The following is a 56,206-nucleotide window of genomic DNA, read 5'->3' on the forward strand; positions in this document are numbered from 1 at the left end:
ATTCACGTGGTGGGAATCAAATCGAGACCAGTTTGATCTTAACTGAAAGAATCGGCGATAGCGTAGCGTTGAGGGCCGCATAAATAGCGGTCTTCAACGTCGTTTCCCGGCAGCTGGCCAGCACTGAGCTTGGAGGCGCCGATTTCGACTTTATGCTCTAGGTAATTCAGATCAGCCGACCCATGCCAAAGGTTAACTGCACGCTGCGCAGAGGTCATTTGCCAGATGCCGACCGTTACCGCAAACCTTTGCAAGGCTGCTTGTAACGCAAGCTATCCCAGTCTAAGGTCATTCATCGCGCTGAATACCTTTGCCGGTCGCAACACATAAACTTAACACATCAGTCTTTCGGCGTCCCCCGACGAGGGCTCCATTTAGCAGTCGACTTGGTGCATTCGACATTCTGGCTCTGGGGCATTCAATACTTGGATAGAAAATGAAAGTTCTTATTATCATATTTGCAATGGTTGTGACCGCTTGCTCCACACACCCAAGTCGTGATGACTCAGTCTATGGTGCGAGCGTGGGTATAGTCAATCACACCTCCAAATATATCCACTCCGCATTGGCAAATGGAGCTGGCGGAGCAAATATGGGCGCGTGGGGAGCTGGTGGTGCGAATGTCTGCTGTGTCATAGTGCCTTCAAAGTGGTATCCGGGCCTGAAGGTTCATGTTCGATGGAATATGCCCGAGGGTAGTAAAGACGTCTATAAAGAAAAGATAGTCGAAGTGGAGCGGTACGAAGACGACGACGGCGGAAGCCTCTACATTCACATCTTTCCAAACGACGAGGTGCGGGTGGTTGTTTCTACATATGCAGGTTGGAGTACAAAGCATCCCATTCCCGCCTCGAAAAAACCTGCTCCCGAGTCCAGCCAATAGTCGATAGAAAAAGGCATTTTTTCAATCTCTACGCTGCAGCTGGATCTCATACGCCCTTCGTGCTGGCGTGTTCGATTGCATTCAGAGGTCTAAGCTTGATGAGAAATCGCATCGCTCCTTGAAGTGTGACGCTCCGGTCGCCGGTCCAACCACTACGGCGGTCACGAATGCGGCAAGTATGGCGAACATGGCGGCCCCCTATGATCGATGGCGGCGAGTGGAGCTCGGCGGCACGGCGCCCGGCCACGCGCTTGTCGGCAGCCTAGCGAAAGAACTGGACGGAAATCCATTAAGCATTTAAGATATTCGTTAAATGCTTAATTAAAGAAATAGTAGTACTCCGGCATTGGCTGGAGCGCTCTTCGGGTATAGACTAGAGGCCTCGCCGCGCATTTGCGGCGTCCCTCAACAGAAAACCAGCATGTCGGACAAAGTATTTGAAGCACTGGCCTCGTCGCCTCGTCGACTTATCCTCGCCTACCTCTCTGAACAGGAGATGACGGCAGGGGAGGTGGCTTCTCGCTTCGAAATGAGTGCGCCTGCGGTTTCCCGTCATTTGTCCGTCCTCGAAGGTGCAGGGTTGGTCAGCAGCGAGCGTCGCGGCCAGTATGTCTATTACAGGCTGGTGCCCGACAACCTCGTGAATACGCTGACGCAGTTTGCCTTTGCGCTGTGCCCGACCGCCGGGCCACTCAAGCGCGAAAGCAAGGCCAAGAAAAAGGCCAGCGAAGCGTAATTCGCCAGTACATATAGACCGTAAGTATGGCCTTGCTTGGGCCAGGGGTTTCTGCACGCTTTTTATCTGAAGGGGCTGTGTATGGACGTTGGAACGTACCGGAACGGGATCAAGGCCTACACGCCATTCTTCCTTCACCTATACGATTTCCTGGTGATCGGGATATTTACCCGCTTCTTCTGGAAGTGCGAGGGGCGGCATTACATCGACATTTATCGCCGGCATGCGCGGCGCCGCCATGCGGATATCGGCGTGGGCACCGGATACTTCCTTGACCACGCCGGGCTTGACGAGAGCATGCAGCAGATCGCCCTGATCGACCTGAATCGCAACTGCCTGCGCTACACCGCGCAGCGCCTGCAGCGTTATGCGCCGGACTGCCATGTGCGCAACGCCTTCCGCCCGATTTCCATCGGTCGCACAGTCGATTCCATCTGCATTGGCGGTTTGATCCACTGCGTGCCGGGCACGATGCGGGACAAGGGCAGGATTTTCGACGCCATCGCGCCGTTGTGCGCGCCGGGAACGACGCTGTTCGGCTACACGCTGATTGGCAGCGGTGCGCCGATGTCCTGGCACGCCAGGATTCTGATGGGATTCATGAATTGGCTGCAGGTGGTGGACAACGGCGGCGACTCAGTCGATTCCCTGCGCGAAGAATTATCGCAACGATTCAGCCAGGTCGAGGTCTGGCTGGTCGGATGTAACGCTTTCTTTACTGCCAAAAACCATAAGGATGCTACAAGATGAACATCGCTCAAACGGATCGCATCATCAACGCCGACATTGCGGAAGTATGGGACAAAGTCTGCTTTTACGAGGAAGTCAAAACAAGGCCTAACTGGTTTCTGCGCTGGACTTTGCCTTTGCCGGTGAGGACCGTTGGCGACCACAAGACCGTGGGTACCTTGTGCCGTTGCGAGTATGGGAATAATCAGTACATCATGAAGCGCATCACGAAGTCGGTGCACAATGCCGCGCTCGAATTCTCTGTGACGGAAGCCAGCGAACAGTTCCAGCGCCACCTTGCGCTCAAAGGCGGCAGCATCTACCTGGAAAGCCTGCGGGATGGGCGTACGCTGGTGAGCATGGCCACCAGCTACGAGCCCAAGGGTTCAGGTAATGTCGTACGCCACCTGATCGTCGATCACATCATCCGGTCGATGCACCGCTTCGTCATGGGGGACATGGCGAACAGCATCCGCCATGCCCGTAAGACTCAACCTGCCAGCTGCTGACGCACGCGGGCAATCGCGGCGCGCACCTGGTTCGGCGCAGTGCCGCCCACGTGGTCGCGCGCTGCCACCGAGCCTTCCAGCGTCAACACTGCAAACACGTCCTCGCCCACCAGCGGCGAGAAGGCGCGTAACTGTTCCAGCGACATCTCAGCCAGGTCGATTTTCAGATCGTCGCAGGCGCGCACCGCATGCGCCACGGCTTCGTGCGCGTCGCGGAACGGCAGGCCTTTCTTGACCAGGTAGTCGGCCAGGTCGGTCGCGGTGGCGTAGCCTTGCAGTGCGGCCGAGCGCATCGCTTCCGGCTTGACGGTGATGCCGCCCGCCATGTCGGCGAAGATGCGCAGGGTGTCGACCACGGTGTCCACGGTGTCGAACAGCGGTTCCTTGTCTTCCTGGTTGTCCTTGTTGTAGGCCAGCGGCTGGCCTTTCATCAGGGTCAGAAGGCCCATCAGATGGCCGTAGACGCGGCCGGTTTTGCCGCGCGCCAGCTCCGGCACGTCCGGGTTTTTCTTCTGCGGCATGATCGAGGAGCCGGTACAGAAGCGGTCGGCGATGTCGATAAAGCCGACGCGTGGGCTCATCCAGATGATCAGTTCTTCGGACATGCGCGAGACGTGCATCATGACCAGCGAGGCGGCGGCCGTGAATTCGATGGCGAAGTCGCGGTCGGACACCGCATCCAGCGAGTTGTGGCAGACATCGTCGAAGCCCAGGGTCTTGGCCACACGCTGGCGGTCGATCGGGAAGGTGGTGCCGGCCAGGGCGGCGGCGCCCAGCGGCAGGCGGTTCATGCGCTTGCGGCAATCCTGCATGCGTTCGACGTCGCGGCCGAACATTTCAACATAGGCCAGCATATGGTGGCCGAAGGTGATCGGCTGCGCCACCTGCATATGGGTGAAGCCGGGCAGGATCACGTTGGCGTTTTTCTCGGCCAGGTCGACCAGGGCGCCGCGCAGCTGCTGCAGCAGGCCGGTGATGTCGTCGATGGCGGAACGCACGTACAGGCGGATGTCGGTGGCCACCTGGTCGTTGCGGGAGCGGCCGGTGTGCAAGCGCTTACCGGCGTCGCCAACCAGCTCGGTCAGGCGTTTTTCAATATTCAGGTGCACATCTTCCAGGTCCAGCTGCCACTCGAACTGGCCGCCGTCGATTTCGGCGCTGACCTGGGCCAGGCCTTTCTGGATCGCGGCCAGGTCGGCGGCGGGGATGATGCCTTGCGCGGCCAGCATGTCGGCGTGCGCCAGGGAACCCTGGATGTCGGCCTTGGCCATGCGCTTGTCAAAAAACACGGAGGCAGTGTAACGTTTCACAAGGTCGGATACTGGTTCGGAGAAGCGCGCGGACCAGGCTTCCGCCTTCTTGGAGAATTGATCTGTCATAGTAGGTTTTCCGGTGAGATTCAAACGATTATAAATTAGTAGGAGAATCAATGAAGAAGTTAGCAACTTTGCTATTACTGGTGCTGGCCAGCGGCAGCACCTTGGCGCAGGATGCGCGACCGGCCGACGTGGCCTCCGTGGACAGCATCGTCGCTGCCCTGTACGACACCATTTCCGGCCCCGCCGGCAAGGCGCGCGACTGGGACCGCCTGCGTTCCCTGTTCCGCAACGACGGCCGCATGGTGGTGCACAGCACCGGCAAGGACGGGGCGCTCAATACCCGCGTGCTGTCGCTGGAGGACTACATCACCCGCGTGACGCCGGTGTTCGCGAAAGATGGTTTCTACGAATCCGAACTGGCGCGCAAGGGCGAGGAATACGGCCAGATCGCCCAGGTGTTCAGCACCTATGAGGCGCGCCATGCGCCGGCGGACAAGCCTTTTGTGCGCGGCATCAATTCCATCCAGCTGGTGAACGACGGCAAGCGCTGGTGGATTTCCCAGCTGCTGTGGCAACCGGAAGGCGAGAAGACACCGCTGCCGGAGCGCTACCTGAAGCCGAATTGATGGCGGCCTTCGACATCAGCACCGACCCGGCCCGCCTCGACGTGGGCCTGGTGCACCGCTTTTCTGTCGGAAGAATCGTCCTGGGCGCGTGGCATCCCGCGCGCTGGTCGACAGGGCGATCGCCAATTCGATCTGCTTTGGCGGCTACCTTGAGGGAAATCAGGTGGCTTTTGCCCGCGTCATCACGGACCGCGCAACCTTCGCTAATATGGTAGATGTGTTCGTGTTGCCTGGCCATCGCGGCCAGGGCTTTAGCAAACTGCTAATGGAGTCAGTGCTCGCTCACCCCGATTTACAGGGCTTGCGCCGGTTTACGTTGGCTACGGGCGACGCGCACGGACTGTATGCACAATTCGGTTTTACTCCACCATCGCGCCCGGCTACACTGATGGAAAGGTATTGCCCAGATGTCTACCAGCGATGCCAGTGAGCAAGTAGTCGAAGAGGAGGCCATCGTGAAGCTGTACTCTCCCGCCGGTCTGGCCCGATTGGGCCTGGCCTTGCTAGCCGCCTGCGGCCTTCCCGTTCAATCGCGGGAAGCGCCGCCCAAAAACCACGCCCCCGCCCGCACCAGTACCACGCCGCCGCCGGATGTCCCGTCCCGGGCGCCCCTGGTGCCGTCCCCGGCTTCACCGGCCGCGCCGGATACGGCCGCGCCAGTGCGCATCGTGGCCGGCGCCAGTGCGACGCTGAGCGGCGGGTCGGCGGCGATTGCGCCGTCGCCGGTGGCGGCGCACCAAGGCTCCCTGGTGATCATCGGCGGCGGCCTGCGCGGCGATAATGCGGACGTGTGGCAGCGCGTGGTGAAGCTGGCGGGCGGCAAGGGCTCGCGCATCGCCGTGTTCCCGTCGGCGTCCGGCAATCCGGAGCGTTCGGCCCAGACCATCATCGGCTACCTGCGCAAGTGGGGCGCCGATGCCTTCCTGGTGCCGGTGGCGGTGCGGCTGACCGGCAGCGACTACAAGAAGAACGCGGACGATGCCGCGCTGGCGAAAAAAATCCGCGAATCGGACGGCATCTATTTTGCGGGCGGCGACCAGGGCCGCATCACCAAAGCATTGTTACGCGACGATGGCACGCAGACCGCCGTGCTGGAAGCGGTGTGGGATGTGTATCGCCGCGGTGGCGTGATCGCCGGTTCGTCGGCGGGCGCCGCCATCATGAGCAGCACCATGTTCTCCAACCCCAAGGCGGTGCTGGCCATGCTGCAGACCGGGATCGCGGACGGCCGCGAGCTGGGTCCGGGCCTGGGATTTATCGGCGATGACGTTTTCGTGGACCAGCACCTGCTGGTGCGCGGGCGCTTTGCGCGCATGATTCCCGCCATGCTGGCCAAGGGCTACCAGATTGGGCTCGGCATCGATGAAGACAGTGCGATGGTGGTCAATGCGCAGCGCGAGGTGGAAGTCATCGGCTACAAGGGCGCGCTGCTGATCGACTTGTCGCGCGCGGAATGGGACAAGGAGTCGCCGCACTTCGGCGTGCGCAATGCCGTGATCAGCTACCTTGACCGGGGCGACAAGTTCAATATCGCCACGCATATGTTCCTGCCGTCGAACGACAAGGCCGGCGGGCGCATCGATCCGACCCGTACCCTGGGCCGGGGGCCCGTGTTCAGCAATGATGTGCTGGGCAATAGCGCCGTGATCGATTTGATGGAACGCCTGATCGACAGCAACCAGGAAGAGGCGATCGGCATCGCCAGCGGCAATCCGCGCGCCAGCGGTAGCGAGGTGGGCTTTGAATTCCGCTTCACCAAGACGCCGGATAGCGTGGGCTATGTGTCCAGTCTGGCGGAGGCGTATTCCGTGCTGAATATCCGGCTCGATATCCGGCCTATCGAAATCACCCGGCCCCTCTATAAATATAAATGACGGTTTGAATCCGGCGGCATGTTCGCCGCGTATATGCCATGGCAACCAACCACACGGGAGGAAACCATGGCACTCATCAAGCACGCTGCTGTCCAGTTAGCCCTGCTGTCGGCCCTGGCGCCTGCGGCGCAGGCGTCCAGCCACCGCGAAGCACCCTTCATCACGCGCCAACCCAAGGTCGACGGAACCGATTTCTACATGTTTCGCAGCTATGAGCCGGGACGCGAGCAGTTCGTGACCCTGATCGCCAACTATGTGCCGCTGCAGGACGCCTACGGCGGGCCGAACTTCTTCACGATGGACCAGGACGCGCTGTACGAGATCCATATCGATAACAATGGCGATGCGCGCGAAGACATCACGTTCCAGTTCCGCTTCACCAACACCTTCAAGAATTCCAGCTTCACTGTGGGCGGCAAGCAGGTGCCGATTCCGCTCATTATCAATGGCGGTGCGATCAACGACGTCAATCCGCCGGGGCTGAATGTGCGCGAGACCTATACCGTCGACGTCGTGCGCGGCGAGCGGCGCGGGGTGCGGCAGTCTGTGCGCATGGCGGCAAACGGGGCGAGCGTGTTCGACAAACCGATCGACAACGTCGGCAACAAGTCGATTCCCGATTACGCGGGGTACGCGGGCAAGCATGTCTACACGGTGAATATTCCGGGCTGCGCGGTACCGGCGCGGATGTTTGTGGGGCAGCGCAAGGATCCCTTCGTGGTCAACCTGGCGGAAACTTTTGACCTGATCAACATCAAGGCGCCAGCCGTTGAATTCCTCGCCACAGCGGAAAAGAATGCGCGCGACGACCTGGACGACAAGAATGTGACTTCGATCGAGATGGAGGTGGCGGCGTCCTGCCTGACGGCAGGGGGCGAGCCGGTGATCGGCGGCTGGACCACGGCCAGCTTGCGCCAGGGGCGCCTGCTCAATCCGAACGGCGGCTCGAAGGAGGGCGGTGCGTGGACGCAGGTCTCCAGGCTTGGCATGCCGCTGGTGAACGAGGTCGTGATTGGCTTGAAGGACAAGGATCGTTTCAACCACAGCAAGCCGGTGAACGACGGCCAGTTCGCCGATTACGTCACCAACCCGACCTTGCCGGCGCTGGTGGAGGTGCTGTTCGGCAGCGCTGGCGCCAAGGCGCCGACCAACTTCCCGCGCAATGACCTGGTGACGGCCTTCCTGACCGGCGTGCCGGGTCTGAACCAGCCTGCGCATGTGAAGGCTTCCGAAATGCTGCGCTTGAATACCGCGATTGCACCGGTGGCGAAGGGGGCGCAGAAGCGGCTGGGCGTGATCGACGGCGACAACGCCGGCTTCCCCAATGGGCGGCGGCCGGGCGATGATGTGGTGGATATTGCCTTGCGCGTGGTGATGGGCAAGTTGTGCACATTGAATATCGGCTGCGCGCCTTCCGATGCGCCGGCCGGCGCGATCCGCTTTACCGACGGCGCTTACCTGGACGACAGCTTCTTCAGCGCAGGCTTCCCTTACCTGAAGGCGCCGATTTCCGGCTCGCCGCAGCAATAGGAGGGCGCAGCCATGAAACGTTTATGTCTTGCGCTGGCGGCCGCGCTCTTGGCCGCATGCGGTGGTGGCGGCGGGGCTGGCTCGCCAATGAACACTTCCGGACCATCGCCAGCGCCGTCCACGGCCGCGGATGCCTTCACGGCGGGACTGGCGGCGCTGGTGGAGAGTACGCCGGAAACGACGGAGCCTGACAATGTGGAGGGCGTCTCGCCATCCAGGCCGGATGACGGCGAACCGGCGAAGGTGAAGTGAGTCGGCCATGAAGGGACCTGCCTTTGCTGTTTTGGCGCTGGTGGCTGCATGTGCCGCCGGCGCGGCTCCATACGAGCCTCGCTCCGGCGCGGAAGTGCTGGAAACGCTGCCGCGCCGGGCCGATGCCGCCGACGCGGCATTGCGCCGCCAAAGGGCGCGATTGGCCGAAGCGCCGCGCGATCCAGTGTTGGCGGCTGGCCTGGCGCAGCGCTACGTGGAGCTGGGACGCGCTGCGGGTGATCCGCGCTATTTCGGCTATGCGCAGGCTGTCCTGGCGCCCTGGTGGGCCGCTGCTGCGCCGCCGGTGCCGGTCCTGCTGCTGCGTGCCACGCTGCTGCAATCCGGCCACCATTTTGCGGAAGCGATGCGCGACCTGAACCTGGTGACCGCCGCCGATCCCGGCAATGCTCAGGCTTGGCTGACACTGGCGACGGTGCAGGTGGTGCGCGGCGAGTACGAGGCGGCGGTACGCAGCTGCGGGCGTTTGTCGTCGTTGGCCAGTCCGCTGGCCAGCGTGACATGTCTCGTCAACGCACGTGCCGCCAGCGGCCAGCTTGCTGCGAGCGAACGCTTGCTGGTGCTCGCGCTCGCGCGGGCTGGCGCGGGCGGCGAGCAGGCCGCCGCCCTGCAAACCTGGGCATTGACGCTGCTGGGGGAGCTTGCGGCCAGGCGGGGTGATCCTGCCGCCGCGGAAGCGCGCTTCCGCCAGGCGCTGGCGCTGTCGCCGGGCGACAGCTATCTGCTTGGCGCTTATGCCGACCTGCTGCTTGACCAGCATCGCTACCGGGAAGTCCAGGCGCTGCTGGGCGAGCATCTGCGCATCGACAGCCTGCTGCTGCGGCACACGCTGGCCGGGCAAGATGCGCCGTCCAGCGCCGTCGCGGTGTTGCAGGCCCGCTTCGACGCCGCCGCCCGCAGGGGGGACGCCATTCACCAGCGCGAGCAGGCGCGCTTCGAGCTGCATTTGCGCCATGACGCCCGCGCCGCGCTGGAGCTGGCGCTGGCCAACTGGCGGGTGCAGAAAGAGCCGGCCGACCTGCGCATCCTGCTGGAGGCGGCGCTGGCGGCCCACGCTCCGGCCGCCGCAGCGCCCGCGTTGGCTTGGCGCCGCCAGCATGGCATGGAGGACGGCGCCATCGCCGCCCTGGCGCATCAACTGGAAGGAGGTGCGCTATGAGCCCGGTCGCCCGCAGGCTGGCCTTGCTGTTCCTGCTGCCGCTATTGCTCGCAGCCGGTGCCGCCGAAGCGCATAAACCGAGCGACAGCTATCTGGCGCTGCGCCTTTCGGACAAGGCCGCGCCCCTTGCCATTGATGGACGCTGGGATATTGCCCTGCGCGACCTTGATTTCGCCCTTGGCCTCGATACGGATGGCGACGGCCGGCTGACCTGGGACGAAGTCCGCTCGCGCCATGCCGACATCGCCGCCTATGCCATGCCGCGCCTCGGCCTTGCCGCCGGCTGTCAGCTGCGCGTAACGGGCAATCTGATCGACCACCACACGGATGGCGCATACGCGGTCCTGCTGCTGCGCGGCGCATGCCAGCCCGGCGCCGTCTTCGGCATCGACTACCAACTGTTTTCCGACCTCGATGCACAGCATCGCGGCATGGCCAGCTTCACCGTTGACGGGAAGACGCAGTCCGCCGTGCTGGGCGGCGACCGCACGCGCTTTACGGCCGGCGGCGGCGCGGGGGATAACTGGCGCCAGGCCATCGACTACCTGCGCCATGGCGTCTGGCATATCTGGACCGGCTACGACCATATCCTGTTCCTGCTTTCCCTGCTGTTGCCTGCCGTGCTGGCCAAAGGCTGGCGCCCCGCAAGCGCCGATGTGCTGCGCATCGTTACCGCCTTCACGCTGGCGCATTCGATCACGCTCTCGCTGGCGGCGCTGCAGGTGGTGACGCTGCCAAGCCGGCTGGTTGAATCGGCCATCGCCGCTTCGGTCGCGGTGGCGGCGCTGAACAACATCTGGCCCCTGGTGCAGGGCAAACGATGGCTGGCCGCCTTCACATTCGGCCTGTTGCACGGTTTCGGGTTTGCCGGGGTACTGGGCGACCTTGGCCTGCCCCGGGGCGCGGCTGCGCTGGCGCTGGCGGCATTCAATGTCGGCGTGGAACTGGGCCAGCTGGCGATCGTCGCGGCCTTTGTGCCGCTGGCATATGCCATGCGCAGCACCTGGGTTTATCGACAGGTATTGGTCAAGGGGGGATCGGGCTGCATCGCCGTGCTGGCGATGGTATGGCTGGCCGAGCGCGCCGCCGTTTGACTACATGGCCCGCAGCCAGGGGCCTTTGTACAGCACCGGCCCGGTCGGCCCGTTCGGATCGGGCGATCCCCCTAGAGGCTCCAGCGAAATCGCCAGGACGACAACGTCGCTGCCGGTGGCACCCGACGCTAGCGCGAACGTGGCCCGCCCGTCCGGACCCAGCACCCCCAGCGAGCGCGGCAAGCCCGCTTTCGGGATCGCCCACAGCTGCAGGGACCTGTTGGCCGGCACCGGGGTACCGCCGACGATATGGACCTGCAGCAGGCGCTTGGCGGTATCGGCCCGTACCAGCAGGGCGGGCTGCGCCTGCTGGTCGGTCAGCGTCGCCACCAGGTCGTAGGAAGGCGTGCGCGTGCGCAGCTGCTGCACGCCGATGGCGACCATCAGGGCCGCCGCCAGTGCAGCGGATCCCATTCCGAGGCCAAATCCGCGCCAAAAGTGCCAGCGGCTGCGTTCCGGCTTGAGATGCAGGCGTTTTTCAATATTGGCCCACACCTGGGGCGAGGGGCCTTGCGAGCGGACGAATTCGTGCATCGGCAGCAGGCGCCGCTCCCAATCCTTCACCATCAGGCGCAAGGCTGCGTCGCTGTACATCAGGACTTCAAAGCGCTTGCGTGCGCCGCCGCGCAGGGTGCCGAGCACGTATTCGGCCGCCAACTGGTCGCGCAGCTCGTCGTTGCCAAGGCTGGTCATGGCATGCCCCCGGTGGACAGGCAAAGCTTCAGTTTCTCCATGCCGCGCCGGATCCAGGTTTTGACCGTGCCGACCGGCAGCGACATGCGCTGCGCCACCTCGCTATGCGACATGTCATGGAAGAAGGCCAGGGCGATGGCCAGGCGGTGCAGGCCTTCCAGCCTGGACATGCAGGCCGCCAGGGCCCGCGCATCGCTGCTCATTTCACTCGCATCGGCCGGAGTGCCGGCATCGTCCCGAAGTAAGGCATCCATTGTGACATCCAGTTCCACCGTATCGTCCGAGCGGCGCAGGATATCCAGCGCCTTGTTGCGGACAATGGCCGCCATCCACGTCAGCGGTGCCGCGAGGCCGGCCTGGTAGTGCGGCGCCGCGTGCCAGATCGACACGAAGCCTTCCTGCAGCGCCTCTTCGGCCAGCTCCCGATTACGTAATATACGCATGGCAAAGCCAAACAGTTTCGGCGCGGCTGCGTCATACAGCGCGCGAAAGGCCGCGGTATCCTGATGGGCGGCCGCCGCTAACCAGGTTCTTAGCTGTTCGGGTTCAATGGGCATGGAGCAATCTTATGCCTGCCAAACCGGCTGGTCTATAGTAATCCGCAAAGCAAAGTTACAATATCCGCCACTAAACCACACTGGAGACCTCATGCCGTACCTGAATCGATTGCTGGCGGGGGCTGCCCTCAGTGCCGTCGCCGGCCTGGCGCTGGCCGGGCAGCCTGCGACCGTGCGCCTGGACTATATGCACAGCGGTAACGCATTAAACGAAAGTTACGCGATCGAGCAGGTGGCGATCGAGCCGCTGCCGTGGCCGGGCGATATGTCCAGGACCATCGACACCACCAACCGCGGTACGAACAAGGTGGAAGTGGCCGATGCCAAGACCGGAAAAGTGCTCTACACCCGCACTTTTTCCACCATTTTCGGCGAGTGGCGTTCAACCGAGGAGGCGGGCAAGCTGACGCGCGGCTTCCACGAGTCGGTGCGCTTCCCGAAACCAGGGCAGCCGGTCAAGGTGCGCATCCTCAAGCGCGACGAGCGCAATGAGTTCTCCTTGGTGTGGAGCGTGGAGATCGATACCGACGCGATGGACGTGGTGCGCAAGCAGGAGCCCGCACCCGCCAAGCCGATCGCTATCCGCGTCAACGGCCCAAGCGAGAAGAAGGTCGATTTGCTGATCCTGGGCGACGGCTACACCAAGGCGGACATGGCCAAGTTCGAGGCCGCCGCGCGCCGCCTGTCGGACTACCTGTTCACCGTATCCCCGTTCAAGGAGCGCGCCACGGACTTCAATGTCTGGGCGATGGCGGTGCCGACCCAGGAGAGCGGCGTGTCGCGGCCTTCGACGAATACCCACCATGCTTCGAAGCTGGGCACGCGCTACGACATTTTCGGCAGCGAGCGCTACGTGCTGACGGTGGACAACCGCGCCCTGCGCGAGATCGCCCAGCATGCGCCCTATGAGTTCATCGAAATCCTGGTCAATAACGAAACCTATGGCGGCGGCGGTATTTACGGCCAGTTCAGCACCGCGGCGGCGGACAACGATTGGGCCAACTACCTGTTCGTGCACGAATTCGGGCACCACTTCGCCGGGTTGGCGGACGAGTACTACACTTCGCCGGTGGCTTATGCGACGGGCGGAGCGCGCATGGAGCCCTGGGAGCCGAATGTGACGGCCTTGCTGGATCCCGCGAACGTGAAGTGGAAGAAGTTCGTGACGCCGGGGACGGCGCTGCCTACTTCATGGCCGAAGGCGGAGTATGAGGCGCATTCCAGGGAATACCAGAAAGTGCGTGCGCAGCTACGCAAGGATAACCGTCCGGAATCGGAGATGAGCAAGTTGTTCAGGGAGGATCTGGCCTGGACCAATGCGCTGTTTTCCAAGGCGCCCAACCGCAAGGCGGCGGGGGCGTTCGAGGGGGCGAATTACGAGGCGACCGGCTATTATCGTTCGCAGCAGCAGTGCTTGATGTTTGACCGCAGCGAGGCTTTCTGCGCGGTGTGCAGCGATGCGGTGCAGGAGACGATTGATTTGTACGCGCCGCGCTGAAACCGGTAAACCGGTGTCTGACCCGCAGGGTCAGACACCCGCCCGCAGCGGACGCGTAACAGTGTCTGACCCTGCGGGTCAGACACTGAACTACCGGTTTCAAGTGTTCGGCAGCAAACCTGTAGGCTTGATCCGCACCGGCACCGCCTTACCCTTCCTTGCGCGCTTGCCGAAGTGCGGCCCCAGCGCGGTCGGCCCCATCCGGTCTTCCTTCGCCTTCTGCGCATTGCCGACACCCTGCACAGTCACACCCTTGTCGGTGATCGCGCAAGCGGCAACCAACTTCTCCTTATCGGCCAGATCCATCAGGATGACGCCGCGGCCGCCGTTGGACAGCACCTTCATCTCGTCCATGCCGAACACCAGCAGGTTCGCCTTCTCCGAGATCACCGCCACTGCGCTGGCGCCATCCACCACCACCGTAGGAGGCAGGGGCTTGTCGCCCTCATCGAGCGTGATGAAGGACTTGCCGCCCTTCAGGCGCGACACCATATCGCCGGCCTTTGCGATAAAGCCGTAGCCCGCGTCGGACGCCAGCAGCAGCTGCCTGTCGCCGCTGCCCGCATAGTAGTGCAGCAGGCGCGCGCCGCCCGACAGGTCGACCAGGGTGGTGATCGGCACGCCGTCGCCGCGCGCGTTAGGCAGGGCGGCGACCGGCACGGAATACACCTTGCCGTTGTCGCCGAAGCCCAGCAGGGTATCCACGGTACGGCATTCGAACGCGCCATACAGCGAGTCGCCCGCCTTGAAGGTGAACTGCGCAGGATCGTGGCCGATGCCGGTACGCGCGCGCACCCAGCCTTTTTCGGAGATGATCACGGTCACCGGCTCGTCGACCACCTTCTGTTCCACGACGGCCTTCTGCGCTTCCTCGATCAGGGTGCGGCGCGCGTCGCCGTAGGACTTGGCGTCGGCGTCGATTTCCTTGATCACCAGGCGGCGCAGGGTGGATGGGTTATCCAGGATGTCCTGCAGGCCTTCGCGCTCCTTGCGCAGCTCGGCCAGTTGTTGCTCGATCTTGATCGCTTCCAGGCGCGCCAGCTGGCGCAGGCGGATTTCCAGGATGTCTTCCGCCTGGCGGTCCGACAGCTTGAAGCGTTCGATCAGCGCCGCCTTCGGCTCGTCCGAATTGCGGATGATGGCGATCACTTCGTCGATATTCAGCAGGACGATCTGGCGGCCTTCCAGGATATGGATGCGCTCATCGACCTGGTTCAGGCGGAACTGGGTGCGGCGGGTTACCGTGGCGAAGCGGAATTCGATCCACTCGGCCAGGATATCGCTGATGCCCTTCTGGCGCGGACGGCCATCGCCGCCGATCATCACCAGGTTCATCGACGCCGACGACTCCAGGGAAGTATGCGCCAGCAGCATGTGCATGAACTCAGTCTGGTTCTGGTTCTTCGATTTCGGTTCGAACACCAGGCGCACCGCGGCTTCGCGGCCCGACTCATCGCGCACCTTGTCCAGCTGGCCCAGGAGCAGGCCTTTCAGTGCCACCTGTTCCGGCGACAGCGCCTTCTTGCCCAGCTTGACCTTCGGATTGGTCAGCTCTTCGATTTCTTCCAGCACCTTTTGCGAGGAGGTACCCGGCGGCAGTTCGTACACGACGGCTTGCCATTGTCCGCGCGCCAGTTCTTCGATCTTCCAGCGTGCGCGCACCTTCATCGAGCCGCGGCCCGACGCATACATATCGTCGATCTGCGCGCGCGGGGTGATCAGCTGGCCGCCGCCCGGGAAGTCCGGGCCTGGGATCAACTCCATCAGTTCCGCGTGGGTGATCTTCGGATTGCGGATCATCGCCACAGCCGCTTTCGCCACCTCGGTCAGGTTGTGCGAAGGGATCTCGGTCGCCAGGCCCACAGCGATACCGGAAGCGCCGTTCAGCAGCACCATCGGCAGGCGCGCGGGCAGCAGGGCCGGTTCTTCATACGAGCCGTCGTAGTTCGGGATGAAGTCCACGGTGCCCATATCGATTTCGTCGAGCAGCAGGCGCGAGATCGGGGTCAAACGGGCTTCGGTGTATCGCATGGCCGCCGCGCCGTCGCCGTCGCGCGAGCCGAAGTTACCCTGGCCGTCGATCAGCGGGTAGCGCAGCGAGAAGTCCTGCGCCATGCGCACCAGCGCGTCGTACACCGACTGGTCGCCGTGCGGGTGCAGCTTACCCAGCACGTCGCCCACCACGGTGGCGGATTTGCGCGGCTTGGCGGTCGGGCCCAGGCCCAGTACATTCATCGAGTACAGGATGCGGCGCTGCACCGGCTTCTGGCCGTCGCACACGTCCGGCAGGGCGCGGCCCTTGACCACGGAAATGGCGTAGTCCAAGTAGGCGCGCTCGGCGAAGGTCGACAGGGTCAGGGATTCGCCGCCGTCGTCGCTGCCGCCACCGCCGTTTGGCGGGGTTGGTTCGTCAAAGAGATTTGCTTGAGTCATATTGTTTGCTTTCTAAACCGGTAATTCGGTGTCAGACCCATAGGGTCAGACACCTGGCCCGCACCGGTCGCGTACCAGTGCCTGACCCTGCGGGTCGGGCACTGCTTTACCGGTTTTAGATATCCGCTTCCACTTCGTTGCCATGCTCCTCGATCCAAGCGCGGCGGGCGGCGGCTTCGCCTTTGCCCATCAGCATATTGAAGCGCGAGGAAGAGTAGCTATGGTCGAAATCGCCCAGCGACACCGGCAGCAGGCGGCGGGTATCCGGATTCATGGTGGTCTCCCACAGCTGCTCGGCGTTCATCTCGCCCAGGCCCTTGAAGCGGGAGATGGTCCAGGAGCCGTCCTTCAGGCCATCCTTGCGCAGCTTGTCTTCGATCGCCACCAGCTCGCCGTCGTCCAGCGCGTACAGCTTCTGGATCGGCTTCTTGCCGCGCGCCGGCGCATCCACGCGGTACAGCGGCGGACGGGCGATGCAGATATTGCCGTTCTCGATCAGTTTCGGGAAATGGCGGAAGAACAGGGTAAGCAGCAGCACCTGGATGTGCGAGCCGTCGACGTCCGCATCGGAGAGGATGCAGATTTTGCCGTAGCGCAGGCCGGACAAATCAGGCGTATCGCCGTGGTGGTGCGGATCGACGCCGATCGCCACCGCGATGTCGTGGATCTCGTTGTTGGCGAACAGGCGGTCCTTGTCGGTCTCCCAGGAGTTCAGCACCTTGCCGCGCAGCGGCAGGATGGCCTGGAATTCCTTGTCGCGGCCCATCTTGGCCGAACCGCCCGCGGAGTCGCCTTCGACCAGGAAGATCTCGGTGCGCACCACATCGTCCGACTCGCAATCGGTCAGCTTGCCCGGCAACACCGCCACGCCGGAGGACTTCTTCTTCTCGACCTTCTGGGCCGAGCGCAGGCGCGATTGGGCCTGCTTGATCACCAGTTCCGCCAGCTTCTTGCCGTAGTCGATGTGCTGGTTCAGCCACAGCTCCAGCGCAGGCTTGGAGAACGTGGCCACCAGGCGCACCGCGTCGCGCGAATTGAGGCGTTCCTTGATCTGGCCCTGGAACTGCGGATCCAGCACCTTGGCCGACAGCACGAAGGAAGCGCGCGCAAACACGTCTTCCGGCAGCAGCTTGACGCCCTTCGGCAGCAGCGAGTGCAGTTCGACGAAATTCTTCATGGCGCCGAACAGGCCTTCGCGCAGGCCCGATTCATGGGTGCCGCCGTTCGGGGTCGGGATCAGGTTGACGTAGGACTCGCGCACCACGGCGCCTTCCTCGGTCCAGGCCACCACCCACGACGCGCCCTCGCCCTCGGCGAAGCCTTCCGCGTCAGGGGTAGCGAACTGCTCGCCCTCGAACAGGGGGATCAGGGTTTCGCCGTTGGACGTGGTCTGGGCCAGCTGTTCGTTCAGATAGCCGCGCAGGCCGTCCTTGTACATCCAGGTCTGCTCGTCGCCGTTCTTGGCGTTCTTCAGCGTGACGGTCACGCCGGGCAGCAGTACCGCCTTGGAGCGCAGCAGGCGTTGCAGCTCGACCTGGGAAATCTGCGGCGAATCGAAATACTTCCCATCCGGCCAGGCGGTGACGCGGGTACCGGACTTCTTGCCATCTTTCGGCGCGGGCTGGGAGCTCAAAGGTTCGACCAGGTCGCCGTGTTCGAACGCGATCTGGTGGAAACCGTTGCCGGCGTCGTCTTTTCGCCACACTGCGATCTCCAGACGCTTCGACAGCGCGTTGGTGACCGACACGCCGACGCCGTGCAGGCCGCCCGAGAAGGCATAGGCGCCGCCCGAACCCTTGTCGAACTTACCACCCGCGTGCAGGCGGGTGAAGACGATTTCCACCGTCGGCACGTTTTCCTCAGGGTGCAGGCCGACCGGGATGCCGCGGCCGTCGTCTTCCACGGTGATGGAGCCGTCGGCATTCTGCGTCACGATAATGTTCTTGCAATGGCCGCCCAACGCCTCGTCGGAGGCGTTATCGATCACCTCCTGGATGATGTGCAGAGGGTTCTCGGTGCGGGTATACATGCCCGGACGCTGCTTGACGGGCTCCAGTCCTTTGAGGACGCGGATGGATGATTCGCTGTAGTCGGAAACTGGTTTTTTAGTGGCCATACGTGTTATTGGTAATGCAAAGTGCTGTGATTATATACAGTATTTTCCGATTTGACGGATCGCATGCCTGCGCATTCTATCCGCAACAGCCTGTGGCGCAAGCGAATCCCAGCGGTAAAATGGCTTTATGACGACAGATCGGCAAACGTTCGCAGTCAGGCTGGTCGGCTTCCCCCGGGACGCCGAACGCGCGCTTGCGCAGGGCCTGGAGCGGGCCCCGGCCGATGGTCCCGCCTTCCTCTGCCTGGCCGAAGACAGCCTGCGCGACCCCGACATCTACCTGGCCAACGGCACCGAATTGAAAGCGCTGGCCGTCATCGCCTCGCTGGCTGCCGGCGACATCCGCCCCGCGCTGGTACTGGGCGCGACCGGCGTGACGCTGCCCTTCACGAACCTGCCGTTCCCGGTGCAATGGCACGCCATGTACGCCGAATTGGCGCGCCTGGTGACGCGCCGCGCCGATTTGCTGGCCGGCCTGGCGGCATGTGGCCAGCCGCTGGCGCCGGAACGCCGGCGCCGCGAACGGCTCGACCTGGACCTGACCGAACCGGCCGTCTACGAAAGAATGCGCAAGCCGCGCCGTGAAGGCGCCGTGCTTTGCGTCGACGCGAACGCCCACTTCAGCGAGCAGCTTGCCCAGTCGCTGACGCACTTCGGCACCGCGGTACTGTGGGCGGTGGATGGCGTCGCCGCGCTGGCGATCTGCCGCAAGCGTCCGGTGGCCGTGGTCCTGCTGGACTTCGCCGCCCCCATCATCGACCACTACCTCTTATGCGCCCAATTGCGCGGCGAAGAAACGCACCCGGACGTGGTATTCCTGGTCCAGTCCGCGCATGACTACGACATTACCCGCGGCCGCGCCGCCGGGGCCGCCGGCATGCTGGACAAGCCGCTGGCCGAGAGCCAGATCCAAGCCACCCTGCGCAAATTCATGCGCCTGTGAATTAATTGACCCCACGGGGGACATTTTTATGCGGCGTTGATTCGCGCCGCTCACCTCTTTAGACCTTTTTTACGCGCCGGCCGATACGCTTTCGTCACCTTCTTTTTGACGAAAGTGGACTTATGAAGTTTGCGTTTTTCTTCGCCGCTGCCTTCGCGGCGGCACCCGTACTGGCTGCAGATGAAGTTAGCTTCAATACATCGCTGACCAGCGACTACCGCTACCGCGGTATTTCGCAATCCCGTTTGCAGCCCGCCATTCAAGGCGGCGCCGAATTCGCCGCCCCCTCCACCGGCCTCTATGCCGGTGCGTGGGCATCCAGCATCAACTGGACGCGCGATGCAGGCGGGGCGGGCCGCATGGAGCTCGATATCTACGCCGGCAAGCGCGGACAACTCTCGCCGGCCATCAGCTACGATGCCGGCATCCTGAGCTATATCTACAAAGGCCGCATCCCCGGCCTCGACAATCCCGACACCTGGGAAATCTACGGCCAGCTTGGCTACGGCCCGTTCACGCTGAAGTACTCGCATGCGCTGACTAGCCTGTTCGGCTTCGCAGACAGCAAAAGCTCGGGCTACCTTGACCTGAGCGCCGGATTCGATCTGGGCAGCGGTATGTCCGCCAGCCTGCATGCCGGCCGCCAGCGCGTACATGGCAACGCGGCCGCCGATTACTCCGACTGGAAGCTGGGCGTGGGCAAAGACCTTGGGGTCGCCAGCCTGCAGTTGGCCGTCGTCGGCACCAATGCGAACAGGGCGGCATATGCCTCGCCGGCCAACGGGAAATTCCTTGGCAAGAATGCCCTGCAGCTTACCGTCAGCCGGAATTTCTGAATTTTTACACCTTGTTTTTACACCTTGTTTTTACACCTTGTTTACACCGGCTTGCCGAGTCTTTACACCGAATTTAGGTGCTGCTCGATAAGCTGGTTTCACAAACAAACAAGACCTTTCGGGGAACCCAATGGACATCGTATTTCTCGGCGCGTTCGTCGCCTTTTTCGCGCTGGTCGCCGCCATGGCGGCCGGCTGCGACAAGCTGGGGGGCCAGCAATGAACACCTTCTACCTGATTGGCGCTGTCGCCACCGCAGGTTTGCTGGTCTACCTGCTGCTCGCCTTGCTGAAAGCGGAGGACCTGTAACATGACTACCCAATCGTTCCTGCTGCTGGCAGTCTTCCTGCTCGTACTGCTGGCCGCCGCCTGGCCGGTCGGTCTTCTGCTGGCGCGCGTCGCCGACGGCCGCAGTATCCCGGGCCTGGGCTGGCTGGGCGCCGTGGAAAAGCTGCTGTACCGCGCCGCTGGCGTGTCTGGCGACGCTGCCAAACAAGGCATGGGCTGGAAATCCTATGCCATGGCCCTGCTGGTCTTCAATACCTTGGGCGCGCTGTTCGTCTACGCCGTGCAGCGCCTGCAAGCCTGGCTGCCACTCAATCCGCAAGGCCTGGGCAATGTCTCTCCGGACTCCTCGTTCAACACTGCCGTCAGCTTCGTGGCCAACACCAACTGGCAGGGCTATGGCGGCGAACAGACCATGAGCTACCTGAGCCAGATGCTGGCGCTGGCGCCGCAGAACTTCCTGTCGGCCGCCACCGGGATCGCCGTGGCCTTTGCCTTGATCCGCGGCTTTGCTGCGCGCTCGGCCGAGTCGATCGGCAATTTCTGGCGCGACCTGACCCGCATCACGCTGTATGTGCTGCTGCCGCTCTCCTTTGTCTATGCCGTGTTCCTGGTCGGCCAGGGCACGATCCAGAACTTCTCCCCCTATAAGGAAGTGCCGCTGGTGGAGGTGGTCAAGTATGCCGAACCCAAGGCCGGCCCCGACGGCCAGCCGCTGAAAGATGCCGCTGGCCAGCCTGTGATGGAAGACAAGGTCGCCACCAGCCAGCTGATCGCCATGGGCCCGGTCGCTTCGCAGGAAGCGATCAAGATGCTGGGCACCAACGGCGGCGGCTTCTTCAACGCCAACTCGGCCCACCCGTATGAGAATCCGACCGCGCTGTCGAACTTCTCGCAGATGCTGGCGATCTTCCTGATTCCGGCCGGCCTGTGCTTCGCCTTCGGCCATCTGGTGGGCGACCGCCGCCAGGGCTGGGCGGTGCTGGCCGCGATGACCATCATGTTCGTGGTGGCTGCCGCCGGCATCATGGCAGCCGAGCAGCAAGCCCACCCGGCCCTACAGGCCATGGGCATCGACCAGTCGGCCGGCGCGCTGCAATCGGGCGGCAATATGGAGGGCAAGGAAACGCGTTTCGGCATCGCCGCCTCCGGCCTGTTCGCCGCCGTCACCACTGCGGCATCTTGCGGCGCCGTCAACAGCTTCCATGATTCCTACACGCCGCTGGGCGGCATGGTTCCCACCCTCCTGATGCAGCTGGGCGAAGTGGTGTTCGGCGGCGTCGGCTCCGGCCTGTACGGCATGCTGGTCTTCGCCATCATGGCGGTGTTCATCGCCGGCCTGATGATCGGGCGCACGCCGGAATACCTGGGCAAGAAGATCCAGGTGTATGAAATGAAGATGACCTCGATCGCCATCCTGGTCACCCCGACCCTGGTGCTGGTGGGGACGGCGATCGCCGTGATGACGGACCTGGGCAAGGCCGGCGTCGCCAATCCGGGTGCGCACGGCTTTACCGAAATCCTGTATGCCTTCAGCTCGGCCGCCAACAACAACGGCAGCGCGTTCGCCGGCCTTTCCGCCAACACGCCGTTCTACAACACCATGCTGGCGATCGCCATGTGGTTCGGCCGCTTCGCCATGATCGTGCCGGTGCTGGCGATTGCCGGTTCGCTGGCTGGCAAGCAGCGCCTGCAAGCCAACGCCGGCACCATGCCGACCCATGGCCTGATGTTTGTCTTCCTGCTGGTGGCCGTGGTGCTGCTGGTGGGCGTCCTGAATTTTGTTCCTGCCCTGGCCCTCGGCCCGGTCATCGAACACCTGCAACTGTATAAATAAAGGAGGGCATTAATATGTCGCAATCGCAAGCGATGACGGCCGCCCAACCAGGCCAGCGCCTGAAACTGTTCGAATCGAAGCTGGTGCTGCCGGCAATCGCCGAGTCTTTCTACAAACTGGACCCGCGCGTGCAGCTGCGCAGTCCCGTGATGTTCGTGGTCTATGTCGGCAGCATCATCACCACCCTGCTGTACCTCCAGTCGCTGGACGGAAAAGGGGAGGCCGGCTCCGGCTTCATCCTGGCCACCTCGGTCTGGCTGTGGTTCACTGTATTGTTCGCCAACTTCGCCGAGGCATTGGCGGAGGGCCGCAGCAAGGCGCAAGCGGCCTCGCTGCGCAGCCTGAAGCAGAGCGTGAGCTCGAAAAAGCTGACAGCACCGAAGCACGGCACCCAGTGGCTGCCATGCCCTGCCACCGATCTGCGCAAAGGGAATTACGTGTTGGTGGAGGCGGGCGACGTGATTCCGATCGACGGCACCGTCATCGAAGGCGTGGCCTCGGTGGACGAAAGCGCCATCACGGGCGAATCGGCGCCCGTGATCCGCGAGTCGGGCGGCGACTTTTCCTCCGTCACCGGCGGCACGCGCGTACTGTCGGACTGGCTGGTGGTGCAGGTCACCGCCAACCCGGGCGAAACCTTCCTCGACCGCATGATCGCCATGGTGGAAGGCGCCAAGCGCAAGAAAACCCCGAACGAGATCGCCCTGACCATCCTGCTGGTGGCGCTGACCATCGTGTTCCTGATCGTGACGGCGACCCTGCTGCCGTTCTCGCTGTTCTCGGTGGCGGCCGCGCAATCGGGCAGCCCGATCACCATCACGGTCCTGATCGCGCTGCTGGTGTGCCTGATCCCGACCACCATCGGCGGCCTGCTGTCGGCCATCGGCGTGGCCGGCATGAGCCGCATGATGCAGGCCAATGTGATCGCCACCTCGGGCCGCGCCGTGGAAGCGGCGGGCGACGTCGACGTGCTGCTGCTGGACAAGACCGGCACCATCACCCTCGGCAACCGCCAGGCATCGGCCTTCTTCGCCGCGCCGGGCGTGACCGAGCGCGAGCTGGCCGACGTGGCGCAACTGGCCTCGCTGGCCGATGAAACGCCGGAAGGGCGCTCCATTGTGGTGCTGGCCAAGCAGAAGTTCAATATCCGCGAACGCGAGCTGTCGGCGCTGCACGCCGAGTTCCTGCCGTTCTCCGCCAACACCCGCATGAGTGGCGTGAATATGGACGGGCGCGAGGTGCGCAAGGGCGCCGCCGAAGCTGTGCGCAAATACGTGGAAGCCCAAGGCAAGGAATTCCCGGCCGAGGTGCTGCGCACGGTGGACGACGTGTCGCGCCGCGGCAGCACGCCGCTGGTGGTGGCCGATGCCGGCCGCGTGATGGGCGTGGTGGAGCTGAAGGACATCGTCAAGGGCGGTATCAAGGAGCGTTTCGCCGAGCTGCGCCGCATGGGCATCAAGACCGTGATGATCACCGGCGACAACAAGATCACCGCCGCGGCGATTGCCGCCGAAGCGGGGGTGGACGATTTCCTGGCCGAGGCGACGCCGGAAGACAAGCTGAAACTGATCCGCGGCTACCAGTCCAACGGCCGCCTGGTGGCCATGACCGGCGACGGCACCAACGACGCCCCGGCGCTGGCGCAGGCCGACGTGGCGGTAGCCATGAGTTCCGGCACGCAGGCGGCGAAGGAGGCCGGCAATATGGTCGACCTCGACTCGAACCCGACCAAGCTGCTGGAGATCGTGGAAATCGGCAAGCAGATGCTGATGACGCGCGGTTCGCTGACCACCTTCTCGATCTCGAACGACATCGCCAAGTACTTCGCCATCATCCCGGCCGCTTTCGTGGGCACCTATCCGCAGCTCAAGGCGCTGGACATCATGCACCTGGCCAGCCCGAATTCGGCCATCATGTCGGCCGTGATCTTCAACGCCCTGATTATCGTGTTCCTGATCCCGCTGGCCCTGAAGGGCGTGCGCTACCGCGCCATCGGCGCCACCGCGCTGCTGCGCCGCAACCTGCTGGTGTACGGCGTGGGCGGCCTGCTCCTGCCATTCATCGGCATCAAGCTGATCGACATGCTGCTGGCCGCGTTCAACCTCGTTTAATCTGGAGAATATGATGATTTCGACTTTCCGCCCCGCCTTGGTGCTGTTCGGCGTCCTGACGCTGGCCACCGGCCTGCTTTACCCGCTGGCGGTGACGGCCGTGGGCCAGGCCGTCTTCCCGTATCAGGCCGGCGGCTCCATCGTGGAAGTGAACGGCAAGCCGGCCGGTTCCCTGCTGATCGGCCAGCAATTCAGCTCGCCTAAATACTTCTGGGGCCGGCCGTCGGCCACCGGGCCGATGCCGTATAACGCCAACGGCTCTTCCGCTTCCAACCTGGGCCCGCTGAATCCGGCCTTCACCGAGGCCGTCAAAGGCCGCGTGGCAGCGCTGCAAGCGGCCGATCCCGGCAACACGGCGCCCATCCCGGTCGACTTGGTGACCGCCTCGGGCAGCGGCCTGGATCCGGAGATCAGCCTGGCCGCCGCGCAGTATCAGCTCAAGCGCGTCGCCGCCCAGCGCCAGATGGCGCCGGAGCAGGTGCAGGCCCTGCTGGCGCAGCACACCTCGGGCGCCATGCTGGGCATCTTCGGCGAGCCGCGCGTCAACGTCCTGGCGCTGAATCTGGCGCTGGACGGCAAAACGCCGCATACTCGCTGAAATGATCCCACTCGACGACGACCGCCCGGACCCCGACGCGCTGCTGGCGCAGATGCAGGCGCAGGAACGCAAGGCCGCGCGCGGCAAGCTGCGCATCTACTTCGGCGCATCGGCCGGCGTCGGCAAGACCTACGCCATGCTGTCGGCCGCCCGCAAGTTGCAGGCTGCGGGGCGGCAGGTCCTGGTCGGCGTCATCGAGACCCACGGCCGCAGCGAGACGGCGGCCCTGCTGGAGGGGCTGGACGTGCTGCCCCTCAAGCAGATCGCCTACCGGGGCAAGACCCTGGCCGAATTCGACATCGACACGGCGCTCGCGCGCAATCCCCCGCTGGTCCTGATCGACGAGCTGGCCCATTCCAACGGGCCCGGTTCGCGCCACCCCAAGCGCTGGCAGGACGTGGAGGAACTGCTGGACGCCGGCATCGACGTCTTCAGCACCGTCAATGTGCAGCACCTGGAAAGCCTGAACGATGTGGTGGGCGGCATCACCGGCATCCAGGTCAACGAAACCGTACCCGACACCGTGTTCGACGCCGCCGACGAGGTGGTGCTGGTCGACCTCCCGGCCGATGAACTGCTGTCGCGCCTGAAAGGCGGCAAGGTGTATCAAGCGCAGCAGGCCGAGCGCGCCGCCAAGAACTTCTTCCGCAAAGGGAACCTGATCGCCTTGCGCGAACTGGCCCTGCGCCGCACCGCCGACCGCATCGAGGACGATGTGCGCGCCTACCGCGTGGAACAGTCGATCGACACCATCTGGAAAACCGGCGCCTCGGTGCTGGCCCTGGTCGGCCCACGGTCCGGCTGCGAGCAGGTGGTGCGCAGCGCTGCGCGCCTGGCCGGGCAACTGGGCACCGAATGGCATGCCATCTACGTGGAAACGCCATCGCTGCAGCGCCGCTCGGCCGCCGAGCGCGAACGCATCTTGCAGACCCTCAAGCTGGCGCAAACCCTGGGGGCCACCACGGCCGTGCTGTCGGGCCGCGATATCGCCGCCACGGCGGTGGAATACGCGCGCGGCCATAACCTGTCCAAAATCACGATGGGGCGGGCGCACCGCAACTGGCCGTGGCGCCGCTCCCACATCCGCAGCCTGGCCGCGCACGCGCCCGACATCGATTTGATCGAGGTGGCCGTCAGCGAGCGCGACGCGCCGCCGCGGCCGGAAGCGGCCAGCGATGCCGAGGAGGACGGGCAGCGCATGTTCGCCCGGCTTGCCGGCTACGCCGTGGCTGCGGGCTCTAGCCTCGGCATGGCGCTGCTGGCGACGCCGCTGCTGCCGTACTTCGACCTGGCCAACATCGCCATGCTGTTCCTCTTGGTGGTGCTCCTGGTGGCGGTGCGCCACGGGCGCGCGCCGTCGGTCCTGGCGACCTGCGTCAGCGTGGCCTGCTTCGACTTCTTCTTCGTCCCGCCGCGCTTCACCTTCGCCATTTCGGACCTGCAGTACCTGATCACCTTTGCCGTCATGCTGGCGGTAGGCCTGATTACCGGCCATCTCACCGCCGGCCTGCGCTTCCAGGCGCGCGTCGCCTCCCACCGCGAAGCGCGCGCCCGGGCGCTGTACGAATTTGCGCGCGAGCTGTCCGGCGCCTTGCAGACCGAGCAGATCTTCGAGACCACCGCGCGATTCGTGCAGGGTACGTTCCGCGCCAAGGCCACCTTGCTGCTGCCCGACGCCGACGGGCGGCTGCTGATGCCGGCCGGCGCGGCGGCGCTCGACCAGGGCGTGGCGCAATGGGCCTTCGACCACGCCGAGAGCGCGGGCCTGGGCACGGACACGCTGCCCGCCAGTCCGCTGTTCTACATGCCGCTGGTGGCGCCGATGCGCACGCGCGGCGTGCTGGCGATCGAGCCGGCGCAGCGGCGCTGGATCCTGATTCCCGAACAGCGGCAGCACCTGGACACCTTCGCCGCGCTGGCGGCCATCGCGCTCGAACGCGTACACTACATCGAAGTGGCGCAGGAAGCGCTGGTCAATATGGAGTCCGAACGCCTGCGCAATTCGCTGCTGGCCGCGCTATCGCACGACCTGCGCACGCCGCTGACATCGCTGGTCGGCCTGTCCGAATCGCTGGCGCAATCGCGCCCGCCGCTGTCGGCGCAGCAGCTTGACATCGCCGCGTCGCTGCATACCGAAGCGCTGCGCATGAGCGCCCTGGTGGCCAACCTGCTGGACATGGCACGCATCGAAAGCGGCGAGCTGAAAATCAACCTGCAATGGCAGCCGCTGGAGGAAGTGGTGGGCAGCGCCTTGCGCGCCAGCAGCCTGCAGCTCAAGCGGCGCAAGGTCAGCACCCAGCTTGCGCTGGCGTTGCCGCTGCTGCGCTTCGACGCGGTGCTGATTGAACGCGTGCTGTGCAACCTGCTGGAGAACGCCGCCAAGTACACGCCACCCGGCTCCTCCATCGTGGTCTACGCCGTGCAGCGCGGCGAATTCGCACGTGTGATGGTGTACGATGACGGCCCCGGCCTGCCGCGCGGGCGCGAGGAGGCCATCTTCGAAAAATTCACCCGCGGCGAGAAGGAATCGTCCAAACCGGGCGTTGGCCTGGGACTGGCCATCTGCCGCGCCATCGTCGAAGCGCATGGTGGAACCATCGGCGCCGACAGCTCGCCGCTGGGTGGCGCCGCCATCGTCTTCACGCTGCCGGTCGGCAGCCCGCCGCAAGCGCCCGAGATTGAGGAAATATGAACAAGCAACAGACCGACGTCGCGCCCACAGCCCTGTTGGTGGAGGATGAGCCGCAGATCCGCCGCTTTGTGCGCGCGGCGCTGGAAGAAGAAGGCTGGCACGTGCACGAAGCGGCCACCATGCAGCGCGGCCTGATCGACGCCGGCACGCGCCGCCCGGACGTGGTGATACTCGACCTGGGTCTGCCCGACGGCGATGGCACGGACTTCATTGCAGACTTGCGCAAATGGTCGCAGGTGCCGGTCATCGTGCTCTCGGCGCGCGTCAACGAGGCAGACAAGATCAAGGCGCTGGACGCCGGCGCCGACGACTACCTGAGCAAACCATTCGGCGTCGGTGAGCTGCTGGCCCGCGTGCGCGCCACCTTGCGCCGCCAGCGGCAGCCGCAAGCCGACAGCGCCGGCCAGGTGCGGTTTGGGGAAGTCGTGGTGGACCTGCCGAACCGCAAGGTCCTGAAGCGCGGTGAGCACGTGCACCTGACGCCGACCGAGTACCGGCTGCTGTCGGTGCTGGTGGCCAACGCCGGCCGCGTGATGACGGCGCCGCAGCTGCTGCGCGCCGTCTGGGGCCCGGCGCAATCGGACAATAGCCACTACCTGCGCATCTACATGGGTCACCTGCGCCACAAGCTGGAAGACGACCCCGCCCAGCCGCAATACCTGCTGACCGAAACCGCCGTCGGCTACCGCCTCCAACTAAGCTGACCCCGACATTTATTTCGAGAGCATGCGCATGGCGCGCTCGAGGCCTTCGATCGTGATGGGGAACATGCGGTTCTGCATGATCTGGCGGATGACTGCAATCGACTGGCGGTATTGCCACAGGCCTTCCGGCTCGGGGTTGAGCCAGATGAATTTCGGGAAGTGCGCGGTGAAGCGTCCCAGCCATTCGGCACCGGCTTCTTCGTTGTTGTATTCGACCGAGCCCCCCGGTTGCAGCACTTCGTAAGGACTCATGGTGGCGTCGCCCACGAAGATCAGCTTGGTGTCCGGCGGGTATTTGCGCAGCACGTCCCAGGTGGCGAAGCGTTCGGCGTTGCGGCGCCGGTTGCTGCGCCACAGGTAGTCGTACACGCAGTTGTGGAAGTAGTAGAACTCCATGTTCTTGAACTCGGTCTTGGCGGCCGAGAACAGTTCTTCCGCCCGTTCGATGTGGTCGTCCATCGTGCCACCCACGTCCATCAGCATCAGCACCTTGACGTTGTTCTTGCGCTCGGGCTGCATCTTGATGTCGAGGTAGCCGGCGTTGCTGGCGGTGGCGCGGATGGTCTGGTCCAGCGCCAGTTCTTCCGCCGCGCCTTGGCGCGCGAATTTACGCAGGCGGCGTAGGGCGACCTTGATATTGCGCGTGCCCAGTTCGCGCTCGCCGTCGTAGTCCTTGTAGGTGCGCTGCTCCCATACCTTGACGGCGGTGCGGTTGCCGCCCTTGCCGCCGATGCGGATGCCTTCCGGATTGGTGCCGCCGTTGCCGAACGGCGAGGTGCCGCCGCTGCCGATCCATTTATTGCCGCCCTCGTGGCGTTCCTTCTGCTCTTTCAGCAGCTCGTTCAAGCGGTCCATCAGCTTGTCGTAGCCGAATTTTTCCAGCGCGGCGATCTGCTCGGGCGTCAGTTCGCGCTTCATGCGCTGCAGCAGCCAGTCGAGCGGAATCTCCTTGGTGGTGTCGAAGACGGCGTTGATCCCTTTGAAGTATTGGCCGAAGGCGCGGTCGAACTTGTCGTAGTTGGCCTCGTCCTTCACCAGGCACAGGCGGCTCATGTAGTAGAAGTCGTCCAGCGAGGGTTCCAGCACCTGCTTTTGCATGGCTTCCAGCAGGGTGAGGAATTCCTTGATGGTGACCGGGATCTTGGCGTCTTTCAGCGTGAAGAAGAAATCGATCAGCATGTCAGGCCCTCCGTGCCAGCAGGTAGTTCAGCTGGGCTTTCACTTCCGGCCATTCGCCGCGCACGATGCTGTACATGACGGTGTCGCGCACGGTGCCGTCGCGCCGCGGCGCGTGGTGACGGATGACGCCGTCCTTCTTGCCGCCGATACGCTTGATGGCCGCTTGCGAAGCGTGGTTGAAATTGTCCGTGCGGAAGCCGACCACGGCGCAGCCCAGCGTGTCGAAGGCGTGCGCCAGCAACAGCAGCTTGCAGGTGGTGTTCACGTGCGTGCGCTGGGCGCTGCGGCGGTACCAGGTGTAGCCGATTTCCAGACGGTCGATGGCGGGCACGATGTCGTGGTAGCTGGTGGTGCCGAGCACCCGGCCGCTCACCGCTTCAATCACGGCGAAGGCCAGGCGGGACGGGCGCATCTCCAGCGCGGTGGCGATATAGGCTTCCACCTGCTGCGGTTCCGGTACCGAGGTGATGCGCAGCTTCCACAGTTCGCCGTCGCCGGCGGCGTCGCGCAGGGCGTCGGCGTGCTGCGGGCCGAGCGGCTCCAGGCGCAGGCCCTTGGCTTCCAGGGTGACCGGGCTTACAGCTTCCATCAGCGGTTGGTCCTCGACATGAATACCAGGCGTTCGAACAGGTGCACGTCCTGCTCGTTCTTCAGCAGGGCGCCATGCAGCGGCGGCACGGCGGCTTTCTGGTCTTTGCCGCGCAGGACTTCGGGCGGAATGTCTTCCGCCATCAGGAGCTTGAGCCAGTCCAGGAATTCGCTGGTGGACGGCTTTTTCTTCAGGCCCGGCACGTCGCGCACCTCGTAGAAGGTTTGCAGGGCGGTGGCCAGCAGTTCCTGCTTCAGGTGCGGGTAGTGGACCTTGACGATGGCTTCCATCGTGTCCTTGTCCGGGAATTTGATGTAGTGGAAGAAGCAGCGGCGCAGGAAGGCGTCCGGCAGCTCTTTCTCGTTGTTGGAGGTGATGATGACCAGCGGGCGGTGCTTGGCCTGCACCATTTCGCGCGTCTCGTAGACGTAGAACTCCATGCGGTCGAGTTCACGCAGCAGGTCGTTCGGGAATTCGATGTCGGCCTTGTCGATCTCGTCGATCAGCAGCACCACCGGTTCCGGCGCGGTGAAGGCTTGCCACAGCACGCCCTTGACGATGTAGTTGTGGATGTCGCGTACGCGCTCGTCGCCCAGCTGGGAGTCGCGCAGGCGCGATACGGCGTCGTATTCGTACAGGCCTTGCTGGGCCTTGGTGGTGGATTTGATATGCCATTGCATCAATGGCATATCGAGTGCGGCGGCGACTTCTTCGGCCAGCATGGTCTTGCCGGTGCCCGGTTCGCCCTTGATCAGCAAGGGGCGCTGCAGGGTCAGGGCGGCGTTGACAGCCAGTTTCAGGTCATTGGTGGCGACGTAGTTGTCGGAGCCTTCAAAGCGTTGCGGTGCGTGCATAGTCATACTTCCGGTGAGGGTATCACCGGAAGTATATGCCAGACCGGCTTACGGTGGGCAGCTCGCTGCAGCAGGCCAGGCGCTCGTGCCGTCGATGGCGACCGGCGTGGAAAGCGGCGCCTTGAAGCCGTTTTTCTCGCACGGGATGGCCCAGAAACGCTTGCTGGTGGCCGGGTAGCCGAAGCTGGCCACCTGGGCGGCCGCGGCGGCGCTGTACTTGATGCCCCACATATCGAAGTAATTGCGCTGGTCGCGGCCGGTGATCTTCGAGGTGACGATGACCAGGTAGTCTTCCGCGGTGATGCTCTGCACGGCGCTGCGGTTGGCGTAGCCGCCGTCGCCGAAGCCCAGCTTCGCGCGCTCGCTGCTCCAGGTGCTGTCGCTGCCCTGCGCCTTGTCCAGCAGGCGGTCGTGCAGATAGAGCAGGCGGTACAGGTCCCAGCCTTCGTCGCCCATGGTGCTGCGGTTATCCAGGGCGAGCTGCCAGTAGAAGTTCAGGCGGCCCCAGAACAGGTTTTCGTCGAACCACAGGCCGTTCTTCACGTAGTCCACCGGCGCAGCCTTGCCCTGGGCGGCCTGCAGCAGCGCGAAGGTTTCCTTCTGGCTGATGTCGCGGCCCCACTGCTTGGCGGCCGGGAAGTCGCGGTTGTAATGCAGCCATTTGTGGACCGGGAAGATATTGTTCGATACTTCGCCCGATTGTCCGCCGTACACCTTGAAGTGGCCGTATTGCAGGTTGTGGCCCACTTCGTGCGACTCGCCCCAGCCCAGCGGTTCGAATTCCGCATAGCTGTCGATCGGCTGGCCGGAGCACATATAGCCGCAGTTGGCCTGGTCAGTGTTGAAGTGCTGGATGCCTGCCAGGCCGTGGGTGCCGGCATTGCTGCAATCCCAGCCATTCGCCTGGCAGAACGCCGACACGCCGGGCGCCAGGGACAGGTCGCGGCCATTGAAGGCGGCCAGGTTGTAGATGTCCTTGTACAAGTAGGTGTCGACATAGCCGGTCAGCTTCTGCACGTCGTCGCCGTAGTTGGCCAGCGTTTGGCGCATCTTGGCGGCGGTGGAGTGGACTTCGAAGCCCGGCGTCAGGAACTCCGACCAGCCCAGCTGGTTGTTGCGCACCGAGGCGGCGAAGGCGCTGGCGCTGGCCGGGCCGCTGTACACGGCATGCTGGCCGACGCCGGCGAATTGCAGGGAAGCGGTGACCGGGGTGTCGCTCTTTTCGACGGAGACATATACGATGCCGCCGTAAGGATTACTGATCTCGATGGAGCCGCCTGGCGCCAGGGGAATGCCGTTGCCCCACAAGTACATCGGGCGGTCGTAGGCGTCGCCGAAGACGTGCGCGGCGCCGGTGCGCAGCTGGTTGACGAAGACCGTGATGCGGGCGCTGCTGTTGTCGCTGCGGCTGACCTTGAGGGCGCGGCCCGGCAGGGCGTAGACGGCGGCGCTGGCGCTGAAGTCCACGCTGCGGGTGGTGAAGCTGCGGTTGACGGTGACGGCGGCCGCGCCGGCCGGAATCGGCGGGCTGAAACTGCTGCCCTCCAGGTTGGCGGCCGGCTGGATGCTGCGGCTGTTGGCCAGGGCGTGGTCGGAGAACAGGGCGCGCATGAAGGTGTTGACCGGGGTGCTGCCCTTGGCCATCGGGTAATGCACCTGCTTGCGGTAGTAGTCGCCCAGCAGGACCAGCTGCTTGAGCAGGGCCGGCGTATCGGCGTCGAACAGGCGCTTGCCGCCGGTTTCGACCGAGGCGATCCAGTCCTTCAGCAGGCCGGCGCCGTCATAAAACTCGCTGTTGATGCCGGCCGCTTCGGTGCAGCGGCTGTCGCTGGTGCACTGGCTCCAGTTGAAGGCGTAGTCGCCGGCGGCCAGGTGGTTGACCAGGCGGCTGAGCGCCTGCATCGGCTTCAGCGCCGACGGCTGGGCTGCCACCATGGCGTCCTTGCTGCTCCAGGCGGCGCTGTCCTGGCTGAAGTAGTTGCCCGGGTAGGGCAGGGGCGCCAGGCCCAGCAGGCCGGCCACCTGCGGCAGGCCGCCGTCGCCCCAGCTGCCGGTGTGCTGGTACAGCATGGGCTTGCCCGCCGCCAGCGATTTGTCGAGGAAGGACAGCAAGGCGGCATTGTCGTCGTTCAGCGTGCTGGCCTCGCTGCCGACCAGCAGCAACTGACTGTCCTTGGTGCAGGCGTCCAGCTGCTTGTCGTCGGTACAGGTGTTGACGGTCCAGTTCGGGAACTGAGCCTTGAACCAGTTTTTCAGTGCGCTCTGTTCGCCGGCGCTATAGCGCAGCAGGCTGATGCTGCGTGCCGCGCCGATGTCCTGCTGCTGGCCAAGCAGCAGCCAGGACAGCAGGCGGCGCACCGGCGCTGTCATCTCCGGCGCGCTGCCGGATTGCATGGTGCCGATGATATTGCTGCCGAAAGCGGCAACGCGCGCCGCCTGCACCTGGCCGGCGATGGCCAGGCCGTTGCCGCCGCTGCCCACGGCCAGCGGGTAGGTGCGCGCCGATTCGCGCATCGGTTGCGGCGTCAGCAGCTGGGAATTGCGGCCCGGGTTGTAGGTGATGGCGGCGCCGCCCCAGACCTGGCCCAGCAGGTTGGACTGTTCGCTTTCGCGCAGCGCCAACTGTTGCTTAATTGCATCAATGAGCTTGGTGCTGTCGGGCAGCTTGCTGACGTCGCCGTCGCGCATGGCGAGGGTCAAGACATCGGTGCCGGCACCCGGGCCGCTGCCGGGCGTGTTGCCGCCGTTGGTTGGCGTTGCGCCGGTCGGCGTGGCGCCAGCATTGGCGGACGCATCGGACTTGCTGCCGCCGCCGCAGGCACTCAACAGCAGGGCCAGGACCATGGTCGCCAGCAGGGGCCGGCGCGGTTTGCTCAGGTAATCAATCATGTGGAATTGCCGTGCGGCACTTAATGTGGTTGAACTTAACTGTCCAATCTACCATTAATTTCCATGTGGAAACAATTACTTTTTTTCGATGTTGTCAAAACTAGACCTATTTGATGGACGGTATTTTGACTTGTAAGGTAAAATCGCAGGTTGAGGGCGCGAAGTCCGGGTTGTTGCGCCACGCAGTATCCGATTTCAACTGATTTAAAGCCCACACTATGAAAAAAATCTTCGCACTCCTCGCGCTGGTCGCCGTAGCGCAAGGTGCCGCAGCTGCGGACATCGTCGGCGACGCCAAGAATGCAAAAGGCAAAATCGAGATGTGTATCGGTTGCCATGCCATCCCAGGCTATAAAGCGACCTTCCCGGAAGTGTTCCAGGTCCCGATGATCGGCGGCCAATCCGCCAAGTACATTGAAAACGCACTCAAGGCTTACCAGAAGGGCCAGCGCAAGCACCCGTCCATGAAGGGCATCGCCACCAGCCTGTCCGAGCAGGATATTGCCGACATCGCCGCGTTCTACTCCCAGCAGAAATAAGGCCCGGAACCATGAAAAAACTGATCATTGCCCTGTTCTGCTCCGCCGTGTCGTTCAGCGCCCTGGCTGGCGGCAATATTGAAAACGGCAAGGCCCTGACCGAGAAATACAGCTGCAACACCTGCCACGGCAAGGACTTCAATACCCCGCTCGACCCGAGCTATCCGAAGCTGGCCGGCCAGCACAAGGATTACCTGGTGCACGCCCTGACCGCCTACAAGCGCGGCGACAAGCCGAACGGCCGCTCGGACGGCACCATGACCAAACAGGTCGAACCGCTGACCAATAAGGACATCCAGGACATCGCCGCCTACCTGCACTCGCTGCAAGGTTCGCTGGTCCTGAAGCGCTGAATCAGTACCGCATCCAAAGGAGCCCGCCATGCGCGGGCTTTTTCATTTTTCGCAAGCGAAGGAGAAGGGGTTCGTGACGACATACCGCATGGTCCTTGGGACGCTCCTGGTCCTGCACGCCTTTTTCTTCATTTGGCTGTGCACGCGCTTTCGCTCCATGCCCGTGCTGAAGGCGAAAATCGTCGGTGCGCTGGCGCTGGCGTTCAGCGTGGCGGCCCTGCTCGTGATGTGCTTCATGCCGCGGTAGGCGCCGCCGGCCTTCCTGGCCGCTCAAACCATGGTTGCCGGCATTCGTCACAGCGCCGTTTCGCCGCCCGCCGCCGCTGTTAATCTTCCCCCAACTTTCGGGGGAAACATGGCATACAAACTGACGATCAACGGCGCGGCCCGCAGCGCGGATGTGGAGGGCGATACCCCGCTGCTGTGGGTGCTGCGCGATACCTTGGGGCTGACCGGCACCAAATACGGCTGCGGCGCGGGCGTCTGCGGCGCCTGCACCGTCCACATCGATGGCCAGGTGGTACGCAGCTGCGTGATGCCGGTCAGCGCCGTCGGCAAGGGCAAGGTGCGCACCATCGAGGCGTTGTCGCCGGACCGTTCGCACGCCTTGCAGCAGGCCTGGATCGCGGAGCAGGTGCCGCAGTGCGGCTATTGCCAGTCGGGCATGCTGATGGCGGCCGCCGCCCTGCTCAAGTCGACGCCGCGGCCCAGCGACGCGCAGATCGCTGCGGCCATGACCAACCTGTGCCGCTGCGGCACCTACCCGCGCGTGCGGCGCGCCATCCGGCGTGCGGCCGGCATGCCGCTGGAGGAGGCGGTATGAGCAGCCGCCGCGATTTCCTCAAGACCCTGGCGGCGGGCGGCCTGCTGGTGGCCATCGGCGGCAGGGCAGGGGCGGCCGACGCGCCGCTGACGCCGCCGCCGGGCTGGGTGCGCATTGCGCCCGACGGCAGCGTCACCATTCTTTCCAACACCAGCGAATTGGGGCAGGGCACCGGCACCGCCATCGCCCAAATGCTGGCCGATGAAATGGACCTGGACTGGCGCACCGTGCGCATCGAAATGGCGCCATTGGAACAGCAGTTCATCAACCCCGGCTGGGGCGAATACGCCACCTATGGCAGCGGCGGCGTGGCGCGCCAGTTCGCCCAGCTGCGCAAGGCCGGGGCGCAGGCGCGCGCCATGCTGATCGGCGCCGCGGCGCAACAATGGCAAGTGCCGGCCGCCGAGTGCGATACGCAGGCCGGCGCCGTGCTGCACGGGCCGAGCGGCCGCAAGCTCGCTTACGCAAGCTTGGCGGGGCAGGCTGCCGCCCAGCCGGTGCCGGCCGACCCGCCGCTGATGCCGAAGGAGCGCTGGCGCCACATGGGCAAGGACGTGGCCCGGCTCGACCTGCCGGGCAAGACCGACGGCAGCGCCGTGTACGGCATCGATGTCAAGCTGCCCGGCATGCTGTATGCGGCGATCCGGCAATGCCCGCATTTCGGCGGCACGCTGGCGGCGCTCGATGCGCAGCCGGCGCTGGCCAGGCGCGGCGTGAAGAAAGTGGTGCGCCTGCCGGGCGCCGTGGCCGTGGTGGCCGACAGCTACTGGCGCGCGCAGCAGGCGCTGAATGTGCTCAAGCCGGAATGGGACCTGGGCGCCGCCAGCCGGCATTCCAGCGCGCCGTACCGCGCCATGCTGCACGAGGCCATGCGGGAGGAGGGCGACCTGGTGCTGTCGCGCAATGCCAAGGCGGAGGACGTCAATGCCGCGCATAATGCCGGCGCGGCCAGGGCCGTCGCCTGGCTGGAACGCAGCTACAGCGTCCCCCTGCTGGCCCACGCCACCATGGAGCCGATGAACGGCACCGCCAGCGTCAAGGACGGCAAGGCCGAGCTTTGGCTGCCGACCCAGGCGCCGGACCTGGCCCGCACCTACGTCGGCAAGGCGCTCGGCATCGAGCGCGACGCCGTCACCATCCACATCACCTTGAGCGGCGGCGGTTTCGGGCGCCGCATCGAGGCCGACTTTGCCGTGCAGGCGGCGCTGCTGGCGCAGCAGGCCGGCGCGCCGGTCAAGCTGCTCTGGAGCCGCGAAGAAGATATGCGCCGCGGCTACCACCGTCCGGCGGCGCTGCTGCGCCTGCGTGCCGGCTTCGACGCCGCCGGTGCCCTGGCCGCGGTGCGCATGGACAGCGCTAGCGACAGCGTGTACAACTATTCGCGCTTCGCCATGGACAAGCAATACACCAAGCCTTTCGACGGCAGTGCGGTCGGCGTGCCGCCCACCCGCTGCTACGCCTTGCCCGCGTTCATCCGTCGCACCCATACCGTCGAAGCCGGCGTGCCGCTCGGCTATTGGCGCTCCGTCGCGGCATCGCAGAACGACTTTGCCAGCGAAAGCTTCATCGACGAGCTGGCCTTGCGCGCCGGGGCCGACCCCTTCGACTACCGGCGCGGCCTGATGAAGCCGGGCAGCCGCGAACGCGCCCTGCTGGACCGGCTGGAAGCGGCGTCCGGCTGGCGCGCGGCGGCGGCGCCGGGCCGCCACCGCGGCATGGCCTTCGCCTGGGCCAATGGCACCTGCATCGGCCATGTGGTCGAACTGTCGGTCGATGCGCAGTCGCGCGTCACCCTGCACCGCGTGGCCACGGCGCTGGACTGCGGCATCGCCGTCAATCCGCGCAATGTGCGCGGCCAGGTGGAAGGCGGCATCATCTTCGCGCTGACAGCGGCCTTCTACGGCGAGATCACGGTCAAGGATGGCGCGGTGGAGCAGGCCAACTTCACCGACTACCGGCTGCTGTCGCTGGCGGAGACCCCGGCGATTTCGGTGACCATCCTCGACAGCAACGAGGCACCGGGCGGCGTCGGCGAGGAAGCGGTCGGGCCGCTGGCGCCGGCCCTGGCCAACGCCTTGTTCGCCGCCACCGGCAAGCGCTACACCGCGCTGCCGCTGGCCAAGGCCGGCCTGCGTCTGGCCTAGGGCGGCGCAATTATTTGATAGTTTCTATGTGGCATTCATGGTCTATGCTGGAGAAAGATAGATGCATGGAGGGAATGAGCATGGAAACTTCGACAATCTATGTCAGCCACGCGCTGCCGGCGCGCGGCCTGCAGCGGCATGTGGACCGGGCCCTGGGCCGGGTCGGCGCCTTGCCGCTGCTGGTGCGCCAGGTGTCGCGCCATATCGTGGCGCTGGAACTGCGCGACGTCGCTTTCAGCTGGCCCGATGTACTGCAGGGGCGCGGCAGCCGCGCCGCGCTGGGCGGCCTGGCGTTGCGCCTGGCGTCGGCGTTCGGCTCCAGCCACGCCATCGTCACGCCGCGCGCGGGCCCCGGTGCCGGCGCGGCCTGGGACGATTTCGCGGACCAGGCCACCCTGGCGGAAATGCTGGCGCGGCTGGAAGGGCGTGCCGGCGCCTGCATCCACCTGCAGCCGGACGGCCAACTGGCGGCGGCGCCGCAGGCGCGCCTGCTGGGCGGCTACTGCGTGCTGCGGCGGCCGTAAATTTTTTGCCCTTCCGCGATTATTGGATAGTTTCTCCGGGGAACCGTTGGTCTAAGATGGCCATATCGAGAAATCGCGGAGGTCCCGGGAAATGGTGTACATGCTCACAGCGTTGCTGGCCGGTGTGGCGGTGCTGATGCTTTGCCTGATGGCGCGCCTGCGCCGCCGTTCGCAAGCCTTGCTGGCGGCCACGCTGCCATGGCTGATCAATGTCGCGCCGGCCCTGGCGGCCGACTCGCAGCACCTGATGCGCGCGGTGGTCTTTGCGGCGGTGGCCAGTCCGCTGGTGTTCGCCCTGATCTGGCATATGCCGATCGTGCGCGTGGAAGAGGCGTAAATGGCCTTCATGACCGCCTTATGCGTCGGCGTGCTGAGCGTCTGGCTGACCTGGCGCACGCCGGGGAGCCGGGCCGCCGCGGGACTGTTCGCCACTGGCGCCATGCTGCTGGCGCTGGCGCTTACCGTATCGCTGCTGTCTTGCGGCTGCAGCGTGCCGCTGCGGGCCGATACCCTGCCCGACGTGCGCTTCGCCTTGATGCTGGCGGCGGGCTTCGGCCTGGCCGGGGTGGCTAGGCTGCTGGTCAAATCCGGCGCTTGACCGCTTCCACATAGGCGGCGCCGTCCGGCGGCACGCCGCGGCGCTGGGAATTCCAGATCATCTCGCCCAGACATTCCATGATTTCATGGTGCGCCGCGTGCTCCGAACCGAGCTTGCGCGCCAGCGCTTCGCACGCCGGGCGGATGCCGCGCGGCTGGTCGATCGACAGCTGCTCCGTGATCGACAAGTGCATCGACAGGTGCAGGAAGGGGTTGGCCTGGCCGCCCTCGACCGAGTAGTCGCGCGCGATGGCCGCGTCGGCGTCCTTCAGCTGGTCGTGGTATTCGGGATGCTCCATGACCCAGTCGCGCGCGATCAGCTCGATCGGCGACATGATTTCGTTGGCGTGGGCTTTGCGGTAGACGTCGCAGAAGAAGCGGCGTACGTCGTGGGAGGACGGTGTAAACATAGGCCGCCATTATAGACAAAAAGGGGCCGCCCTCGCGGGCCGCCCCTTTTTGTTATTCTTTTGTTACCAGTTCCGTCGGCGGCGTCACCGGCTGCGGCTTGTCGCCATTGCGCTGCCCGCGCTGGCCATGCGGCTGGCGCAGATAGCGCGAAGAATGGCGCCGGTCGCCATGCGCGGGCCAGGTGAGGAATCGTGACAGCTCCTGCAGCGCGCGCTGATATACTTCGCGCTTGAATTCGATCACCACGTCCAGCGGCACCCAATAGTCGTGCCAGCGCCAGGCGTCGAATTCAGGATGGTCGGTCAAGCGCAGGTTCACGTCATTGTCGCGGGCACACATGCGCAACAGGAACCAGATCTGCTTCTGGCCACGGTAATGGCCGCGGATTTCCCGCTTGATGAAGTGATCTGGCACCTCGTAACGCAACCAGTCGCGTGTGCGGCCGATGATCTTGACGTGCTCCGGACGCAGTCCGATTTCCTCTTCGAGCTCGCGGTACATTGCTTGCTCCGGCGTTTCGCCGTACTTGATCCCGCCCTGCGGGAACTGCCACGAGTGCTCGCGCACCCGCTTGCCCCACCACACCTCGTTATGCGAGTTGAGCAGGATGATGCCGACGTTGGGGCGAAACCCTTCCCGATCGAGCATATTGCACCTCAAACTTTCTGTGGCCGAGGCGTCCTCTTATATTTTTGACTACAAATCCTACTGTAATAGCGCTCTTTGTATAAAGTTTGGACGCATCAGGCCAGCTAATCCTTTAAAATTAGGTCGATTATAACTCTCTCTTTTTAAAAAGAATTCACCGATATGCGTGCATCTCGCTTTTTTATTTCAACCCTCAAGGAAGCTCCATCTGACGCCGAGATCGTCAGCCACCAGTTGATGATGCGCGCAGGCATGATCAAGCGCCTCGGTTCCGGCATTTACACGTATATGCCGATGGGTCTGAAAGTGATCCGCAAAGTCGAGGCGATCGTGCGCGAAGAAATGAATAACGCCGGCGCCATTGAGCTGCTGATGCCGCTGGTCCAGCCCGCCGAGCTGTGGCAGGAAACCGGCCGCTGGGACAAAATGGGCCCGGAGCTGCTGCGCGTGAAAGACCGCCATGGCCGCGACTTCGCCATCCAGCCCACTTCCGAGGAAGTGATCACCGACGTGGTGCGCAGCGAGATCAAGTCCTACCGCCAGATTCCGTTGAATTTTTACCACATCCAGACCAAGTTCCGCGACGAGCGCCGCCCGCGCTTCGGCCTGATGCGCGGCCGCGAGTTCACCATGAAGGACGCCTACTCCTTCGACCGCGACCTGGAAGGCATGCAAAAGTCGTACAAGATCATGTTCGACGCCTATACCCGCATCTTCACCCGCTTCGGCCTGAAGTTCCGCGCGGTGGCGGCCGACAACGGCGCCATCGGCGGCACCGGTTCGCATGAATTCCACGTGATCGCCTCCACCGGCGAAGACGCGCTGGTGTACTGCCCGACCTCCGACTACGCGGCCAATATGGAAGCGGCCGAAGCGCTGGCATCGGGCAGCCGCGCCGCCGCTGGCGCCGCCCTGACCAAGACGTCCACCCCGAAAGCGTCCAAGTGCGAAGACGTGGCCAAGCTGCTGGGCATCGACCTGAAGCAGACCGTCAAGACCATCGCCCTGACCGCCGACAAGGAAGACGGCTCCAAGCAGCACTTCATGCTGCTGCTGCGCGGCGACCATGAGCTGAACGAAATCAAGGCCAGCAAGGTGCCGGGCCTGGCGCAGAACCGCTTCTCCACCGAAGCCGAGATCCTGGAAGTGTATGGCTGCAAGCCTGGCTACCTGGGCCCGATCGGCACCAAGGCCCCTGTGACCGTGGTGGCCGACCGCACCGTGGCCCTGATGTCCGACTTCGTGACCGGCGCCAACGAGGTGGACTTCCACTACACCGGCGCCAACTGGGGCCGCGACATGGCCGAACCCGCCCTCGTGGCCGATCTGCGCAACGTGGTCGAAGGCGACGCCTCGCCGGACGGCAAGGGCGTGCTGGCGATCGAGCGCGGCATCGAAGTGGGCCACGTGTTCCAGCTGGGCACCGCCTACTCCGAATCGATGCAGGCCACCTTCCTGGACGAGAACCAGAAGCCGGCCCCGCTGCAGATGGGCTGCTACGGCATCGGCATCACCCGTATCCTGGGCGCCGCCATCGAGCAGAACTTCGACGACAAGGGCATCATCTGGCCGGCCGCGCTGGCGCCGTTCGAACTGGTGCTGTGTCCGATGGGCATGGACCGCTCGGAGCTGGTGAAGGCCGAAACGGAAAAGCTGTACAACGCCGCCGTGGAAGCCGGCATCGACGTCATCCTGGATGACCGCGGCCAGCGCCCGGGCGCCATGTTCGCCGACTGGGAACTGATTGGCGTGCCGCACCGCGTGGTGATCGGCGAACGTGGCCTGAAGGAAGGCAACCTGGAATACCAGGGCCGCCGCGACACCGAAGCGACCGCTGTACCGGTGGCGCAAGCCCTGGCCTTCATCAAGGGCAAGATCCAGAAGTGATTGCCATGGCTGGACTTTTGCCAAAGCAGGGACGCGAGCGCCGCCGCTGGTGGGCGCGTCCGCTGCGCTGGTGGCATACGCTGGCGTTCGCCAGCGGCGTGCTGTGCGCACCATTCGGCTTCGCCGGCAACCAGAAAGAGGAAGCGCTGGCCGACGGCGTGCGGGTGGCGTTGTCCAACGCCATCATGGATGCGCGGCCGCCCAAGCCCGTCTTCCTCACGCCCGCCGACCGCTCGCAGTACGACATCTGGTACGCCGCCATGTCGGACCGCCTGAAGCGCCGCCTGCCGGACGAATTCACGCGCCGCGAATTCCTGGAAACCGCCTGGTACGAGGCGCGCCGCGCCGGGCTCGACCCCGGCATGGTGCTGGGGCTGATCCAGGTTGAATCGGCCTACCGCAAGTACGCCGTGTCGATTGTCGGCGCGCGCGGCTATATGCAGGTGATGCCGTTCTGGACCAATGTGATCGGCGACCGCGACCGCTCCAAGCTGTTCAATATGCAGACCAACCTGCGCTACGGCTGCTCGATCCTGCGCATGTACATCGATATGGAGGATGGCAACCTGTACTTGGCCCTGGGCCGCTACAACGGCAGCCGCGGCAAGCCGGAATACCCGAACGCGGTACTCTCGGCATGGAATAAATGGAAGCTTTGAATTTGTAGCGGGGCCTGGCCATGCCGTGCGTACGGCATGGCAGCGGCGGAATCCATGGTATTCCCTGGCCCCGGCGCCCGGCTTGTACGCGCGGTACGCAGGCTTTAGAATTTACGATTTACTAAGACCTGCCGTCCCCAATGAATCCATCCGCCCTGCCGATCCGCCTGAAGCACTGGGGCGCTTGTTGCGCCAGCTTTCTCCTGACCCTGGTCATCCACCAGCTGATCTTGGCAAAGACTGGCCTGAGCATCTTTTCCTTCCAGGTCTACGCGTTCATCCCGGTTGGCGCTGCCGTGGTCGGACTGTGCGCGGTTTCCGGCTACATCCTGTCGCCGCGCCGATTGCAGCGCGAGGGCGACCGCATCGATTTCGCCTTCCTGATCCTGCTGTGCCTTAGCGTGCAATTCGGAGCCGAGATGGGCTCCTATCTGGCCTGGATGTTCAGCCATGGCATGGCGCTACCGGATATTTCACCAGGCCGGTATTTCGCCCTGAAGATCACCAACGCCGAATATGCCTTCTCGGACGGGCCGCCGCACGGCCTGCCCGCCACCCCGGTCAAGACGGGGCAGTTTGGCTGGTTCCTGCTGCTGCCGCGCTTTGCGTTCCTGCTGGCGGTGGCCAAGGTGGCATGGAGTACCCATGCCCGCGATCAATCCTATACCTGAAAAACATGATGCGTTTTCTGACCATGCTGGGCGCCACGCTTGCCATTGCCGCAGCGCCGCAGGCGGCGTATGCCTGCAAAGGCGCCCCGGCCGATGACGGTAGCAACGAGTATACGATCTGCCCGGAGCACTACCCGGCCGATGCGCCGCGCTTCGAAGACTATCCGGCCAGGCCTTACACCGGCCCGGTGGCTGCCGTGCGCCTGCACGGCGACCACGAGGCGCGCCTGTACCGCAGCAGGTTGCGGGAGGCGGCGAAGAGCCAGCACCCGAATTTCGCCGGCCATTTCATCCTGGCCCACTGGGGCTGCGGCAGCGGCTGCAGCATGAACAAGATCATCGATGCCCGCAGCGGCAAGGTGTTTCACCCGGCCGGTGTGGAATCGAATGTGGTCGTGAATATCGACGACAGCTTTTTCGATAACGGCGGCACGCTGCGCTATCGTCCCGACAGCCGCCTGCTGGTATTGATCGGCGATCCGGAGGAAGACGAGAATCGCCGCGGCATCTCTTTCTTCGAGTGGACCGGCACCCGCATGAAACTGCTGCGCCATGTGAAGGTCCCGAGCGGAAACTGAAACGACCGCGTGCACCTGATCAAGCAGTTCAGCATCGGCAAGGGCAGTTGATTCTTGAACTATTGCGAATTGTATTAATTTGTCGAAAATTTTTACATTTATTTAATTTTGTTTAGTTTTAAATAACGTAACTAGCTGATAGTAAAGAAAAAGTTCCCATTGGCATGATTCTCGCTTGGAAATGTTGTAGTAGTTAAACATTTCAATAATCATGAGAGGGAGAAGGTCTTTTGGGTAATAACGCAATCAAAAAGCTGCTTGGCATCGTCCTGGCCATCGGCGCTGTTGGCAGCGCGGCTGCGGGGCCGGCCATTTCGGTCGGCGGCGTGAAGCCGATGATCAGTTCAGGTGCGGCCCCGGATTCGCCGGAAGCGCGTGTCGATGCCAACGTTGCGTCGTCGCGTTTCTCGGGCGTGGTGAGCCTGGCTATCCAGAACAATGACGAGCTGTTCATCTGCTCCGGTACACTGGTCGGCAAGCGCCAGGTGGTAACGGCCGGCCATTGCGTCGACTCCAATGAGCATGGCGTGCTGATCGACCTGAATAAGCCGGGCAATTATGTGAAGGCGGTCTTTAACGCGACCTCGTCCGGTTCCGGCTCGCAAGCGATTGCCGCATCCAAGATTTCGATGCACGCGGACTATGCCGGCTTCGGCAACTGCCCGGCCGGCATGAAGGGCCAATGCGTCAATGACGACGTGGCCGTCGTGACGCTGAGCGAGGACGCGCCCAAGGAGGCCAAGATCTACAAGATCGCGGCGACCGAGCTGCAGGCGGGCACCCGCATCATCATGGCCGGCTATGGCACTTCCGGCGACGGCATCAACGGCTACACGGTCGATCCGAAATTCCGCGTCAAGCGCAGCGGCGAAAACTACGTCGACCTGTTTGATCTCGACGATGAAAAAGGCAACACCGGCCGCAAGGAAGTCTGGTACGCGGACTTCGACGGCGCCGGCCAGGATACCTGGTGTAAATACGAAGGCGTATGCAGCCCTGTGCTGCCAAACGACCGCGAAGCCAATATCGGCGGCGGCGACTCGGGCGGCCCATCCTTTGTCGAGATGTACGGCGAGCTGATGCTGATTGCCACGAATACCTTCGGCGGCACGCCGGATGGCTTGGTGGAAGGCGCGTTCGGCAGCTACTTCGGCGGCATGGTGCTGCACAGCTACCTGGACTACATCAATGAAGCCACCGGCGGCGCGGCAGCGTTCGTTCCGGAGCCGGCGCCGCTGGCGCTGTTCGGCCTGGGCCTGCTGGCGCTGGCTGGCGCGCGTCGCCGCAAGCAAGCGCGCTAAGGCTTACCTGGGCAGCAGCAGGGCGCTGGCGCTGACCATGGCGAACAGCAGGGCGCCTAGCGGCAGCAAGCCGTAATGCAGGAAAGGCGCCACCAACTGGGTGGCGCCCGCCACACAGGCGAACGACAGGAACATCAGCAGGCCGGAGCCCTTGCCGGCATCCTCGCCCGCGGCATGCAGGGCGCCGCCCATGGTGGCGGGGCCGCGCAGGCCAAGCCCGGCGCAGAACAGGGCCGCCAGCACGGCCAGCAGCGCCAGGCCGCCCAGGCCGGACACCTCGGCCAGCGCCATGCCCATCAAACCGGCGCCGGCCAGGAATTGCAGCAGCGTGCCGCTGCGCGCCAGCCATTGTTGGCCGACCCGCTGCAGCATGCGCACGGCGGCCGTGGCGCCGGCCATGAACGCCAGCACGCCGCAAATCTGCAGGATGGCGAACGCTTCGATCCCCAGTCCCAGGGCATGCGTGACCAGCACAGGCGCGCTGGCCACATACATCAGCAGGGCACCGAACATCAGCGCGTAGCTGAGGGCATAGCGCAGGTACAGGCGGTTGCGCAGCAGCGCCGCATAGCCGCGCTGTAAGGGCGGTCCTGCGGGCACGGCGGCAGGACCGACAATATGCGCCACCAGCGGCAGCAGCAGCAGCGCCATGGCGGCGATCAGCCAGAACGTGGTGCGCCAGCCGGCATACAGCACGATGGCGGCGCCGGCCACCGGGCCGACCGCGGGAATCGTCGATTCGGCCATGGCCACCATGGCCAGCGCCCGGACGGCGTCGGCCTGGTCGAAGCGGCGCCGTATCAGGGCCGGCACCGCCACGGTTGCGGCACCCGCGCCCAGGCCCTGCAGCAGGCGGCCCGCCAGCATGACGCCGATGTCCGGCGCCAGCGCGCACACCAGGCTACCGCCCCCCAGCAGGGCGGTGCCGGCCATGATGGTGCGGCGGTCGCCGAAGTGGTCGGCGGCCCAGCCCCAAGCCAGCTGCGACAAGGCCAGGGCCGCCATGAACAGCGCCATGGTCGCTTGCGCGGCAGGGATCGACGCATCCAAGTCTGCCGCCATCACCGGGATCGCCGGCAGGTACAGGTCGGAAGCCAGCAAGCCCAAGGCCGTCAGGCTGGCGAGCGGGATGGCGAGGCGCTGGAGCGCGTGCATGGCGGCCCGCTATTCCCCGCGCGATAAATTGCGCCAGACAAAGCCGGGCAGCGCCAGGCAGGCTGCGAAGACCATCAAGGCGGCGCAGCCGAAGGCGATGCCGCCGGCAAATTCGACGTTGCCGCGGGCGGTGAGCAGGATGGCGGCGGCGGCGGTCGCGTGGGTGACAAACTGCAGCAGCGACAGCCCGGCGCGGGCATGCCGCCCCGCCGCTTGCAGCGCGCCGGCAGCCAATGGCGTGGCGCACATGGAAAAGCCGGCGCACATCACCGCCCAGCAGCCGAGCAGGTATTGGAAGGGATCGACGCCATCCTCCATCTGGCTCCAGGAGGCGGCCATGACGGCAGCGCAGACCATCAGCAGAAAGCCGCCGGTGAGCCGGTTGTTGGTCGGCCCCCAAAGGCGGGACTGCATGGTTTTCAGCGCCGGCACCAGCATGGCTAGGGCGCCGGCGCACTGCAGCAGGGCCAGCCGCCCGGCATCCAGGCGCAGGTCCAGCATGACCAGGACGGGCAGGCTGGCCATGCCGGCCGCCAGGGCGCCAAAGCTCAGGGCGTGGCAGGCGGCGTAGCGCCAGAAGGTGATGTTGCCGGTCAATTCGGCAAACTGGAATCGCTCGTCCGCTTTGTGCGCGGCGGCCGGCGCCAGCGCGACCAGCACGATCACCAGCAGCCCCGCTGCGGCGGCCAGCCAGAAGGTATGCCGCCAGCTTGCCTCCAGCACGAACCAGGCGCCGGCACAAGGCGCCAGGATCGGGATCGCGCCTTCGGCCAGCAGGCGCAGCGCGCGGCGCGAACGCGATTGCAGCAGCAGCGGCAGGAAGGCCGCCGCAGCACCCGCGCCGAGGCCTTGCAGGATGCGCCCGGCTTGCAGTTGCACGGGCCGCACGGCCAGCGCGCAGACGGCGCAGCCAAGGCAGAAGAGCAGGGTGGCGGCGAGCAGGACGGCGCGCTTGCCCAGCACATTGGCGGCCCAGGCCGACAGCAGGTGGGAGGTGGCCAGCGCCGCCAGGTACAGCGCCAGAAGCGACTGGAGCGCGGGCAGCGGCAGGTCGAATTCCTTGCCGAGGGCCGGCAGGGCGGGCAGGAAGGCATCGAAGGCCAGCGGGCCCAGCGTGGCCAGGCTGGCCAGGGACAACAAGGCGTGGGTGCGTGGGGGCATAAAATAAAAGCCCCGAGCGATGTCGCGTCGGGGCTCCTCGATCGGCTGCAACAGCCAGAAGCAGCTTATTTCAGGTGGTCGGAAATCAGCTTGGTCATTTCGAACATGGAGACCTGGGCCTTGCCGCCGAAGACAGCCTTCAGCTTGTCGTCGGCATTGATCATGCGGCGGTTGGCGGCGTCCTGCAGGTTCAGTTTCTTGATGTAGTCCCAGACTTTCTTGGTCACTTCGGTGCGCGGCAGCGGTGCGGAACCGACTACGGCCGACAGTGCGCTCGATGGCGTCATCGCCTTCATGAAGGCTGCGTTAGGCTTACGTGCTGCGGGTGCTGCGGCTTTCTTTGCTGCTGGCTTGGCGGCTGCCTTGGCCGGTGCAGCTTTTTTCGCGGCCGGCTTGGCGGCGGCTTTCTTTGCTGGTGCTGGTGCTGCTTTCTTGGCTGTTGCCATATTCGAGCCTCCTTAACAAACAAATGGATAATTGCGCAATACTATCGCACGGCTAATATTGGCGGGGCTTTGCCGCTTGTGCAAGTGTTTTGTGCGTTTTTTCCCAGAAACGACGTGTATGGCGGACCAACATTAAAAAAAAAGCCACCCCGCGGGTGGCTTTTGTTGCGCGGGCGCAGAGCAGGGCGCTTCAGCGCATGCCCGGCATCATGCCCTTCATTGAGCGCATCATCTTCATCAGGCCACCGCCGGACAGCTTTTTCATCATGGTCTGCATCTGTTCGAACTGATTCAGCATGCGGTTGACTTCCTGCACCTGGACCCCGGCGCCGGCGGCGATGCGGCGCTTGCGGGCCGCCTTGATCAGTTCCGGCTTGGCGCGTTCGGCCGGCGTCATCGAATCGATGATGCCGACCATGCGGCGCACCTGCTTCTCGGCCTGGTCCATATTGGCGCCGGAGGCGGCTTGCTGGAACTGGGCCGGCAGCTTGTCGAGCAGGCCGGACATGCCGCCCATCTTCTTCATCTGCGCCAGCTGGGCCTTGAAGTCGTTCATGTCGAACTTGCCGCCCGACTTGACCTTGGCCGCCAGCTCGGCCGCGGCCTTGGTGTCGACGTTTTTCTGCGCTTCCTCGACCAGGGCCAGGATGTCGCCCATGCCCAGGATGCGGTTGGCCATGCGCTGCGGGTCGAACGCTTCCAGGCCGTCCAGCTTTTCCGACACGCCGGCGAACTTGATCGGCTTGCCCGTGATATGGCGCACCGACAGCGCGGCGCCGCCGCGCGAGTCGCCGTCCAACTTGGTCAGCACCACGCCGGTCAGCGGCAGGGCGTCGTTGAAGGCCTTGGCGGTGTTGATGGCGTCCTGGCCCAGCATGGCGTCGACCACGAACAGGGTTTCGATCGGCTTGACCGCGCCGTGCACGGCGGCGATCTCCTGCATCATTTCTTCGTCGATACCGAGGCGGCCGGCGGTGTCGATGATCAGCACTTCATGGTGGTGCTTCTTGGCCCAGTCCAGCGCGGCCAGGGCGATGTCGACCGGCTTGTCCTGCGCCGTGGACGGGAAGAAGTCGGCGCCCACCTGGGCGGTGACCGATTGCAGCTGGGCGATCGCGGCTGGACGATAGACGTCGGCCGATACCGTCAGCACTTTCTTTTTCTTCTGTTCCTTCAGGTACTTGGCCAGCTTGCCGACGGTGGTGGTCTTCCCCACGCCCTGCAGGCCGGCCATCAGGATGATCGCCGGCGGCTGCTGGGCGAAGGACAGCTGCGCCGCGTCCGGGCCCAGGTCGGCCCCCATCAGGGCGCCCAGTTCGCGCTGCACCACGCCGACCAGGGCCTGGCCCGGGGTCAGCGAGGAAATCACTTCTTCGCCGAGCGCCTTGTCCTTGACCTTGGCGATGAATTCGCGCACGGCCGGCAGGGCGACGTCGGCCTCCAGCAGCGCCATGCGCACTTCGCGCAGCATCTCGGCGGTGTTCGATTCGGTCAGGCGGGCCTCGCCGCGCATCGTCTTGACGACTTTGGCAAGGCGCGTAGTCAGGTTGTCTAGCATGGGTGGCCTAGTAATAGATATCTGCGGAAAATCCCGCCATTTTACCTTAGTAGCCGGCGGGCGAGGCAGGAAGGCAGGTGCGCGGCGCTCTCTCACACATTGTCACCGCCGTGCACATTTTTGCGAAATACACAAAGTTTCTCCTTGACAAGATATGCGACTACCGTGCATCTTGCTTATAAATTAATTCCCAGGATATTGTTTGTGCAAACGCTGGCCGTTCCCGAGCTGATCGACACCCCCGCGCCGGGACGGCTGGGCATGCTGCGCCATTGGCGCCCTTGGCGTCAAGCCGCACTGGTGGCGCTCGCGTGCGCCGCCCTGGTTGCCGGCTGGCAGCTGGCGCGTCCGCTGGTCGCCGAGCAGCTGGCCGAGGCCGTGCCGCCGGCGCTGGAAGCGCGCCTGGGGCAGGGCATGTTGCGCGAACTGGATCGGCACACCCTGCTGCCCAGCGAGCTGAGCGACGGACGCCAGGCCCGCATCAGCGCCGCGTTCGCCAGCCTGCAGGCACCGCACGAAGGCGCGCCGCGCCGCCAGCTGCTGTTTCGCAGCGGCCATGCGGGCGCCGCCGCCTTCACGCTGCCGTCGGGCGACATCATCCTGACCGACCAGCTGCTGCTGGCCCTGCCCGACGACGGCGCCGTGCTGGCCGTGCTGGCGCATGAGCTGGGCCACCAGCAGCGCCGCCACATGCTGCGCCGCCTGGTGCGCGAAGCGATCCTGCCGGCCGGCGCCGCCATCGTGCTGGGCGATACGGACTGGCTGGTCGCCAGCGTGGCGGCGCGCGCGCCGCAGCTGGCCTGGCCGCTGCAGGCCGAGATCGAAGCGGACCAGTACGCGGCCGACCTGCTCGAGCATAATGGCCTGTCGCTGCGCAACCTGGCCGAGCTGCAGGAAACGCTGGCCGGCACCGACGGCCCGCAGCGCGCCTACCTCGCCATCCATCCGCCCTGCGCGGAACGCCTGGCGCAGCAGCGCGAACGCAGTGCGCTGTAAGCCGCCGCGCCGTCCGCTATGATGGGCGTGGCCCCGCAGGCCAACAATTCAAGGGAGATCCGTATGACACTGGAACGTATCGGCAAATTGGTGGTGCTGGCGGCATGGGTGGCGGCGGGCGGCGCCCAGGCGCAGGACGTGGTGCGGCTGGGGAACCTGAAGTTTGCCCATTATGGCGCCGTGTCCTATATCAAGGAGATCGCGCCCAAATGCGGCATCAAGGTCGAAGAGCGGGTCTTCCCCAAGGGCCTGGACGTGATGTCGGCGATCATCGCCGGTGAACTCGATGTGGGCGCCACCGCGTCCGAAGCGGCCATCGCCGGCCGCGCCGGCGGGGCGCCGATCTATGTGGTGGCCGGCTTTGCCAAGGGCGGCGCGCGCCTGGTGGCGCGTCCCGAGCTGAACATCAAGTCGGTCAAGGACTTGAAGGGCAAAAAGGTCGGCGTGACGCGCGGCGGCATCCAGGAAGTGCTGCTGCTGGCCGAGCTGCAGCAGGCCGGCCTGACGGTGTCCGAGCAGCCGGGCAAGGATGTGCAGACGGTGCTGCTGGCCTACGCCGATCTGAACCAGGCCTTGCTGGGCAAGCATATCGACGCCATGATGCAGTCCGAGCCGCAATCCTCGCAGGCCATCAACAAGGGCTATGGCGCCGAAGTCCTCAAGCCCTACGACACGCCGCTCGGCGCGCCGGTGCGCACCATGGTGATGACGGAGAAGTTCTATAGGGAGCGCCGGCCGCTGGCCGAGAAGTTCATGCGCTGCTTCGTGCAGGCGACCCGAACCTTCCTCGACCAGCCGGCCACGGCGGAAAAATACGTGCGCGAGACCGTGTTCAAGGGCCAGATCAGCAGCGACGACTTCCAGGACGCGATCGGCAATTCGCCGTATTCCTATGACGTGACGCCCGAGCATATCCAGGTCACCACCGACACCATGGTGAAGACGGGCGTCGGGCGCATGGCCCGGCCGCCGCTGGCGAGGGACTGGGTCAAGACCGACCTGCTGGAGCAGGCCAAGAAATCGCTGGGCGTGCAATGAAGGCGGCCTGGCGCGATATCGGCGTGGGTCTGGTGGCGCCGGCCACGCTGGTGCTGGCCTGGCATATCGTGACCCACCAGGGCTGGGTCAACCCGCAGGCCCTGCCGTCGCCGGAAGCGGTGGCGCGCAAGTGGCTGGAATACCTGCTGCCGCTGCAGCCCTACGACGGCCAGGGCAGCCGGCTGGCGTGGGCCTTGTCCGGCGAATTGATCCAGGATGCGCTGGGCAGCATGTTCCGCGTGCTGCTCGGTTTTGCCATCGGCGCCGGCCTGGCCTTGCCGCTCGGCCTGGCCATGGGCGCCAGCGTGCACGCCTACCGCCTGTTCAATGTGCTGGTGCAGATCATCCGCCCGGTGCCGCCGATCGCCTACATCCCGCTGTCCATGCTGTGGTTCGGCCTGGGCAACCCGCCGGCCATCTTCCTGATTGCGTTGGGCGCCTTCTTCCCCGTGCTGATCAACACCATCGCCGGCGTGCGCCAGGTGGACGGCATCTACCTGCGCGCGGCGCGCAACCTGGGCGCGGGCGGCCCGACCCTGTTCCTGCGCGTGATTCTGCCGGCGGCCGTGCCGTCCATCCTGGCCGGGGTGCGCATCGGCATCGGCACCGCCTTCATCGTGGTGATCGTGGCCGAGATGGTGGCGGTCAACAACGGCCTCGGTTTCCGCATCAGCGAGGCGCGCGAGTACTTCTGGTCGGACAAGATCATCGCCGGCATGATCACGATTGGCCTGCTGGGCCTGGCGATCGACGTGCTTATGGACCGCCTGAACAACTACCTGCTGCGCTGGCACCGCGGCCTGGAGGGCTGAATGAGCGCAGCGCATATCGAAGTGCGGGGTGTCAGCAAGGTGTTCGGCAGTGCGCTGATGGCGCTGCAGAACATCAGCCTGGAGATCCCGCGCGGCCAGCTGGTCTGCCTGCTGGGGCCTTCGGGCTGCGGCAAGTCGACCCTGTTGAACGCCATCGCCGGCTTCGCCCCGCCCAGCAGCGGCAGCATCGTCGCCGACGGCCAGCCGGTGGCGGGCCCGGGACCGGAGCGCGGCATGGTGTTCCAGGAATACGCCCTGTTCCCCTGGATGACGGTGGCCGACAATGTGGCGTTCGGGCTGGAGATCAAGGGCTTGCCGACGGCGCAGGTGCGCGCCACGGTGGAGCGCCTGCTGCATACCCTGTCGCTGCAGGACTTCCGCCACCGCTTCCCGAAAGACCTGTCGGGCGGCATGCGCCAGCGGGTGGCCATCGCGCGCGTGCTGGCGCTCGATTCGCCCATCCTGCTGATGGACGAGCCGTTCGGCGCGCTCGACGCGCTGACCCGGCGCAACCTGCAGGACGAGCTGCTGCGCCTGTGGGGCGAGCTGAAAAAGACCATCATCTTCGTCACCCACAGCATCGAGGAAGCGCTCTACCTGGCCGAACGCATCGTGGTCATGACTTACCGCCCCGGCACCGTCAAGCGCGATCTGATGGTCGAGCTGGCGCGCCCGCGCGACCCGGCGGCGCCGGCATTCAACGCCCTGAAGCGCGAACTGGGGCTGCTGGTGATGGAAGAACAACAACGGCATCACAACGCCGAGCTGCGGGCCGCGGCGGTGGACTGAACGACCCTGCGCCGCCAGCGCCGGGCATGCGCTGCGCGTCGGGAGCTGGCAGCGTGGACGCTCAGTGTTAAACTTACCGGATGCAAACTTACTTCCTGATTGCAGCAACGCTGCTTTACCTGATTTGCGGTTTCCTGCCAACGCGCAAGAGCGTGCCCATTGCCGCCTTGACGGCGGGCGCCTGGCTGCTGCACGGCGCGGCCCTGTGGGCCGATGTGATGGTGCCGGGCGCGCTGCGCATCGGCTTTGCCACCATGCTCTCCTCGGCCCTGTGGATCTCGGTCGGCGCCTATTGGCTGGAAAACCAGAACTTTCCGCTGGACGGGTTGCGCCGCATCGTCATGCCGGTGGCCGCCCTGGCCGTGGCGCTGCAGGCCGGCTTCCCCGGCACCCTGATTCCGCCCACCAGCCACGCCGCCATGCTGGGCTGGCATATCGCCATCGCCACGCTGGCCTACAGCACGCTGACCATCGCCGCCTTCCACGCCGTGCTGATGGCGCTGCAGGAATCGCGCCTGCACACGCGCAGCGGCCGGCCGGGCCTGTTCGCCGCCGCGCTGGACCAGCTGCCGGCCCTGCTGACCATGGAGCGCCTGCTGTTCCGCCTGATCGGCTTCGGCTTCGTGCTGCTCAGCCTGACCGTCCTGTCGGGCGTCGTCTTCAGCGAGGAATTGTTCGGCCGCGCGCTGCGCTGGGACCATAAATCCGTGTTCACCCTGCTGTCCTGGGGCCTGTTCGCCGCCTTGCTGGCCGGGCGCTACTGGCGCGGCTGGCGCGGCAAGACGGCGCTGAGCTTCACGCTGGCCGGCTTTGCCACCTTGCTGCTGGCCTATGTCGGCAGCCGCTTTGTGCTGGAAGTGGTGCTGCACCGGGGGCCGGCATGACGCGGCTCCTGTTCTGGCTGGCCCTGGTGTTCCTGGTGGCCGCTGCCGTGCGCAGCAAGCTGCGCAAGATGAGCGGCCCGCCGCCGGGCGGGGCGGCGCCGGCGCCGAATCCGCCGCCGCGCGCCGCCGAGCAGCCCATCGAAAGGATGTTGCAATGCGCCCATTGCGGCGTGCATTTCCCGGCCTCGGAAAACGTGCCGGCCAACGGCCGCGATTATTGCAGCCCGGCGCACGCGCCGCATTGAGGCTGCCGCAGCGTGTTTGCCCACCTCCACTCCCTCTCGGCCGCCTCGCGCGACACTTTCTGGCGCTCCCTGAAAGCGCTGGGCGCGACCCGCATCGTGATCGCCCTGGTGCTGCTGGCCTACTTCGCGGCCGGCGAGCTGCTCTCGCGCGAGCTGTCGGTGCAGTTCAGCATCGGCTACCTGTTGCTGGCCATCGCGCTGCAGGCGCTGGCCAGCCGCTGGCGGCGCCATTTCATGCTGCAGCTGATGTCGCAGGTGGCCTGCGACCTGACCTGCATCTCGCTGCTGTACGTGGTCGCCGGCGGCATGCGCTCCGGCCTGGCCATCCTTTACCTGTTCCCGCTGGCCGGCTGCGCCATCCTGGCGCCGCTGGTGCTGGCGCTGTTCAGCGCGTCGCTGGCCACCCTGTTCATGCTGGCGCACAGCACCTATGAAGCGATTGCCCAGGGCGAATCGCTGGTGATGCAGGCCGGCCTGTACGGCGTCGCCTGTTTTTCCGCCGTGCTGCTGGTGAACCGCATGGCGGCGCGCCTGATCGGCCAGGAAGAACTGGCGGCCCAGCGCGGCATCGAAGTGGGCGTGCAGCAGGCGGTCAACCGCCTGGTCATCGCCCATTCGGCCGACGGTATCCTGGTGGTGCGGCCGGACGGCGCGGTCGACATGAGCAACCCGGCGGCGCAGCAAATGCTGGGCGCGGCCGCGCCGGAGCTGGACGCCGCCGCGCTGCAACCGATTTCCGCCGCCTACGACAGCTGGCGCGCCGACCAGGGGCAGGCGACCGCCTTCGTCACCATCAAGCCCTTTGCCGATCCGGAACTGGCGGAATTGACGGCCGCCTGGAGTGCGCGGCGCGACGTGCCGCTGCATCTGAAGCTGCGGTTTGCCGCCGCCGACACGACCGGCCTGGGCGTGGAGCGCAATGTGATCTTCCTGGAAGACGTCACCGGCATCGAGGAGAAGGCGCAGCAACTGAAGCTGGCCTCCATGGGGCGCCTGACGGCCAGCATCGCGCACGAGGTGCGCAATCCCTTGTCGGCCATCGGCCACGCCAATTCGCTGCTGGAGGAAGACTTGGTGGAGCCGGTGCACAAGCGGCTGCTGAAGATCGTCAGCGACAATGTGGCGCGCGTCAACCGCATGGTGGAAGACATCCTGAAACTGTCGCGCAAGGCGCAAAGCCATCACGAACCGCTGCAGCTGGAAACTTTCCTGGCCGAACTGAAGACCGAATTCGACGAAACCCATAACCTGGACACCCGCATCGTGCAGCTGGCCGCCATGCCGGGGGTGAAAGTGCGCTTCGACCCGCTGCACCTGCGCGAAGTGCTGATCAACCTGCTCAACAACGCGGTGCGCTATGCCAGCGGCACGCCGGCCTGCATCCGCGTCTTCATCGTGCAGGTCGACGGCCGCTCGCTGGAGCTGCATGTGCAGGACGACGGTCCGGGCATTTCGCCGCAGGTGCGGGCCCACCTGTTTGAGCCGTTTTACACCACTTCCAGCAAGGGAACCGGCCTGGGCCTGTATCTCGCGCGCGAATTGTGCTTGAATAACGATGCCATGCTCGATTACGAACACCGTTTCGAAGCCGGCATGACGGAGGGCGGCGCCCGCAAGTCGAGTGGCCGCTTTGTTATTACTTTTGCGAGATTTGCATGACTTCTCCACGTGTGCTGGTCGTTGACGACGAAGCCGACCTGCGCGAGCTGCTGGAAATTACCCTGTTGAAGATGGGGCTGGACGTGGACAGCACCGAGACCCTTCAGCATGCGCGCCAGCTGTTCGCCGAAAAAGATTACCAGCTTGTGCTGACCGATATGCGCCTGCCCGACGGGCTGGGACTGGAACTGGTGCGCGAAGTGACGGCCAGCGGCAAGAACACCCCGATCGCGGTGGTGACGGCGTTCGGCAGCGCGGAAAACGCCGTGGTCGCGCTCAAGGCCGGCGCCTTCGACTACGTCAGCAAGCCGGTCCAGCTGGACCAGCTGCGCGTGCTGGTGCAGTCGGCGCTGAAAGTGACCGGCCAGGAGCCGGCCGCGGCGCCGGCGCGCGGCCCGCAAAAGAGCCGCCTGCGCGGCAATTCGGCCGCGATCCAGTCGCTGCGCGACCAGATCAGCCGCCTGGCGCGCTCGATGGCGCCGATCGCCATCAACGGCGAGTCGGGCAGCGGCAAGGAGCTGGCGGCGCGCGAAATCCACGCGCAAAGCTCGCGCGCCGACAAACCTTTCATCGCCGTCAACTGCGGCGCCATCCCGGAAGCGCTGATGGAGGCCGAGTTCTTCGGCTACCGCAAGGGCGCCTTCACCGGCGCGGTCGACGAGCGCGACGGCTTCTTCCAGGCCGCCAACGGCGGCACCCTGATGCTGGACGAGGTGGCCGACCTGCCGCTGGCCATGCAGGTCAAGCTGCTGCGCGCCATCCAGGAGCGGCGCGTGCGCAAGATT

General features: G+C 64.8%; 56 protein-coding genes (1 of these 56 cut by a window edge). 41 read left to right on the forward strand and 15 right to left on the reverse strand.

Translation table 11 applies throughout. From position 1 onward, the window contains the following. Positions 1-436: 436 nt before the first annotated feature. The 4 genes from H597_RS34390 (at position 437) to H597_RS0124910 (ending at position 2,857) form a co-directional block, all read left to right on the forward strand. A complete protein-coding gene (locus H597_RS34390; protein WP_083941276.1) occupies positions 437-883 on the forward strand; it encodes a DUF3304 domain-containing protein in 447 nt (148 codons plus the stop codon). A gap of 421 nt (positions 884-1,304) precedes the next feature. After that, positions 1,305-1,619 (forward strand): metalloregulator ArsR/SmtB family transcription factor, encoded by a 315-nt coding sequence (locus H597_RS0124900; protein ID WP_028104496.1) that lies wholly within the window; start codon positions 1,305-1,307, stop codon positions 1,617-1,619. An 81-nt stretch (positions 1,620-1,700) separates the two neighbouring features. Beyond that, entirely contained in the window at positions 1,701-2,369 is a 669-nt protein-coding gene (locus H597_RS0124905) for a class I SAM-dependent methyltransferase (RefSeq protein ID WP_035375259.1), read from the forward strand. Then, positions 2,366-2,857 (forward strand): SRPBCC family protein, encoded by a 492-nt coding sequence (locus tag H597_RS0124910; RefSeq protein ID WP_028104498.1) that lies wholly within the window; start codon positions 2,366-2,368, stop codon positions 2,855-2,857. Before H597_RS0124905 ends, H597_RS0124910 begins: the two co-directional genes overlap by 4 nt. On the opposite strand, the gene argH is transcribed toward H597_RS0124910, so the two are convergent. Beyond that, on the reverse strand, positions 2,839-4,236 hold the full coding sequence (argH, locus tag H597_RS0124915; RefSeq protein ID WP_028104499.1) for an argininosuccinate lyase: 1,398 nt from the start codon (positions 4,234-4,236) through the stop codon (positions 2,839-2,841). The genes H597_RS0124910 and argH overlap by 19 nt on opposite strands. Before the next feature lie 50 nt (positions 4,237-4,286). On the opposite strand from argH, the gene H597_RS0124920 reads away from it, so the two are divergent. The 7 genes from H597_RS0124920 (at position 4,287) to H597_RS0124945 (ending at position 10,729) form a co-directional block, all read left to right on the forward strand. Continuing rightward, a complete protein-coding gene (locus H597_RS0124920; protein WP_028104500.1) occupies positions 4,287-4,802 on the forward strand; it encodes a nuclear transport factor 2 family protein in 516 nt (171 codons plus the stop codon). 163 nt (positions 4,803-4,965) lie between these two features. After that, positions 4,966-5,232 (forward strand): GNAT family N-acetyltransferase, encoded by a 267-nt coding sequence (locus H597_RS36300; protein WP_371850747.1) that lies wholly within the window; start codon positions 4,966-4,968, stop codon positions 5,230-5,232. Further along, a complete protein-coding gene (locus H597_RS0124925; RefSeq protein ID WP_083941277.1) occupies positions 5,210-6,676 on the forward strand; it encodes a cyanophycinase in 1,467 nt (488 codons plus the stop codon). Before H597_RS36300 ends, H597_RS0124925 begins: the two co-directional genes overlap by 23 nt. A gap of 66 nt (positions 6,677-6,742) precedes the next feature. Next, positions 6,743-8,206, forward strand: coding sequence for a DUF4331 domain-containing protein (locus H597_RS0124930; RefSeq protein ID WP_051294101.1), 1,464 nt, complete (start codon positions 6,743-6,745; stop codon positions 8,204-8,206). 12 nt (positions 8,207-8,218) lie between these two features. Next, on the forward strand, positions 8,219-8,458 hold the full coding sequence (locus H597_RS35185; RefSeq protein WP_154668278.1) for a hypothetical protein: 240 nt from the start codon (positions 8,219-8,221) through the stop codon (positions 8,456-8,458). Positions 8,459-8,465: 7 nt separating this feature from the next. Further along, positions 8,466-9,635, forward strand: coding sequence for a tetratricopeptide repeat protein (locus tag H597_RS0124940; protein ID WP_028104503.1), 1,170 nt, complete (start codon positions 8,466-8,468; stop codon positions 9,633-9,635). Next, positions 9,632-10,729: a HupE/UreJ family protein gene (locus H597_RS0124945; protein ID WP_028104504.1), complete on the forward strand. Its 1,098-nt coding sequence runs from the start codon at positions 9,632-9,634 to the stop codon at positions 10,727-10,729. Before H597_RS0124940 ends, H597_RS0124945 begins: the two co-directional genes overlap by 4 nt. Here H597_RS0124945 and H597_RS0124950 read toward each other — a convergent pair whose 3' ends face one another. Further along, positions 10,730-11,422 (reverse strand): anti-sigma factor, encoded by a 693-nt coding sequence (locus H597_RS0124950; RefSeq protein WP_028104505.1) that lies wholly within the window; start codon positions 11,420-11,422, stop codon positions 10,730-10,732. Continuing rightward, a complete protein-coding gene (locus tag H597_RS0124955; RefSeq protein ID WP_028104506.1) occupies positions 11,419-11,979 on the reverse strand; it encodes a sigma-70 family RNA polymerase sigma factor in 561 nt (186 codons plus the stop codon). The genes H597_RS0124950 and H597_RS0124955 overlap by 4 nt, the downstream gene beginning before the upstream one ends. A gap of 91 nt (positions 11,980-12,070) precedes the next feature. Between H597_RS0124955 and H597_RS0124960 the strand changes: the two genes are divergently transcribed. After that, the gene (locus H597_RS0124960; protein WP_028104507.1) at positions 12,071-13,477 is read left to right on the forward strand and encodes an IgA Peptidase M64; all 1,407 of its coding nucleotides are present in this window, start codon (positions 12,071-12,073) and stop codon (positions 13,475-13,477) included. A gap of 99 nt (positions 13,478-13,576) precedes the next feature. On the opposite strand, the gene parC is transcribed toward H597_RS0124960, so the two are convergent. Both parC and H597_RS0124970 read right to left on the reverse strand, forming a co-directional pair. Beyond that, a complete protein-coding gene (gene parC / locus H597_RS0124965; protein WP_028104508.1) occupies positions 13,577-15,910 on the reverse strand; it encodes a DNA topoisomerase IV subunit A in 2,334 nt (777 codons plus the stop codon). Positions 15,911-16,025: 115 nt separating this feature from the next. Next, on the reverse strand, positions 16,026-18,026 hold the full coding sequence (locus H597_RS0124970; RefSeq protein ID WP_028104509.1) for a DNA topoisomerase IV subunit B: 2,001 nt from the start codon (positions 18,024-18,026) through the stop codon (positions 16,026-16,028). Between the two features lie 127 nt (positions 18,027-18,153). Between H597_RS0124970 and H597_RS0124975 the strand changes: the two genes are divergently transcribed. From H597_RS0124975 to kdpE, 8 genes are all read left to right on the forward strand, one after another. Further along, positions 18,154-18,969, forward strand: a complete 816-nt coding sequence (locus H597_RS0124975; protein WP_028104510.1) for a response regulator — start codon at positions 18,154-18,156, stop codon at positions 18,967-18,969. 122 nt (positions 18,970-19,091) lie between these two features. Further along, complete coding sequence (locus H597_RS0124980) at positions 19,092-19,805, forward strand: TorF family putative porin (protein WP_028104511.1); 714 nt, start codon at positions 19,092-19,094, stop codon at positions 19,803-19,805. 219 nt (positions 19,806-20,024) lie between these two features. Beyond that, positions 20,025-20,114, forward strand: a complete 90-nt coding sequence (locus H597_RS32425) for a potassium-transporting ATPase subunit F (RefSeq protein ID WP_035375260.1) — start codon at positions 20,025-20,027, stop codon at positions 20,112-20,114. A 1-nt stretch (position 20,115) separates the two neighbouring features. Then, the gene (gene kdpA, locus H597_RS0124995) at positions 20,116-21,927 is read left to right on the forward strand and encodes a potassium-transporting ATPase subunit KdpA (protein ID WP_028104512.1); all 1,812 of its coding nucleotides are present in this window, start codon (positions 20,116-20,118) and stop codon (positions 21,925-21,927) included. 32 nt (positions 21,928-21,959) lie between these two features. Next, positions 21,960-24,038 carry a potassium-transporting ATPase subunit KdpB gene (gene kdpB / locus H597_RS0125000; RefSeq protein WP_028104513.1) on the forward strand — a complete coding sequence of 693 codons (2,079 nt, stop codon included), beginning with the start codon at positions 21,960-21,962 and terminating at the stop codon, positions 24,036-24,038. 13 nt (positions 24,039-24,051) lie between these two features. Beyond that, a complete protein-coding gene (gene kdpC, locus H597_RS0125005; protein ID WP_028104514.1) occupies positions 24,052-24,636 on the forward strand; it encodes a potassium-transporting ATPase subunit KdpC in 585 nt (194 codons plus the stop codon). A gap of 1 nt (position 24,637) precedes the next feature. Then, entirely contained in the window at positions 24,638-27,328 is a 2,691-nt protein-coding gene (gene kdpD / locus H597_RS0125010; RefSeq protein WP_028104515.1) for a two-component system sensor histidine kinase KdpD, read from the forward strand. Beyond that, positions 27,325-28,032, forward strand: coding sequence for a two-component system response regulator KdpE (gene kdpE / locus H597_RS0125015; RefSeq protein ID WP_028104516.1), 708 nt, complete (start codon positions 27,325-27,327; stop codon positions 28,030-28,032). Before kdpD ends, kdpE begins: the two co-directional genes overlap by 4 nt. A 9-nt stretch (positions 28,033-28,041) precedes the next feature. On the opposite strand, the gene H597_RS0125020 is transcribed toward kdpE, so the two are convergent. The 4 genes from H597_RS0125020 to H597_RS0125035 are packed head-to-tail and all read right to left on the reverse strand — an operon-like array spanning position 28,042 to position 33,543. After that, positions 28,042-29,211, reverse strand: a complete 1,170-nt coding sequence (locus tag H597_RS0125020) for a vWA domain-containing protein (RefSeq protein WP_028104517.1) — start codon at positions 29,209-29,211, stop codon at positions 28,042-28,044. Position 29,212: 1 nt separating this feature from the next. Further along, on the reverse strand, positions 29,213-29,800 hold the full coding sequence (locus H597_RS0125025; protein ID WP_028104518.1) for a GNAT family N-acetyltransferase: 588 nt from the start codon (positions 29,798-29,800) through the stop codon (positions 29,213-29,215). Continuing rightward, positions 29,800-30,654, reverse strand: coding sequence for an AAA family ATPase (locus tag H597_RS0125030; protein ID WP_028104519.1), 855 nt, complete (start codon positions 30,652-30,654; stop codon positions 29,800-29,802). Before H597_RS0125030 ends, H597_RS0125025 begins: the two co-directional genes overlap by 1 nt. 48 nt (positions 30,655-30,702) lie before the next feature. After that, the gene (locus H597_RS0125035) at positions 30,703-33,543 is read right to left on the reverse strand and encodes an ImpA family metalloprotease (protein WP_028104520.1); all 2,841 of its coding nucleotides are present in this window, start codon (positions 33,541-33,543) and stop codon (positions 30,703-30,705) included. A gap of 218 nt (positions 33,544-33,761) precedes the next feature. Here H597_RS0125035 and H597_RS0125040 point away from each other — a divergent pair, with 218 nt between their 5' ends. The 8 genes from H597_RS0125040 (at position 33,762) to H597_RS0125075 (ending at position 38,524) form a co-directional block, all read left to right on the forward strand. After that, on the forward strand, positions 33,762-34,082 hold the full coding sequence (locus tag H597_RS0125040; protein ID WP_028104521.1) for a c-type cytochrome: 321 nt from the start codon (positions 33,762-33,764) through the stop codon (positions 34,080-34,082). 11 nt (positions 34,083-34,093) lie between these two features. After that, positions 34,094-34,435 (forward strand): c-type cytochrome, encoded by a 342-nt coding sequence (locus H597_RS0125045; RefSeq protein WP_028104522.1) that lies wholly within the window; start codon positions 34,094-34,096, stop codon positions 34,433-34,435. Positions 34,436-34,463: 28 nt separating this feature from the next. Next, positions 34,464-34,682: a hypothetical protein gene (locus H597_RS0125050; protein WP_028104523.1), complete on the forward strand. Its 219-nt coding sequence runs from the start codon at positions 34,464-34,466 to the stop codon at positions 34,680-34,682. 108 nt (positions 34,683-34,790) lie between these two features. Continuing rightward, complete coding sequence (locus H597_RS0125055) at positions 34,791-35,258, forward strand: (2Fe-2S)-binding protein (RefSeq protein ID WP_028104524.1); 468 nt, start codon at positions 34,791-34,793, stop codon at positions 35,256-35,258. Then, a complete protein-coding gene (locus H597_RS0125060) occupies positions 35,255-37,402 on the forward strand; it encodes a xanthine dehydrogenase family protein molybdopterin-binding subunit (protein ID WP_028104525.1) in 2,148 nt (715 codons plus the stop codon). The genes H597_RS0125055 and H597_RS0125060 overlap by 4 nt, the downstream gene beginning before the upstream one ends. Positions 37,403-37,482: 80 nt before the next feature. Further along, positions 37,483-37,926, forward strand: coding sequence for a hypothetical protein (locus tag H597_RS0125065; protein WP_154668279.1), 444 nt, complete (start codon positions 37,483-37,485; stop codon positions 37,924-37,926). 100 nt (positions 37,927-38,026) lie between these two features. Next, on the forward strand, positions 38,027-38,263 hold the full coding sequence (locus H597_RS0125070; protein ID WP_154668280.1) for a hypothetical protein: 237 nt from the start codon (positions 38,027-38,029) through the stop codon (positions 38,261-38,263). Continuing rightward, entirely contained in the window at positions 38,264-38,524 is a 261-nt protein-coding gene (locus H597_RS0125075; protein WP_028104528.1) for a hypothetical protein, read from the forward strand. On the opposite strand, the gene H597_RS0125080 is transcribed toward H597_RS0125075, so the two are convergent. Both H597_RS0125080 and H597_RS0125085 read right to left on the reverse strand, forming a co-directional pair. Next, the gene (locus tag H597_RS0125080; RefSeq protein ID WP_028104529.1) at positions 38,508-38,933 is read right to left on the reverse strand and encodes a DUF1841 family protein; all 426 of its coding nucleotides are present in this window, start codon (positions 38,931-38,933) and stop codon (positions 38,508-38,510) included. The two genes, H597_RS0125075 and H597_RS0125080, sit on opposite strands and share 17 nt — an antisense overlap. 52 nt (positions 38,934-38,985) lie before the next feature. After that, entirely contained in the window at positions 38,986-39,582 is a 597-nt protein-coding gene (locus H597_RS0125085) for an RNA pyrophosphohydrolase (RefSeq protein WP_028104530.1), read from the reverse strand. A gap of 162 nt (positions 39,583-39,744) precedes the next feature. Between H597_RS0125085 and H597_RS0125090 the strand changes: the two genes are divergently transcribed. From H597_RS0125090 to H597_RS35740, 5 genes are all read left to right on the forward strand, one after another. Next, complete coding sequence (locus H597_RS0125090; RefSeq protein ID WP_028104531.1) at positions 39,745-41,469, forward strand: proline--tRNA ligase; 1,725 nt, start codon at positions 39,745-39,747, stop codon at positions 41,467-41,469. A 5-nt stretch (positions 41,470-41,474) separates the two neighbouring features. Beyond that, positions 41,475-42,128, forward strand: coding sequence for a lytic transglycosylase domain-containing protein (locus H597_RS0125095; RefSeq protein ID WP_083941298.1), 654 nt, complete (start codon positions 41,475-41,477; stop codon positions 42,126-42,128). A 140-nt stretch (positions 42,129-42,268) separates the two neighbouring features. Beyond that, a complete protein-coding gene (locus H597_RS0125100) occupies positions 42,269-42,799 on the forward strand; it encodes a hypothetical protein (protein WP_028104533.1) in 531 nt (176 codons plus the stop codon). Between the two features lie 5 nt (positions 42,800-42,804). Further along, entirely contained in the window at positions 42,805-43,377 is a 573-nt protein-coding gene (locus H597_RS33570; RefSeq protein ID WP_051294103.1) for a hypothetical protein, read from the forward strand. 230 nt (positions 43,378-43,607) lie between these two features. Continuing rightward, positions 43,608-44,678 (forward strand): trypsin-like serine protease, encoded by a 1,071-nt coding sequence (locus H597_RS35740; protein WP_028104534.1) that lies wholly within the window; start codon positions 43,608-43,610, stop codon positions 44,676-44,678. Positions 44,679-44,681: 3 nt separating this feature from the next. Here H597_RS35740 and H597_RS32435 read toward each other — a convergent pair whose 3' ends face one another. The 4 genes from H597_RS32435 to ffh form a co-directional block, all read right to left on the reverse strand. Further along, positions 44,682-45,833 (reverse strand): MFS transporter, encoded by a 1,152-nt coding sequence (locus H597_RS32435; RefSeq protein ID WP_035375287.1) that lies wholly within the window; start codon positions 45,831-45,833, stop codon positions 44,682-44,684. Positions 45,834-45,842: 9 nt separating this feature from the next. Continuing rightward, complete coding sequence (locus H597_RS0125120) at positions 45,843-46,994, reverse strand: MFS transporter (RefSeq protein WP_028104535.1); 1,152 nt, start codon at positions 46,992-46,994, stop codon at positions 45,843-45,845. 65 nt (positions 46,995-47,059) lie between these two features. Further along, entirely contained in the window at positions 47,060-47,440 is a 381-nt protein-coding gene (locus H597_RS34400) for an SWIB/MDM2 domain-containing protein (RefSeq protein ID WP_028104536.1), read from the reverse strand. Positions 47,441-47,630: 190 nt separating this feature from the next. Next, positions 47,631-48,998, reverse strand: coding sequence for a signal recognition particle protein (gene ffh, locus H597_RS0125130; protein WP_028104537.1), 1,368 nt, complete (start codon positions 48,996-48,998; stop codon positions 47,631-47,633). Between the two features lie 204 nt (positions 48,999-49,202). Here ffh and H597_RS32445 point away from each other — a divergent pair, with 204 nt between their 5' ends. From H597_RS32445 to H597_RS0125170, 8 genes are all read left to right on the forward strand, one after another. Continuing rightward, the gene (locus tag H597_RS32445; protein ID WP_154668281.1) at positions 49,203-49,994 is read left to right on the forward strand and encodes a M48 family metallopeptidase; all 792 of its coding nucleotides are present in this window, start codon (positions 49,203-49,205) and stop codon (positions 49,992-49,994) included. 63 nt (positions 49,995-50,057) lie between these two features. Then, positions 50,058-51,032, forward strand: a complete 975-nt coding sequence (locus H597_RS0125140) for an ABC transporter substrate-binding protein (protein ID WP_028104538.1) — start codon at positions 50,058-50,060, stop codon at positions 51,030-51,032. Then, positions 51,029-51,844, forward strand: coding sequence for an ABC transporter permease (locus H597_RS0125145; RefSeq protein ID WP_028104539.1), 816 nt, complete (start codon positions 51,029-51,031; stop codon positions 51,842-51,844). Before H597_RS0125140 ends, H597_RS0125145 begins: the two co-directional genes overlap by 4 nt. Continuing rightward, positions 51,845-52,633, forward strand: coding sequence for an ABC transporter ATP-binding protein (locus H597_RS0125150; protein ID WP_028104540.1), 789 nt, complete (start codon positions 51,845-51,847; stop codon positions 52,631-52,633). Positions 52,634-52,713: 80 nt separating this feature from the next. Beyond that, positions 52,714-53,517 carry a cytochrome C assembly family protein gene (locus H597_RS0125155; protein WP_028104541.1) on the forward strand — a complete coding sequence of 268 codons (804 nt, stop codon included), beginning with the start codon at positions 52,714-52,716 and terminating at the stop codon, positions 53,515-53,517. After that, positions 53,514-53,762 carry a PP0621 family protein gene (locus H597_RS0125160; RefSeq protein ID WP_028104542.1) on the forward strand — a complete coding sequence of 83 codons (249 nt, stop codon included), beginning with the start codon at positions 53,514-53,516 and terminating at the stop codon, positions 53,760-53,762. Before H597_RS0125155 ends, H597_RS0125160 begins: the two co-directional genes overlap by 4 nt. A 12-nt stretch (positions 53,763-53,774) precedes the next feature. Then, entirely contained in the window at positions 53,775-55,421 is a 1,647-nt protein-coding gene (locus H597_RS0125165; protein WP_028104543.1) for a sensor histidine kinase, read from the forward strand. Then, positions 55,418-56,206, forward strand: partial view of a sigma-54-dependent transcriptional regulator gene (locus H597_RS0125170; protein ID WP_028104544.1) — the 5' portion only. Its footprint extends 645 nt past the window's final position; the window shows 789 of its 1,434 coding nt (coding positions 1-789); the start codon lies at positions 55,418-55,420; the stop codon falls past the right edge of the window. Before H597_RS0125165 ends, H597_RS0125170 begins: the two co-directional genes overlap by 4 nt.

Source organism: Pseudoduganella violaceinigra DSM 15887 (genome assembly GCF_000425385.1).
GTDB lineage: Bacteria > Pseudomonadota > Gammaproteobacteria > Burkholderiales > Burkholderiaceae_D > Rugamonas > Rugamonas violaceinigra.

Bases quoted from the DNA above. Each gene is read 5' to 3' on its own strand.
- H597_RS34390 (WP_083941276.1), top strand. From the start codon at position 437: ATGAAAGTTCTTATTATCATATTTGCAATGGTTGTGACCGCTTGCTCC.
- H597_RS0124900 (WP_028104496.1), top strand. From the start codon at position 1,305: ATGTCGGACAAAGTATTTGAAGCACTGGCCTCGTCGCCTCGTCGACTT.
- H597_RS0124905 (WP_035375259.1), top strand. From the start codon at position 1,701: ATGGACGTTGGAACGTACCGGAACGGGATCAAGGCCTACACGCCATTC.
- H597_RS0124910 (WP_028104498.1), top strand. From the start codon at position 2,366: ATGAACATCGCTCAAACGGATCGCATCATCAACGCCGACATTGCGGAA.
- argH (WP_028104499.1), bottom strand. From the start codon at position 4,236: ATGACAGATCAATTCTCCAAGAAGGCGGAAGCCTGGTCCGCGCGCTTC.
- H597_RS0124920 (WP_028104500.1), top strand. From the start codon at position 4,287: ATGAAGAAGTTAGCAACTTTGCTATTACTGGTGCTGGCCAGCGGCAGC.
- H597_RS0124925 (WP_083941277.1), top strand. From the start codon at position 5,210: ATGTCTACCAGCGATGCCAGTGAGCAAGTAGTCGAAGAGGAGGCCATC.
- H597_RS0124930 (WP_051294101.1), top strand. From the start codon at position 6,743: ATGGCACTCATCAAGCACGCTGCTGTCCAGTTAGCCCTGCTGTCGGCC.
- H597_RS35185 (WP_154668278.1), top strand. From the start codon at position 8,219: ATGAAACGTTTATGTCTTGCGCTGGCGGCCGCGCTCTTGGCCGCATGC.
- H597_RS0124940 (WP_028104503.1), top strand. From the start codon at position 8,466: ATGAAGGGACCTGCCTTTGCTGTTTTGGCGCTGGTGGCTGCATGTGCC.
- H597_RS0124945 (WP_028104504.1), top strand. From the start codon at position 9,632: ATGAGCCCGGTCGCCCGCAGGCTGGCCTTGCTGTTCCTGCTGCCGCTA.
- H597_RS0124950 (WP_028104505.1), bottom strand. From the start codon at position 11,422: ATGACCAGCCTTGGCAACGACGAGCTGCGCGACCAGTTGGCGGCCGAA.
- H597_RS0124955 (WP_028104506.1), bottom strand. From the start codon at position 11,979: ATGCCCATTGAACCCGAACAGCTAAGAACCTGGTTAGCGGCGGCCGCC.
- H597_RS0124960 (WP_028104507.1), top strand. From the start codon at position 12,071: ATGCCGTACCTGAATCGATTGCTGGCGGGGGCTGCCCTCAGTGCCGTC.
- parC (WP_028104508.1), bottom strand. From the start codon at position 15,910: ATGACTCAAGCAAATCTCTTTGACGAACCAACCCCGCCAAACGGCGGT.
- H597_RS0124970 (WP_028104509.1), bottom strand. From the start codon at position 18,026: ATGGCCACTAAAAAACCAGTTTCCGACTACAGCGAATCATCCATCCGC.
- H597_RS0124975 (WP_028104510.1), top strand. From the start codon at position 18,154: ATGACGACAGATCGGCAAACGTTCGCAGTCAGGCTGGTCGGCTTCCCC.
- H597_RS0124980 (WP_028104511.1), top strand. From the start codon at position 19,092: ATGAAGTTTGCGTTTTTCTTCGCCGCTGCCTTCGCGGCGGCACCCGTA.
- H597_RS32425 (WP_035375260.1), top strand. From the start codon at position 20,025: ATGAACACCTTCTACCTGATTGGCGCTGTCGCCACCGCAGGTTTGCTG.
- kdpA (WP_028104512.1), top strand. From the start codon at position 20,116: ATGACTACCCAATCGTTCCTGCTGCTGGCAGTCTTCCTGCTCGTACTG.
- kdpB (WP_028104513.1), top strand. From the start codon at position 21,960: ATGACGGCCGCCCAACCAGGCCAGCGCCTGAAACTGTTCGAATCGAAG.
- kdpC (WP_028104514.1), top strand. From the start codon at position 24,052: ATGATTTCGACTTTCCGCCCCGCCTTGGTGCTGTTCGGCGTCCTGACG.
- kdpD (WP_028104515.1), top strand. From the start codon at position 24,638: ATGATCCCACTCGACGACGACCGCCCGGACCCCGACGCGCTGCTGGCG.
- kdpE (WP_028104516.1), top strand. From the start codon at position 27,325: ATGAACAAGCAACAGACCGACGTCGCGCCCACAGCCCTGTTGGTGGAG.
- H597_RS0125020 (WP_028104517.1), bottom strand. From the start codon at position 29,211: ATGCTGATCGATTTCTTCTTCACGCTGAAAGACGCCAAGATCCCGGTC.
- H597_RS0125025 (WP_028104518.1), bottom strand. From the start codon at position 29,800: ATGGAAGCTGTAAGCCCGGTCACCCTGGAAGCCAAGGGCCTGCGCCTG.
- H597_RS0125030 (WP_028104519.1), bottom strand. From the start codon at position 30,654: ATGCACGCACCGCAACGCTTTGAAGGCTCCGACAACTACGTCGCCACC.
- H597_RS0125035 (WP_028104520.1), bottom strand. From the start codon at position 33,543: ATGATTGATTACCTGAGCAAACCGCGCCGGCCCCTGCTGGCGACCATG.
- H597_RS0125040 (WP_028104521.1), top strand. From the start codon at position 33,762: ATGAAAAAAATCTTCGCACTCCTCGCGCTGGTCGCCGTAGCGCAAGGT.
- H597_RS0125045 (WP_028104522.1), top strand. From the start codon at position 34,094: ATGAAAAAACTGATCATTGCCCTGTTCTGCTCCGCCGTGTCGTTCAGC.
- H597_RS0125050 (WP_028104523.1), top strand. From the start codon at position 34,464: ATGCGCGGGCTTTTTCATTTTTCGCAAGCGAAGGAGAAGGGGTTCGTG.
- H597_RS0125055 (WP_028104524.1), top strand. From the start codon at position 34,791: ATGGCATACAAACTGACGATCAACGGCGCGGCCCGCAGCGCGGATGTG.
- H597_RS0125060 (WP_028104525.1), top strand. From the start codon at position 35,255: ATGAGCAGCCGCCGCGATTTCCTCAAGACCCTGGCGGCGGGCGGCCTG.
- H597_RS0125065 (WP_154668279.1), top strand. From the start codon at position 37,483: ATGGAAACTTCGACAATCTATGTCAGCCACGCGCTGCCGGCGCGCGGC.
- H597_RS0125070 (WP_154668280.1), top strand. From the start codon at position 38,027: ATGCTCACAGCGTTGCTGGCCGGTGTGGCGGTGCTGATGCTTTGCCTG.
- H597_RS0125075 (WP_028104528.1), top strand. From the start codon at position 38,264: ATGGCCTTCATGACCGCCTTATGCGTCGGCGTGCTGAGCGTCTGGCTG.
- H597_RS0125080 (WP_028104529.1), bottom strand. From the start codon at position 38,933: ATGTTTACACCGTCCTCCCACGACGTACGCCGCTTCTTCTGCGACGTC.
- H597_RS0125085 (WP_028104530.1), bottom strand. From the start codon at position 39,582: ATGCTCGATCGGGAAGGGTTTCGCCCCAACGTCGGCATCATCCTGCTC.
- H597_RS0125090 (WP_028104531.1), top strand. From the start codon at position 39,745: ATGCGTGCATCTCGCTTTTTTATTTCAACCCTCAAGGAAGCTCCATCT.
- H597_RS0125095 (WP_083941298.1), top strand. From the start codon at position 41,475: ATGGCTGGACTTTTGCCAAAGCAGGGACGCGAGCGCCGCCGCTGGTGG.
- H597_RS0125100 (WP_028104533.1), top strand. From the start codon at position 42,269: ATGAATCCATCCGCCCTGCCGATCCGCCTGAAGCACTGGGGCGCTTGT.
- H597_RS33570 (WP_051294103.1), top strand. From the start codon at position 42,805: ATGATGCGTTTTCTGACCATGCTGGGCGCCACGCTTGCCATTGCCGCA.
- H597_RS32435 (WP_035375287.1), bottom strand. From the start codon at position 45,833: ATGCACGCGCTCCAGCGCCTCGCCATCCCGCTCGCCAGCCTGACGGCC.
- H597_RS0125120 (WP_028104535.1), bottom strand. From the start codon at position 46,994: ATGCCCCCACGCACCCACGCCTTGTTGTCCCTGGCCAGCCTGGCCACG.
- H597_RS34400 (WP_028104536.1), bottom strand. From the start codon at position 47,440: ATGGCAACAGCCAAGAAAGCAGCACCAGCACCAGCAAAGAAAGCCGCC.
- ffh (WP_028104537.1), bottom strand. From the start codon at position 48,998: ATGCTAGACAACCTGACTACGCGCCTTGCCAAAGTCGTCAAGACGATG.
- H597_RS0125140 (WP_028104538.1), top strand. From the start codon at position 50,058: ATGACACTGGAACGTATCGGCAAATTGGTGGTGCTGGCGGCATGGGTG.
- H597_RS0125145 (WP_028104539.1), top strand. From the start codon at position 51,029: ATGAAGGCGGCCTGGCGCGATATCGGCGTGGGTCTGGTGGCGCCGGCC.
- H597_RS0125150 (WP_028104540.1), top strand. From the start codon at position 51,845: ATGAGCGCAGCGCATATCGAAGTGCGGGGTGTCAGCAAGGTGTTCGGC.
- H597_RS0125155 (WP_028104541.1), top strand. From the start codon at position 52,714: ATGCAAACTTACTTCCTGATTGCAGCAACGCTGCTTTACCTGATTTGC.
- H597_RS0125160 (WP_028104542.1), top strand. From the start codon at position 53,514: ATGACGCGGCTCCTGTTCTGGCTGGCCCTGGTGTTCCTGGTGGCCGCT.